The organism is Mitsuaria sp. WAJ17 (assembly GCF_014174515.1).
In the GTDB taxonomy this organism is placed as follows: Bacteria; Pseudomonadota; Gammaproteobacteria; order Burkholderiales; family Burkholderiaceae_C; genus Roseateles_B.
In genome coordinates, this window is the sequence record NZ_JACJUG010000020.1 from 56,540 (window position 1) to 98,952 (window position 42,413).

Here is a 42,413-nt window from a genome sequence, read left to right on the forward strand (position 1 = left end):
CGTGGCCAGGCTGGTCTTGGACAGGGCGGCGACCTTGGAGACGTCCATGTCAGCGTTGACGCGGTTGGGCGTGCCCGAGTACAGCGTGCGCGAGCGGCTCAGAGCCGCCTCGGCGAAGAACTGGTGGCCCTGGCCCAGGTCCGCGACGCCGCGCGTGAAGAGGTTGGTCTTGCTGGACTTCGGATAGAGCTCGATGTCCCGCATGTAGTCGTAGGTGCAGCCATCCACGCCGCCGATGCCGGCCGGCAGATACAGCGAGGCCGGCGCATTGCAGCCCGTGGCTGCCGCCGGGTTGATGGTCCGCGTGCTGATGACGGTCTTGCCGTTGGTGGAGAAGCCGTCGTCGATGAGGATGTCGCGCTGGCTGCGGCTCAGGATCAGGTTGCCCGGGAAGCTCGCGCTGGAGAGCAGGTCCGGCAGGTTCTTGGGGATCTCGAGCTCGTCGATGAACTTGCGCTGGCTGGCGTTGAGCGGAGAGGTCTTCTGCAGGTCCAGCACCGCGAAGACGTTGAAGCCGTCGCGTGTCAGGTCTCCGAAGCCGCCCGCGATGGAGGCCGTGCGCTTGCCACCGCCGCCCTCGCTGCTGTTGCCGGCGCTGGCGTTGAGCTCGATGCCCTGGTAGTCCTTGCGGGTGATGAAGTTGATCACGCCGCCGATGGCGTCGCTGCCGTAGAGCGCCGAGGCACCGTCCAGCAGGATCTCCACGCGCTGGATGGCGGCGGCCGGGATGTTGTTGAGGTCCACGCCAGCCGCATCGCCCGGCGAGGCGAAATTGGCCATGCGCCGGCCGTTGAGCAGCACCAGGGTCGAGGACACGCCGATGCCGCGCAGGTTGGCGCCGTTCATGCCCATCTGGTCACGGAAGCCGCCGTAGGCCACGCTGCCGCCGTCAGTCAGGTTGTTGGTGCTGGCGCTGAGCCGCGCCACGATCTCGGCGGCGGTGGTGAGGCCCTGCTTGACGATGTCCTGGCGGGTCAGCACCTGCACGGGCAGGGCGGTCTCGGACTCCAGGCGCTTGATGGCCGAGCCGGTGATCTCCACCTTCTGCAGCTGGGCGTCGACGGGCGGCTGCTGGGCCCAGGCCGGTGCGCTGGCCAGGCACAGCAGCACCGCCCGTGCGGTGGTGCGCGGCGCAAACCGGGGCGCAGATCGGAGCGAGGGGCGGGGCGTGCGGATCATGCTCATGGAACTCCCTGGTAACGAAGGGCGCCTTCGCGGGGCGCGAGGGTCAGGTCTTGCCTGTGCGGCTGCTGACGGGCTGAGGCATGATGGCACTGCGGTGACAGGCCCGTGAATCCTGTCCGGCGACATTTGTGCATCGCGCACAACGCCTGTCCCCCGTCTGAGGTAAAGGCTGTGCGACTTGCGAACGGATCGCCTGCGGCCGGCCCGCATACTGACATCCTGCTGTTTGTTCCGACGTCCCGACACGCCTCTGCCATGACCGTCCTGAAGAAGACCTCCCTGCCTGCCCTGCCGGCGCTCCTGGCCCTGCTGGTGCTGGCATCCGCGCCGGCCGTGCAGGCCGCCGGCAGCGACAAGAAGTCCACCACCGCCGCGCCCTCCAGCAGCACGCCGCCGCCTGCCAGCGGCATCTGGACCATCATTCCTGGCCTGGGCCGCGCCAATCCGCCCAAGCCGGCCGCGCCGGCGCCGTCGGCCAGCGCGCCGCAGGCCGGCAGCGAGCTGGCCATCAAGGGCTACGCCATTCCCATCGGCGGTGCGCTGAAGTCGGACAACGAGGAGGTCTGGGGCCGCATCGTGCAACTGGCCGGAGGCAAGGGGGCGCGCTTCGTGGTCTTCGGCACGGCCTCGGAAGATCCCGAGTCCAGCGCCAAGCAGGCGGTGGAGTTGCTGCAGCGCCGCGGTGCGGTGGCCGAGGCTCTGCCGGTGGCGCCCAAGTTCAGCTGGGTGGACCTCAACAAGGTGGTGCGCGACCCGGCCCTGATCGCCAAGGTCAAGGCCTCCAAGGGTGTGTTCTTCACGGGCGGCTCGCAGGAGCGCATCGTCGATGTACTGATGCCTGGCGGCAATGTGACGCCCATGCTGGAGGCGATCTGGGAGGTCTACCGCAAGGGCGGCGTGGTGGCCGGCACCTCGGCCGGCGCTGCCATCATGAGCTCGGTGATGTTCCGTGACGCGCCCAGCGTCATCAACATCATGAAAGGCAAGTGGACCGAGGGCAAGCAAGTCGATCGCGGCCTGGGCTTCGTGGGCCCGGACCTCTTCGTGGACCAGCACTTTCTCAAGCGCGGCCGCTTTGGTCGCATGATCCCGCTGATGATGGCCAAGGGCTACAAGCTGGGCCTGGGCGTGGAGGAGAACAGCGCTGCCGTGATCCGCGGCGACGAGATCGAAATCATCGGCGGCCGCGGCGCCATGATCGTGGACCTCAGTGAGGTCAAGACCGATCCCACCCTGGGCGCCTTCAACGTCACCAATGCCCGTCTGACCTACCTGGACCATGGCGACCGCTTCAACACCCGCACGCGCATCACCACACCCACCGCCGTCAAGCTGCGCGGCCAGAAGCTGGACCCCTACGCGCCGGACTACAAGCCCTACTACACCGAGGACCTCTTCCACCTCGACATGCTGGGCGACCAGACCATCGCCAACGCCATGGCCTATCTGATCGACAGCAACAAGCCCGAGGTGCGCGGCCTGGCCTTCGACGTGATTCCCAAGACGGGCGACCCGCTGGCCGAGCTGGGCTTTCTCTTTCGCCTCTACAAGGGCAAGGGCAGCCTGGGCTGGAGCACCGACGAGCTGGGCCCCGAGGACTACACCGTGCTGGGCCTGTACCTGGACATCACGCCAGTGCACATGCCCCATCCTCTGTATGGCACCTGGAACGGCGCCAACCGCAACAACGTCCCGCCCGAGCAGCCGCCGACGGGCCAGTGAGGGCCAGGGCTTGATGGTGCCCAAACCGTCGCTCGTCGCCTGAGCCTGGCGGGCGGTGGGGCTGGCGGCGCACACTCGGCAGCTTTGCTGCTGACCGAGACTGACCATGCGCAAGACCTGCCCCTCCTTCCTCAGCTCCTCGCTGGCCGCCGCCCTGGGCCTGGCCGGCCTGTTCAGCCTGGCCGGCCCGGCGCAGGCCGACGAGGGCATGTGGACCTTCGACAACGCCCCGCTGCCGCTGATCCAGCAGCGCTATGGGATCACCCTGAGCCCGGCCTGGCTGGAGCATGTGCGCAAGTCGGCCGTGCGCTTCGGGGCCTCGGCCAGCTTCGTCTCCAAGGACGGCTTGCTGCTGACCAACCACCACGTGGCACGCGGCTGCATCGCCCGCCTGTCCAGCGCCGAGCGCGACCTGATCGCCAACGGCTTCGTGGCCGCCACGCGCGAGCAGGAGCTGCAGTGCCCGGGGGCGGACGCCCGCGTGCTGATGTCCTGGGAGGACGTCACCGCCGTCGTCACCGGCGCCGCCAAGCCTGGCATGAGCGATGCCGAGGCCGCCGCCGCCCGCAAGGCCGCCATCGCCACCCTGGAGGGAGACTGCAAGGCCAGCACCGGCATGAAGTGCGACGTGGTGACGCTCTACAGCGGCGCGATCTACCACCTCTACCGCTACAAGGAATGGCAGGACGTGCGCCTCGTGGTGGCGCCCGAGGGTCATGCCTCCGACTTCGGCGGCGACCCGGACAACTTCAACTTTCCCCGCTTCGCCCTGGACTTCAGCCTGCTGCGCGTCTACGAGAACGGCAAGCCGGTGCAACCCGAGCACTACCTGAAGCTTGCCAACCAGGCGCCCAAGGAAGGCGATCCGGTCTTCGTCATCGGCCACCCGGGCAACACCGACCGCCTCAACACCGTGGCCCAGCTGCAGGCCAAGCGGGACGTGCTGCTGCCCCTGGCCCTGGATGGCGCCAAGGCGCAGCTGAAGATGCTGGCCGCCTACGGCGCGCAGTCCCCCGAGAGTGCCCGCCGTGCCCACGCCCTGGTGGCCGGCATCGCAAACACGCTGAAGGCCAACACGGGCCAGCTCAAGTCCCTGCAGGACGCCGCCAACTTCGAGCGCAAGCGCCAGGAGGAGGCGCAGTTCCGAGCCGGCTATGCCAAGCTGAGCCGCAAAGACGACCCCTGGGCCCAGATCGAGTCCGCCACCCGCCGTCAGGTCGAGCTGGCACGCGAGGCGGCCTTTGCCAACAGCGGCTTCAACAGCCTGCTGGGCACGGCCCTGACCCTGGTCGAGATCGCACGGGAGCGTGCCCTGCCCGAGGGAGAGCGTATGCGGGGCTACTCGGCCAACGGCCTGGCCGCGGCCGAGCGCCGCGTGCGCGCCGATGTGCCCACCTACAAGGACCTGGAGCAGGCGCGCTACGCCCTGCAGCTGGAGCGCGCCCTGCAGGCCTTGGGCAAGGACCATCCCTTCGTGAAGGCCGCCCTGGGCTCGCAGGCGCCGGCCGCGGCGGCCCACGCCCTGATCCAGGGCAGCCGCCTGGACGAGCGCGCCGAGCGCGTGCGCCTGCTGGAAGGCGGCGCGGCGGCCATCGAGGCCTCGACCGACCCGGCCATCGTGCTGGCCCGCAGCCTGTACCCGCTGCAGCGCGAGCTGTCCCGCCGCATGGAGCGCGAGGTGGACGAACCCCTCAAGCGCGCCGCCGAGCAGTTGGGCCGCGCCCGCTTCGAGCTGATGGGCAAGAGCGTGCCGCCCGACGCCACCGGCACCCTGCGCTTCAGCTACGGCCGCCTGGCGGGCTATGAGAGCGAGGGCTACCGCCTGCCCTACAAGACCGTCTTCGGCGGCCTCTTCGCCCGCGCCGACGCCTTCGACAACGTGCCGCCCTTCAAGGTCGCGCCCAAGGTGGCCGCCGCCCGTGACAAGCTGGACATGAGCGTGCCCATGAACTTCGTCTCAACCAACGACATCATCGGCGGCAACTCCGGCTCGCCCATCGTCAACAAGGACGGCGAGCTCGTGGGCCTGATCTTCGACGGCAACCTCGACAGCCTGGGCGGCCGCTTCCTCTACGACGAGCGCCAGAACCGCGCCACCTCGGTGGACGTGCGCGCCATCCTGCAGGCCCTGGAAAAGGTCTACGGTGCACCGCATGTCGCCCGGGAGCTGCGCGGGCAGTAAGGCGCCGCTAGGCATCCACCATGAAAAAGGCCCGCCGGACGGCGGGCCTTGTCATGTGGGCTGATACAGCGGTGCTCAGCGCAGCTTGTCGGCCGCTGCAGCGATCGCTGCCTTGAGCTTCACCAGCATGTTCTCGGTCGCGCGGCGGGCCGCCAGGGAGAAATCGCCCTTGAACTCGCTGAACTCCGCACGGCCTTCGCCCTGTGCGGAGATCTGGGTGACCGGCTTGCCCGCGCTGTCCTCGACGGCCAGCGTGAGCTGGACGGTGAAGACGGTGGGCGGCCAGGTGACCAGGCTGTCGGAGTACGAGGTCGTCGTGATCGTGGGCTTGATGATGAACTGCTGCTCGGCGGCCTTGGGGCTGCCCAGCGTCTCGATGCGGCTGGCCTCAGAGAAGGACTGTCCCAGCACCACGTACAGGCCGGTCTCCAGGTCGCGGTAGGGCAGGTAGCTCACCTTGTCGCCACCACCGCCGGGAGTGATGACTTCGCGGGTGCGGTCTTCCGGGCTGATGTAGTAGCCGACCTTCTTCGGGATCTTCTCGACCTTGACCTGCTCCAGGGCGGCCGACACATTGGGCGTGAGGCTGATGGGGTGGGCGCAGCCGGTGGCCATCACCACGAGGAACAGCGAGACGAGATACAGAGCAAGACGTTTCATGGGTAGATGCAGGGTCTGGGGTGGAGATCAGCGCAGGGCCTTGACGAATTCCGGGTCAGTCAGCAGCTCCTTCAGGACTTGCTGGACCAGCAGCGGGTACTGGTTGCGGGCCTTGGGGATGGCGACGGCGCCGACAAAGGACGACTCCCACTGGGCCTGCGCGCGCTTCACGGCGCTGTAGCGTTCCTGACCGTCACGCTTGAGCACGAAGCGCGCTTCGATCTCGCCGGAGTTGGTCGAGAAGCCGCCGGCGGCGATGTCGTTCTTCAGCAGGGAGCCGGTGATCTCAAAGGGCGACTTGGGATCCAGCTTGCCGGCCAGGGACAGCTCGGCCCGCAGGGCTTCGGCCAGGTAGGCCGCGTAGTTGCCGCCCACGGGCGACACCATGTTGTCGGCGCGCAGGCTGATCGAGGTGGCGCCGCTACCGCTCATGGCCAGCTGGAACTCGCCGACGGATGTGGCCGCCAGCTTCTTCAGGCTTTCAGCGTTCTCGACCGATGCGGTGTACACGGGGGCCGGCGTGGTGCAGGCGCTCAGCAGGGCCAGGGCGGCCGCGGCGGCCAGGACGCCGATACGACGGTGAATGATGATCATGCGATCCTCCTCTACAGTTTTTTGGGTTGGGGAGGATACAGGCTTTTCTGTCGGTATTCGTTGGTACCTCTTTGTATCTGCTTGCGGCATTCGCACGCCCTTGCGCCAGCGCAAGGGACGCAGGTCTCAGGCAACGCGGGATGCCGTGACGGACGCGATCCACCCGCTGACCCGCCGCTCCAGCACCTCCAGCGGCACCGCCCCGCCCGCCAGCACGGCATCGTGGAAGGCCCGCGGATCAAAGCGCTCGCCCAGGGCCTGCTCGGCGCGGCTGCGCAGGGCCAGCAGGTGCAGCTGGCCGATCTTGTAGGACAGGGCCTGGGCCGGCCAGCCGATGTAGCGGTCGATTTCGTTGACGATATCGACCTCGGTCTTGGCCGCATGGGCACGGAAGTAGGCGATCGCCTCCTCGCGCGTCCAGCGCATCGCATGGATGCCGGTGTCCACCACCAGGCGTACGGCCCGCCACATGTCATAGGTCAGTTGGCCGAAGTGGGAGAAGGGGTCGCGGTAGAGGCCCAGCTCGTAGCCCAGGCGCTCGGCATAGAGCGCCCAGCCCTCCAGATAGCCGTTGTAGGCCGCGAAGCGCCGGAACTTCGGCAGCGTGCCCTGCTCCTGGGCCAGCGCGATCTGCAGGTGGTGGCCGGGCACGGCCTCGTGCGCGGTCAGCACTTCCACCTCGTACAGCGGGCGCATCTCCGGGCGGTAGAGGTTGACGTAGTAGTAGCCGGCGCGGCGTCCGTCCTCCGAAGGCCCGGAGTAATAGGCCGCCGTGGTGTTGGGCGCGCTGGTGTCCGGAATGGGCCGCACGCCATAGGGGGTGCGCGGCAGCGTGCCGAAGAGCTTGGGCAGCTCGGGGTCGATGCGCTTGCAGGCCAGCACGTAGGCGGCGAAGAGGGAGTCGGCGTCCGGCGCGTAGAAGCGCGGGTCCGTGCGCAGCCACTCGAAGAAATCCTGCAGGCTGCCCTCGAAGTCCAGGGACTGCATCACGGCCTGCATCTCGCCCTGGATGCGCGCCACCTCGGCCAGGCCGATCTGGTGGATGTCCTCGGCGCTCAGTGCGGTGCTGGTGTGGTGCGCGATGCGGTTGGCGTAATAGGCCTCGCCCTGGGGGCTGTCCCAAATGCCGTGACTCTCGCGGCAGGCGCTCAGATAGTGATCGACGAAAAAGGCGCGGAAGCGCCGGTAGGCCGGCACGAGCTGCTCGCGGATCAGCGCCTGGGCCTGCTCGCGCAGCGCTGGCGCCTCCGGCCAACTGTCCGGCAGGGTGCGGAAAGCACTGAAGAAGGGGCTGCTGGCGGCGTCGTCCACCAGTTGGGCGTCCAGCGGGGGCAGCACCCGCTCCATCAGGAAGCGCGGCTGCGTGTGGCCACGGCTCACGGCCTCGGCCAGCAGCTCCTCGTACTGCGCCAGGTAGGCCGGCAGGCCCCGCAGGCGCTGCAGCCATACCCGCAGGTCGGCGGGGCTGTCCAGGGGCATCAGCTCGGCCAGCTCGTTGAGGCTTTGCGGGCCCTCGCGGACGGTGATGGCATAGGCCTCGTGGAAGAAGTCCTGCAGCTTGATGCGGCCCTGCAGCTCCAGCTCGAAGAGCTCGTGGGTCAGGGCCTCCTGCTCGGGCAGCCCGGCGCGGGGGATGGCCTGCAGCTGGGCCAGGGCACGGCGATCGGCGGCCTGGCGGGCGACGCGTGCGGCGCGGCTGAGATCGGGCCAGGCGGCGTTGTAGGCCGTCTCGCCCACATAGGTGGCCAGCAGCGGGTCGGCGGCCATGTCGCGGGCCCAGGTGGCGTCGAGCAAGGCTTGCAGTTGCAGGGCGGGGCTGGAGGAGGTGTCTGTGGTCATGGGGTGTACCGGGGAGCAGGCTGCATCTTGCCAGCCGCCCGCAGCCCCTGCCGTTCGTTCATCGCAGCAGGATGCAGTTCAAGCGCGTCGGACGCGCCTTCATCGCTCGGAGCTTTCGGGGTGGTCCCCTATTGACGAAACTTCAGTCACCGGATCAATCAACGCAAGGAGTTCCACCATGACCACCCGCTCTACCAGCTACATCGCTTTCGTCATCGGCGTCGCCGCCACCGCAGCCCTCTTCACCGGCGTGCGTGTGCAGGTCGATCGTGCGGCCGAGTTCCGCAGCCAGATCGTCAAGCTTGAGCCCGTGTTCATCCAGGGCAAGCGCGCCGAACAGGTCGCCCAGGTCCAGCAACTGCCCCAGGTCGTGATCAACGGCCGCCGCGCTGACTCCAGCGTGTCATGAACGCATCAGCCTTGCGCTGATTGCCATCCCTCGACAGCCCGGCTTAGGCCGGGCTTTTGCTTTTCTGGGCCCTTCTGGTGCTTTGATGGTGCTTTGATGGTGCTCCGACGCGCGGGTCGCCCGACGTGCCCCGGCGCCTGCCGACCGCCCGCAGGCTCGAGCGGTTTGGGGTGGTGCCAGTTCTTGCCTGTCACGCCGCCCGCCCGGTCTTCGGCCAGCCGTTCATCCGCTCAGTCCGCCATTCGCCGCACGCCCTGCGACGACACCGGCGCGGCCCGGCATTCTTCAGTCCATGGATGCAAGGCATCCCACCGGACCGAAGAAAGGAGCCCACCATGTCCACCAACACCGTCGTTCGAATCGTCCTGTGCGCCGTCATGGCCTACCAGGGCTATCTCTTCGGGGCTGACTGCGGCCGGGCCATCAAGGTCTGGGTGCAGGATCAGGAAACGTCCAGCACCCTGAGGATCTCGCGCCCGTAAGCCTCCAGCTTCTTAGCGCCCACGCCGCTGATCTGGCCGAGCTCGGCGAGGGACTGCGGCAGCTGCCGGGCCATCTCGGCCAGGGTCACGTTCTGGAAGATCACGTAGGCGGGCAGGCCATGCTCGCGGGCCACCTCGGCGCGCCAGGCCTTGAGCTGCTCGAAGCGGGCCAGGGCGGCAGCGTCCAGGTCGATGGGGGCGCCCTTGCCGACGTGGCCGGCCCTTGCGCCGCTGCGGCTGACCTTGCCCCGCTTCGGTGCCTGGGTCGCCACCCGCAGGCGGATGCTCACCTCACCGCGCAGCACGCTGCGCGCGCTCTCGGCCAGGGCCAGGGTGCTGTACTCACCCTCGGCGAACACATGGCCCAGGGCGACCAGCTGGCGCAGCACGCCACGCCATTGCGCCTCGCTCAGGTCCGCGCCGATGGCCCAGGTGCTCAGGTGCTGGTGGCCGTACTGGGCGACCTTGTCGCTCATCTTGCCGCGCAGCACATCGATCAGATGCCCCGCGCCAAACCGCTGGCCGCCGTTCTGGTGGAAGCGGTAGATGCAGGACAGCAGTTTGCGCGCCGCCTCGGTGCCGTCCCAGGTGGCGGGCGGGTTGAGGCAGTTGTCGCAGTGGCCGCAGTGTTGCAGGGGGCGGCCGTCGGCGCCGTGGTAGGTCTCGTCGAAATAGGCTAGCAGGCGCACGCGGCGGCAGTCGGTGGCCTCGGCCAGGGCCAGCAGGGCGTCGAGCTTGCCGCGCTGGATCTTCTTGAATTCCTCGCCGGCCGGGCTTTCGTCGATCATGCGGCGCTGGTTCACCACATCGGCCAGGCCATAGGCCATCCAAGCCTCGGCGGGCAGGCCGTCACGGCCGGCACGGCCGGTCTCCTGGTAGTAGGCCTCGATGTTCTTGGGCAGGTCCAGGTGGGCCACGAAGCGGACGTCGGGCTTGTCGATGCCCATGCCGAAGGCGATGGTGGCCACCATCACCAGGCCTTCCTCGCGCAGGAAGCGGTCCTGGTGGCGCATGCGCAGTTCGGCGTCCAGCCCGGCGTGGTAGGGCAGGGCGCGGATGCCCTCGCTCTCCAGCCAGGTGGCGGTCTCCTCGACCTTCTTGCGGCTCTGGCAGTAGACGATGCCGGCTTCGTCCTCGTGCTCATCCTGGATGAAGCGCAGCAGCTGCTCGCGCGGCTTTTCCTTCTCGACGATGGCGTAGCGGATGTTGGGCCGGTCGAAGCTGGAGACGAAGATCCGCGCGTCCTGCAGGGCCAGGCGCTCGATGATGTCGGCCCGGGTGACGTCGTCCGCGGTGGCGGTCAGCGCGATGCGCGGCACCTCGGGGAAGCGCTCGTGCAGGATCGACAGCGCCAGGTACTCGCTGCGGAAGTCGTGGCCCCACTGGCTCACGCAGTGCGCCTCGTCGATGGCGAAGAGGCTCAGCAGGCCCTTCTCGTGCAGATGGGTGAGCTGGGCCAGGAAGCGCGGCGTGGTGATGCGCTCGGGCGCGGCGTAGAGCAGGGTCAGTCGGCCGCTCATCAGCTCGCGCTCGACCTGCTGGGCCTCTTCGCTGCTGAGGCTGGAATTGAGGAAGGCGGCGTGCACGCCGGCTTCTTCGAGGGCGCCGACCTGGTCGTGCATCAGCGCGATCAGCGGGCTCACCACAATGGCCACGCCCTGCCCCAGGCGGTGCCGCGCGATGGCGGGCACCTGGTAGCACAGGCTCTTGCCGCCGCCCGTGGGCATGAGCACCAGGGCGTCACCGCCCGCGCAGACATGCTCGACGATGGCGGCCTGCTCGCCACGGAAGGCGCTGTAGCCGAAGACCTCCTGCAGGAGGGTCAAGGGAAGGGAGGACGGGGCGGGAGCGGGCATGGCAAGCGCGCAATGGTACGCGCTTCGCCCCGGGGGCCTTTCCGCAAGCCGGAGGAGCCGCCGCGATGCGCTGGAAATACGGGCCTTCCATGGCCTTGTCCCGGTCCTGGACAGGCTGCCGGTCTGCGTAAGATGGGCCGGATGCCAGCCTGGAGTTGAGCCATGAGCGACGCCGCCCCTGAATCTTCCACCGACCGCGCCGCCGAGCTGCGCCGCAAGCTGATCCGCAACCACCAGGAGGTGCCGCGCGAGCTGTTCCAGCGCGCACCGCTCTATGAAAGCCGAGTGGCCGGCGTGTCCGACGGCACCCTGGCGCGCAAGCTGGGCTGCGGCATCGACACCGTCCCGCCCGGCAAGCAGAGCTGCCCCTACCACTTCCACCACACGCAGGAAGAGATGTTCATCATCCTCTCCGGCGAGGGCACCCTGCGCGTGGCGGGCGAGCGATTGCCGGTGAAGGCGGGTGACGTGATCTTCATCCCCTGCGGGCCCGACTACCCGCACCACTTGATCAACACCTCGCAGGCGGACCTGAGCTACCTGTCCATCAGCACGCAGGAGCGGCCCGAGGTCTGCGAGTATCCGGACTCCGACAAGATCGGCGTCTTCTCCAACAAGGGCCCCGCCTTTCTGCAGCGCCGTGACGCGGGCCTGGACTACTGGGACGGCGAGCCTTGATCCTCGCCCGCCCCACGCTTAGCGCGGCGGCTTCTCCCCCAGCGCATTGACGCGCGCCAGACCGCTGGTGCGGCGCTTCACCTCGGGCGCGCCCCAGTACTCGACCGTGCCGATGCCGGACACGCTCACGCGGAGCTCGTCCGTCACCCACAGATTGGCCTGACCGATGCCGCTGATGGCCACGGTGGCCTGGTCCGCGCGCAGCTGCTCGGCCAGCAGCTTGCCCTTGCCGGTGATCTGCAGGTTCAGGTCCTGCACCTGACCCTTGAGCAGGCCCTCGCCCGAGCCGGAGATGCCGAAGCTCAGCTGCTCGGCCACCAGGTCGTCGAAGCGCACCTGGCCGGCCCCGGAGATGTGGATGGCCAGGCGTTGCACGCGCACCGGCTCGGCCGCACGCAGGTCCGCGGCCCCCGAGATGACCAGCTGGCGCAGCTGGCGCATGCTCACGTCCACCTGCAGGCGCTGGCTGTTCCAGAACTTCCAGCTGCCCGAGGGGCGGATCAGCAGCTTGTCATGCTGGAGCTCGACACTGATGTCCTTCTGCAGTTCGGCATCGCCCGCAATGAAGACCTGGTCCCGCGGCCCCTGAACCAGGCGCAGCTGGGCGGAGCCGGCGATCTCCAGGCGGTCAAAGGGACCGGGGGCGTAGACCCGGCCTTCGGGCTCCTGGGCCCGGGCCGCGAAGGGCAGCAGGGCCAGGGCCGAGGTCAGGGCCACGGCCAGGCCGCGGGCCAGCCGCGAAGGCAGGGAGGGGGAAGGAGTGGAGGCGTTCATATCGACTGCTCACGCAAACGCTTGGAGACCTCGCGGCTGGCCGTGAAGCGCGTGCCATCGCGCATCTGGACCACCAACTGGGAGTTCTCGTCCGGACTCATGGACTCGACGAAGTCGAGGTTGACGATGCAGCTGCGCTGCAGCTTCAGGAAGCGCAGCGGGTCCAGGCGCTGCTCGAAGGCGGTGATGGGCAGGCGCACCAGGAACTGGCGGCCGCGGCTGGCCACGGCGGTGTACTTGGTGTCGGAGCGCAGGTACTCGATGGCCTCGACCTGCAGCGGGAAGATCTTGCCCTGGTCCCGCACCAGAATGCGGGTCAGCGGCTCCAGTTCGGCGCCAGGCAGGGCCGCGGTCTCCAGCGCGCCCTGCCATTGCTGCAGGTGGCCGACGGTCTGCAGCGCGTGCTGCACGGCCTCGTCGAAGCGCTCCTGTGAGAAGGGCTTGAGCAGGTAGTCCACGGCATGCAGCTCGAAGGCGGCCAGGGCGTGCTCGTCATAGGCGGTGGTGAAGATCACCGCGGGGCTCTGGCTCATGCCCGCCTCGCCCAGGGCGCGCAGCACCTGCAGGCCGGTCATGCCGGGCATCTGGATGTCCATGAAGACGAGGCCCGGCTGCAGGCGCTGGATGGCCTCCAGCGCCGCCGGTCCGTCGCTGCACTGGGCCACCAGCTCCAGCTGGGGCAGGGCCTGGACCCACTCGGCCAGGGCCTCGGCGGCCAGGGGCTCGTCCTCGGCGATGAGGGTGCGTATGCGGGGGGAGTTCATGCTTCTTGCGGAATCCAGAGGTCGACGCGAAAGCCCGCGCCGGGCTGGGTGTGGACGCGCAGGCGCGCGCGGCCGTCGTAGTCCAGGGCAAAGCGCCGCCGCAGGGCGCCCAGGCCGATGCCGCTGCGCCCGGGCCGCTCGGCGTCCAACTGGGCCGGATCGCAACCCTCGCCATCATCCTGCACACAGAGGTTGAGGCCGCCGTTGAGGGCATCGCGCTGGGCGCTGATCTGGATCGTGCCGCCCTGCACCCGCGGCGCGATGCCGTGCACGATGCAGTTCTCCACCAGGGGCTGCAGGGTCAGGGGCGGCAGCTCGTCCTGCAGCACGGCCTCGTCCAGGGCCCACTTCACCTGTAGGCGAGGGCCCAGGCGCAGGGCTTCCAGGGCGAGGTAGTCGCGCACGAAGTCCAGCTCCTGCTGCAGATCGACGCGGTCGGTGGCGCTGCGCTTGCTGTCCAGCACATAGCGCAGCATGCCTGAGAAGCGCAGCAGGGCTTGCTCGGCCGCGCGGGCGTCCTTGCGGGTCAGCGCGATGAGGGAGTTGAGCGTGTTGAAGAGGAAATGCGGGTTCAGCTTGCCGCTGATGACGGACAGTTCGGCCCGCGCCAGTGCGGACTCGGCCTGCGCCGCCGCGACGGCCAGCGAGCGGGCGCGCCGCGCGCTGTAGACCGCGCCAAATCCTGTGGCCAGGGCCGCGTAGGCGATCAGGCCCCAGATGGCGCGCCACAGGATGTACTGGGCCAGCATGGCGGCAGCATGCTCGCTGCCGAAGAGGGCCTGGGCGAGCTGGTAGTCCAGCATCAGCCAGATCCCGCTGAAGAGCAGCGCCGCCCCGGCATGCAGCAGCACCAACTGCCCGAAGCGGCGGCTGCGCTGGCTGACCCAGCGCATCCAGGGGTGCACGGCCGTGCCCAGCAGCATGGGGGCCCACAGTGTCATCGTGGACTGCAGCAGGGCCTCCCATATCTTCCAGGGGCCGCGCTGGAATTCCGTGCCCGCCAGCACGAACAGGCCCCAGGTCAGGCCGCAGACGCCGGCATAGCCCAGCCACAGCCGACGCGATGAGGGCCGGGCGGGCGTGGAGTTGGGGCGAGGAGAAGACATGGCGTCATCCTAGCCAAGCCCGGCGGGCCGCCGGACCGGGGTGGGACCAAGTGCCGGAAGCCGGGCATGGCGTGCGATTCCCGGACGGTCTTGCCCGGCAGGCGCCGGCCTGCTCCCGTCTTCGGGGGACGGTCCGGGGACGTCCTGCCAAGGGTCCCGGCCGGGTCGCACGGCATAATCGGGGTTTGAATTCCTGTCCGCGAGCGCTTCCATGGCATCCGTCAACAAAGTCATCCTCATTGGCAACCTGGGCCGTGATCCCGAGGTTCGCTACACCCCCAGCGGCGCCGCGGTCTGCAACATCAGCCTCGCGACCACCCGCAACTGGAAGAGCCGCGAAGGTGGCGAGCGCCAGGAAGAGACCGAATGGCACCGCGTGGTCTTCTACGACCGCCTGGCTGAGATCGCCGGCGAGTACCTGAAGAAGGGCCGCCCCGTCTATGTGGAAGGTCGCCTGAAGACCCGCAAGTGGCAGGACAAGGAAGGCCGCGACCAGTACACCACCGAGATCATCGCCGAGCAGATGCAGCTGCTGGGCGGCCGTGACAGCGGTGGTGGCGGTGACGACTTCGGTGGCGGCGGTGGCGGCTACAGCCGCGAGCGCAGCGCCCCGCAAGGTGGCGGCCAAGGCGGTGGTGACGACTTCGGCGGCGAGGCCCGCGCCCCGCGTGCCGCAGCTCCCCGCGCCCCGGCCCCGCGCCCGGCGCCCGCGCCGCGTCCGGCCACCGGCTTTGATGACATGGATGACGATATTCCCTTCTAACCGGCACCTTGTTGTTTTTCTGTTGATTGAAGGCCCGCGCTCCGAGAGGACGCGGGCCTTTTTCCTTATCAACACACCGTTTTGTGTTTTTGTTGGAATAGACTCAACTACGAACTTGCAAAATGGTGGATAAATGTCGCGATACGTCGCGAAGCGCTTCAGGTTCCAAAACGGAGAACATCACTCGGTGCTGAAGGGGCCGGACGGCCTCCCAGTGCATGCGGTGACGTTGTTCCTACAAAAGTTCCGCAAACGAGGGCGTGCAGCCAACACCATTCACGCCGTTTGCCAATGTCTCGCGCTGCTCCACCGTGAGCTCGACGCCAACCCGCGAGTCGACATCCTCGGACGCCTGCGTAGCGGTCAGTTCTTGACGATGTCCGAGCTGGCTCGACTAGCTGACGTATCGCAATACCCCATGAAGGCGCTAACTCAGGAGGACGAGCCGCAAACGACACCGCAGGTGGTCAACCTCAAGAGTGTCCGGATTCGACGCAGCAAGGCTGCCGACGAGGTGGAGGCCGTAGGTAAGGCCAATCACGCCAACCGGATGCGCTACATGGCGGACTACCTGGGCTTCCTTGCTAGCTACTACGCTGCTGAGCTTCCTCGGCAGCAGCGCCAGCAACTCAACTTGGAAAGTGCAGAGGCCCTCAGAACCTTCAAGGCACAGATTCCCAAGGTGACCAAGCGGGCTCAGATGGACGCTCGGGAAGGCCTCTCAAAGGAGGACCAGGACCGACTGCTTCGAGTCGTGCATCCAGCGAGTCCAGACAACCCTTGGGAGCGGGGCTTTGTTCGCCGTCGGAACTGGGTAATCGTCATGCTGTTACTCGCGACGGGCATGCGCAGCGGCGAACTGCTTGGGCTGCAAATCGGCGATATCAAGCAGCAGTTGTCCAAGCTGGGCGTCCTGCGTCGAGCAGATGCTCCGGAAGACCCCCGTCGGACCCCGGTGGGTACGAAGACAAACGACCGCGAGCTGGAATTGCTGCCAAGCAGCATGCGCGCACTTCTGGTTCACATCAACGTGGAGCGGCATCGCATCCGGGCAGCCCGCAGGCACCCGCAGGTATTCGTTGCTCAGGATGGAAAGCCGCTATCTACCCGCAGCATCGGCAAGCTGTTTCAGCAATTGCGCGTGGCATGCCCCGGGCTTCCTGTGACGCTGACCAGCCATGTCATGCGGCATACGTGGAATGAGCGTTTCTCCGAGCAGGCTGACGAGATGGGCTTGTCTGAAGTCGAAGAAGCACGCGCTCGCAATGAGCAGCAAGGCTGGACAGAGAACTCCCAGTCCGCGCGCAACTACACGCGACGCCACACGCGGCGCAAGGGACGTGCAGTCGCACTGAAACTGCAGGAGGACCTTGATGTCTCAGGCAACTGAACTGAAGTCCCATGCCTTGGCTCACAGGCTACCTGAGCGCGTCTTCACCCGTTCACGCGCGTCTCTTGACCCCAGCCTAGATGTCTGGGAGTGGGCTGATGGACCATTCATCGCTAGGCTCGACTTTCGACGGCTCGATGGAAACGCCAAGTTCTTCAAGGAGCCCTTGAAGGAGGCTTTGATTCCCTATCTGAAGGGGCACTCATCGAAGCACGTCACGAATCTCTTCCAAGCGTTCTTCCACTTTTTGGAAAGCGCACCCGCGTATCCGACCACGGCGATTGATGAGCAAGACGTCGCGAACTACGCTGCTCGGCTCGGCGAACACGAGAAATGGCGCGTTGGCACGCTGAACGGACTGCTCCAAAAGTGGGTCGAACTCCAGCTACCTGGTGTCACGGCCGAATGCGCGGCCTATCTCAGAGAGCACAGGAAGCCCGGCAACACCAAGGGCGACGCAGTACGGACACGGGACCCTGTAAAGGGCCCGTTCAGCGAGGATGAGTACACCGCCCTCCATTCAGCTGCAAATGCAGCTTATGGCAGAGGAGAGCTGCCGCTGTGGACCCTCCTCCTAGCGCGGCTGCTCCTCGCATGTGGCGGGCGCATCTCCCAGTACGTATCGCTGAAGCTGTCTGACTTCAACCCTCAGACCTCGGTCCTGAGGCTTCCCCAAGTGAAGACGGGGCTTGACCACGCACGGGCAAGCTTCCTTGAGTTCGACATCAGCTCTCAGACGTCGCAGCTCATCGTGGCATATCGCGATGAGCTGTTGGCTTCCGGGAACGCTGACGACTGTGCCTTCTTCCCCGCCGAGCTTGTCATGCCCCGGGGACCTCGCAAGCAGGTCCGCTCTGAGGCCGACATTTTCTTTGGGCACTGCACCCCTCAGAACCTGTCGCAGGGCTTTGTCCAGTACATGCGCGAAATCGCGCCACCCACAGCTCGACTTGACTACGCCCCGATGCCTGTCGTGCCACAGCGGTTCCGCTACACGTTCGGCACTCGATTGGCCGAGGAGGGTTCCAGCAAGATGGTCATTGCGGAACGGCTGGGACACGCGGACCTCCAGAACGTTGACTGCTATGTTTCCGCCTCTCCGAAGATTGTCGAGAGTTACGACAAGGCGCTGAGCAAGTTCCTGGCGCCACTCGCGCAGGCCTTCAAGGGGCAGGTGGTGGAGGACGAAGCCCACAGCACCCACAAGGGCGCCCCGGGCAGTCGAATTCATGACTTCCGGGTGGCCACCGAGGGGCTGGGCAGCTGTGCCGGCAAGGGTGCTGGCTGTGGATTCAACAAGCCGGTAGCTTGCTACTCCTGCTTCCGATTCGAACCATGGCTCGATGCGCCGCATGAGAAGGTGTTGCATCGACTCGAAGCTGACCGGCAGAAGTGGGCGTCGGATGACCGCATGGCAGCGGTGAATGACGAGCCCATCCGGGCTGTTAAGGAGGTCATCGCGCTTTGCGCGCAAATCTGGTCGCAGCGCGGTCACGAGGAGGGCGCGGCATGAGCGCACCAGTCCTTCATTTCACACCCCGTGCCGAGCTAGAGCCGCAGTTCAATCTTCAGGCGTTCATCGAGCTATGCCGCAATTCGGAAGTCATGGATGCGCATCTGCAGTTCGACAAGAACGTCTGGGAAGACGGCTTCTTGAAAGGGCAGAACAAAACGAATCGGGTCATCTTCAGCACACTGGAAGCTGCTGGCGAAAGCAGGCCTGAACCGAGCTTTCCAGAGCCATTCTTGAGCTTCGCCAAGGCCGCCGTCGTCTACTTGCAGGACAAGCGGCCAGTGACTACGCAGAGCACTCGGATTGCCGCGCTGCGATGCCTTGAAGCAGCGCTACGTCAGGAGTCAAGAGGGTCTCGACCGACTGCCGTTGACCCTGTAGTGCTGGACACGGCCGTAGCGCTGGCCAAGAGGCAGGTTTCGCCGGCGGTGGCCTACCGCATCGCTGGTCAACTGGAGTACATCAGCGAGTTCATGGCCTCCAAGCAGTTCATCTCTTTGCGCCAGAGATGGAAGCACGGAATGAAGAAGCCTCAGGAAGTAGGGTCTCGCATCTCCAGAGAGGCCCTCGAAGCGCGGAAGGAAAAGCTGCCCTCGGCGGCAGTACTGCGCGCCCTAGCTGGCATCTTCAACCAAGCCGTCGAGCCACCGGACGTCATGACGTCAAGCATGACCGCCGTGATGTTGTGCGCCCCAGAGCGCATCAACGAGGTTCTGCGATTGCGGCGCAACTGCCTTGTCGAGGGCGACGGCGAATTCAGAGGGAAGTTGGGTCTGCGCTGGGCAGGCTCCAAGAACTTTGAGAACACGACCAAGTGGCTGCCGTCAGATATGGCAAACGTCGCTCGCGAGGCGGTCGACAACTTGATTCGGGCGTCAGGCCCTGCTCATGAGCTCGCGGCCTGGTACACCGCCAACCCAACCAAGTTGTTCCTCCACGACGGCGCTGCGCACCTGCGGGACCAGCGCGTATTGAGTTTGAGCGAGCTCGCCCTGATTCTTTGGGGTAGCGAAGACGCTGGTAATCAGGCCAACGTCTGGGCTAGAGGCTATGAATTGCCTAGGCAGCCGATGGGCGGCCGGCGCGTCGGAGTTCTGTTCGAGGACGTGGAGCGCGCTGTTCTCAGCATGCTTCCTGTGACCTTTCCGTTCATGCCAGGTGCGCCTGACCTCCGCTGCATGGATGCCATCGCGGTTATGCGGAAGAACGAAATGCACGCCAACCGGGGGACGTATCTGTGCATGTTCAGCTGCGTCGACAACGAGGCCATCACCAGCCGATTCGGTACTCGCGAGGGTCGAGCTTCCGTCTTCGAAGCGTTCGGCTATACCGAGGACGATGGGTCTCCGATTGAGCTCAATAGCCACAGCCTGCGCCACTATCTGAACACGCTTGCTCAGATGGGAGGCTTGAGCAGCACTGAGATTGCGATTTTTTCTGGGCGCAAGGACCTCAGGCAGAACCGGCACTACGACCACATGTCCTCCGAGGAGGTACAGGCACCCATTAGTCGCGCCCTGAAAGCTGGCTTCACGGCGGAGCTTGAGCCCGTCGCCCCCTCCGGACGGAACTTGATGATGCGAGGCGAGTTCAAGGGGCTTGGGCTCACCGCAGCGCACACGACGGAGTACGGCTGGTGCCGTCACAACTTCGCCAGCGAGCCGTGTCAGATGTATCGCGACTGCATCAACTGCCAAGAACAGGAATGCGTCAAAGGGGAATCGCATAAGGAGGCCAACCTGCGGCAGCTCAAGAGCGAGACCGAGTACCTGCTGATGCAGGCCAAGGCGGCCCTGAGCGACGAAGAGTTCGGCGCTGATGCATGGGTCAAGCACCAGACCATCACCTTGGAGCGAGTGAACCTGATGCTTTCCATATTGGAGAACCCTGAAGTGCCGGAAGGTGCCCGTATTCGGCTGGATGTGTCCAACGCACCCCTCATCACGGCTGACGACGTGAAGCCCATCCGGGTCATCAAGGCTCGAAAGGGCCGGGCATTGCAATGAAGAAGAGTCGCGCGCCTGACTTGACTCAGGCTCACATCACCACGGTCCTCGACACACTCGATACCTGGAGAGGCAAGCTGACGTGGGACCTTTTGCTGGACAAGCTGGAGGCGGTGTGGGGCTATCGGTACTCCCGCTTCACCTTGGGCAGCTATGCCGAGGTAGCGAACGCCTTTCTGCACCGCAAGGACGCCTTGCGAGGAACTCTTCCCGTGTCGAGGGGGACACCTACCGACGAGCGCGTTCGTGCAGCCATAGAGCAAGCCGAGCGGTTCAAAGCGAAGGCCGCGCGGCTGGAAGCAGAGAACAACCTTCTGCTGGAGCAATTCGTGACCTGGGCACACAACGCGGAGAACAAGGGGGTCACGATGGATATGTTGAACAAGCCACTACCGAAGCCAGACCGTGACCGCTCGAAAGGGGTGAAGTGATGGCGAGTGGGCAACAGCTAGCAGAAGAGAACTTCCATCGATTCGAGACCTGGGTTGCATCGAAGACGGATGACGACCTGCGCTCGATGTGTGTTCGTGGTGTGCTCTCTCGAAGTGACATAGCTGCCGAGTGCGGCTTTTCGAAGTCGGCCCTGAGCCAAAACCCGCGTATCAAGGAGCGCTTGAGGGCTCTGGAGCAGGCGCTTCGCGAGCGAGGGGTGCTGCCCAGCCTGGCGCCAGTCACTGAGGGCGATGGTGGCGAGGTTCCGCTTCGTCAGCCTGGCGGACAAGCTGGCGCCCGGGATGCCGAGCGTCTGAAGCGGCTCGAGCAAGAGAACGCCAGTCTGCGTGCTGAGCTGGCAGAAGTGAAGGGGGCACTGTCAAGGTTTGCCGTGCTTCAAGAGATTCTGTCGGAGACAGGGAGGCTACCCCGGTGAGCGTCTCGATGACCGTCCGGGTCTCGACCATTCGCTTCCAGCGACCCACAGGCTTAGCTGGAGTCATCTTCAGCGGCGTCCCTGTAGACGCTGCTGGTAGCACGACTGACGCGTCCACGTATCTGGTCATTCGAGCCTCGAGAGCGGTGCTTGGCCCTACACGCGTTGAGCGGGGCCAATGGTGGAGCGTTCGAGGGCCAGTTGTCGAACGTGAAGTCACGGCAGACGGTTACCGCTTGATGGAGCTGCAGCTCGATGCGGATGAGGCACGGCTGGCACGGCCATCTGGTGAGCACATCGTGAGGTACCTCGCCGAAAACTCAGCCTTCGAGGGCATCGGAACTGTCAAGGCTCAGCGCCTTTGGGACGAACACGGAGAGCGTCTTTACGAGGTGCTCGACAGCGCAGATACAGCCGCACTTGCAAAGACGCTGACCCAAGATGTTGCGAAGCGGCTCGTTCAGGCATGGGCTTCTCAAGGTGAATCCCTGACTCTCCAGTGGCTTCACGCCCAGGGCTTCGAGCCAAGGCTGGGACGGAAGGTGCTGGCCTACTTTGGCAGCGTCGCCCGCGAGAGCATCGAAGAGGACCCGTATCGGCTGTTGTCCTTCTGTGCCGATTGGAAGACTGTCGACCGGCTGGCCCGCGAGAAATTTTCTGTAAGCCTTCACGACCCCCGGCGCGTGCGCGGTGCGGTCGAAGAAGCCTGCTACCGAGCGTTCGCTGACGGACACACAGCGATGCTGTCGGCAGAACTCATGGAGCGGGTCGGGCCGCTCCTCGGCAAACCGCCACCTGGAGTTCGATGGCGTGACCAGCTCGCGCTGGCAGTCACCACCGGGCTTGAGAACGGTAGCTTCGTCAAGAGCCATCATGGTCTACAGCCCCTCGGCGCTGTGGTGATGGAACGTCAAGTTGCGCACGCTGCACAGCTGCGTTTGGCCCGCTCATCGGCCCCTCTACTGCCAGGCCAGGCCGTCGACCAGCTCATCTCCGAAGTTCATGCCATGGACGGCGTTGTCCTCAACGCCGAGCAGCAGGCGGCCATCCACGCTGCCGCGACACATGAGTTTCTGTGCATCACTGGTGGCGCTGGGGTCGGCAAGACGACGGCCCTGAAGGCGCTTTACCGGCTCTTCGATGTGACCGGTGTCCGGGTGTTTCAGGTGGCGCTTGCTGGCCGTGCTGCCAAGCGCATGCAGGAGGCAACTGGTCGACCCGCTCAGACCATCGCGAGCTTTCTCAAAGGCTTCGAGGAGAGTCAGATGGAAGGCCAGACCGTGCTGGTCATTGACGAGGCCAGCATGGTTGATGTCATCTCCATGAGTCGACTCTGTTCCGTGCTGCCCCCGCACGTGCGGCTGATACTTGTGGGAGACCCGCACCAGCTCATGCCCGTGGGTCCAGGGCTGGTGCTCCACGCTCTTCAGGGCGCGCCTGGTGTGCCGACCGTCGAGTTGAAGACCGTGAAACGGTATGGCGGGGCAATCGCTGCCGCTGCCGCCGCCATACGTGCGGGACGCTGGCCAACGCTTACGGCCGATGAGACCGAGGCGGTGGCATTCCTTCCGTGCTCCGATGAGCTGATTGGTGAAACTGTCGTGGAGCTGATGGCTCTCGACCCCGGCAGCAGCCAGACTCTTTGCGCTGTTAGGAACGGGCCGGCCGGAACCAAGGCACTCAATGCACTCTGTCAAGAGCGATTCACGTCAGGCGCACCGGAAGTGAAGGCATGGAATGACGAGTTCGACTGCTTTGAGCGGGTTGGCCTCCGAGTTGGAGATGTTGTCCTGTGCACTCGCAACATGTGGTCCATTGGGCTACAGAACGGCTCTCTTGGAAGAGTCGTCGAAGTTGGAGCGTCACTGCCCCCAACAGCTGGCGAGGTAGGCGATGACGACACGATTCCGCCACGGGCGTCGGTCGAGTGGGATGACGGCCGGTGCATTCCGCTCACGGAAGACATGTTGGACGACGTTGAACTCGGATTCGCTGTGACTGTGCACAAGGCTCAGGGCTCCCAGTGGCCCAGGGTCATCGTTCCGGTGACGCGGAACAGGATGCTCGACCGTACGCTGCTTTACACCGCCGTCACGCGTGCGCAGAAGCAGGTTCTTCTAGTGGGTGATGAGGCTGCCGCTCGCGATGCAGTCCTGGCACAGCCTCGGTCGACGCTTCGGCAGGTTGGGCTTGACCTACATCTGGCCAGTTTCCGGAATCAGATGCCTCTTGAAAGCACCCCTTGAGAGCCAATAAACGCAATACTTGACCAAGCAGTTTGCACGTATGGCTTTCAAAACTTTGGGTAAGTAAGATTACCGAATCAAGTCGGTTATTCGGGCCCAGTTGAAAATTAGACCCCGACCCTTGTGATACACCCGAGCTCCTTTTGGCCGTATCAACTCAAGAACGCGCCATAGCTGTTTCTCTGCCTTGAAAAACTGACGAGCCGAGCCGGCTATTGCGGCGGCGGCGCGTGCCGGATTCCGCTCTAGAAGGCCTCTGGCCCCCAAATCCGTCTCCACGGCGTTTAGCCAATCGGGCTGTTCAGGAATGAGCTCAAGCGAAGACTGGAAATCCTCAATCGCATTGAACAGAATTAGGTGCTTGCCATCCAACAAAAGGCTTCGGGCTGCTGCATCCATAAACGGCCTTGAGGCCGAGCCGTACAAGGTGCCTATGTGCAGCGCATCGAGTCCATCTTTTGTGAGCGAACCGTCAGCTTCGGTCCAACCAATGTGGAAGAGAAAGTTCCTGTAGTTTTTGCTCACCCCGGTCTTCATGCTCGGGGTATCTTTGTAGTTTCGTATCCCGCCGCCAGAGTGATGAAGCTTCCCGGCCTGGATGTCACTCCATAGCCGGTCAAACGCCCTGTCTCGTAATGTTCCAGACGTCGATGAGGGCTCTCGTGCTTCGTCATAGGAATAACGCAGCAGGACAAACATCTCTTCGAGACTCATTTCACGCCATTTAGCATAAAAGCTTGCATCGAGTGAAGCTGGAGTGGTAGGTCGCGCCGTTCGTTTGACGAAAAAATGCCGTTCCTCAACATGAGACGAGCTTGGCGAGAATGTCTTGGGGTCGTATGAGATGACACCCACCGGACCATGCGTCCAAGCGCTTTCCTCCAAGACGCTTACTACGTGCTTTGCAATCGGATATCCGTCGTCAGCTATCTCTGGCAAGACCAACAGACCGTAATCAAAGTCACGCGTATACGCGATTGCCTGCCCCAATCCGGTCAGATACTCACGCTTTGTCTGTTGTGGGGGTTTGAATTCGCCTGCAACCGTGACTCCTGCATCATCGACTATCACAAAGTCTGGAACCGGCCAGGCTCGCGAGGATGTCACATAGGCACTGGTTGACAGGATGCTATTCCATGGTGACGCACCCCTCACAACGCGCCGCACGACCTCAGTGGCAACAGCGAACGCCAGAATGTCGTGATGTGTGCTCATGCTGCAGTGGCCAAGTCGTAGATGTCTCGCTTGAAGCCTGGCGCGGAAAAATTGCCCTTAATCGTCTTAGCAATCCCGACGGCAAACACCTCTGCCAAATGTGGAGGAACAGCATTCCCTACAAGGGTGCACTGCTGCTGGCGTGTACCGACAAATCGCATCCAATCCGGAAAGCCCTGGATGCGCGCCGCCTCCCGGACAGTAAGAGTTCTATGCAAAACTGGGTGCACCGGGAATGCATTGTGACCAGGCACCATGGTGGTCGCCGGTGCATTCATAGACAGCCGTTTGTACACGTGACTGAAGTTCTTTACGCTGTCTGACCTGTAACCCTTCTTGAGATGTTCCGGCAACTCGGCTTCAGGCAATCGGCCTCCTTCAGGAATCAGCCTGTATCTCTCAACAACGAGTTCCTTGTGGTTCATCGGAGCGTGACTGAATTCCGCACTCTGAGTCGAAGGGTCCATGAGGTCAGAGATTACATCTCCAACAGTTACAAACGGTCGCTGCCAAGACTTAGGTGAAGCGAAGTATTTCGGCTCTGGCCAATTGAAGGAAAGCCCCTTTTTCCAAGCAACGAGAATGAAGCGCTCACGCGCCTGCGCTACCCCATAGCTGGCGCAGTTGAGCACCTCATGTCGCAATTCGTAGCCTGCCTTCGACAGCCGGCGCTCGACCTCTTCGAGATAAGACGATTGACCTCTCGGAGTGGACACAAATCCTTTGACATTCTCCAGAAAAATCACTTTCGGCTTTAGCTGGATAGCAAGCTCGACATACTTGATGGAAAGCTCATTGCGAGCGTCCTCATCCGGCTGGTGGTTTTGAGTATTCACAAAGCGGCGCCGGCCAAAGATAGAGAATCCTTGGCAAGGCGGCCCTCCAAATACCACGTCAATTTCTTTCAGCCCGGAGTCTGCAAGGATTTCCTTCTTACTCAGAGCGCCGACATCGGCAACCTTGTGCGGTACGTCTGGAAAATTCTGCTCAAGGTTTCGTGCCACACTGTTCTTCATGTCGTACGAGGCTACCACTCGGAACCCGGCATTGAGGAAGCCAAGCATCAGCCCACCAATACCAGTGAAGAAACTGACAGCTGTAAGTCCGTTGGGCTTTACGGCGCGCCGTTTCGAAAGTTCGTTCAGCGGAAGTGCTTGCTGTTTGCTAACCATCTTTGTTTTTGGTAGGTCTCGATTATTGGCGCTTTTGATGTGCTTAATTGCTGCTAACCCTAGGTGCCGGGCGAGTTCAACTGGGACCGCATTCCCGACCAGCTTGCACTGTTCCGCCCGACTACCGAAAAAGATATGTGTGTCAGGGAAAGTTTGGAGCCTAGCCGCCTCTCTCGGAGAGAGACTTCGATGTGCTGTCGGATGCACCGGAAACGCGTTGTTTCCAGGCACGAGAGTTAGTGACGGCTTTTTTCTGTGCAAGCGCTTGTAGGTGTTTCCAAAATTCTTGCGCCGAATTTCTTCGGGCAGTTCTGCTGGCGGAGGCATTCTGCCCCCTTCTGGAATTAACTTGTACCGAGCGACAACCTTATCTCCATGTTGGAGAAAGGAATGGTTCGGCACGTGGTCTTGCCCATGGCTAGTCAAGTCTGCGATGCATTCGCCCACAGTTCGATACGGCTTTCTGCCGGGCCCATGAGTTTCGACGGGCCATTGGAAAGTGTTGTGCAGCTTCGTGCCGAAGAAGAAGACACGCTTTCGATGCTGTGGAACGCCAAAATCAGCCGCATCAAGTGTCTTTACCGTGACGTCGTAGCCGAGCGCTTCAAACGCGGCAACGATTTCTCGCTCAAATCGGCCGCCGTATTGAGTGCGAAGGTAATTGACATTCTCCATGATGAAGCATGAGGGTTGAGTCCATTGAACCACCCGGACAAAGCACCAGAAAAGCCCGTTCCGTGGGTCTGCGGGGTTCTGGTCACCAATGGTCGAAAAACCTTGGCACGGGGGGCCGCCGACCACGATGTCAACTCGCTTACCTTCTAGGTACGCTTCTAGCTTATCTCTCGTGAGACGCCTGATGTCACCGTGAAAAAACTGCTTATTTGGCCAGTTCTGAGAAAAAGTCGCCGCCGATGACTGTTCGATATCGGTCGCAAAGATGGATTCAAACCCAGCTTGTTCGATACCAAGTGTCATTCCGCCGCCTCCGGCGAACAACGAGATTGCCGTTGGTTTATTCATTACCTCGACCTATGTGTTGATTACTGCTGGTCAACAAAGCTGGATTCGCCGCGCTGAGCAGAGAAGAGTTGGCCCTGGCGCGTTGCTGCGCCATGTTCGTCAACGTACGCTCGCATGAACTTGCGCAGGACTTGCGCAGCAGTGGTGTCCTGCGCCTTGCATGCGTCAAGAAAATCGTGGCGCAGTTGGTCGTCAACACGAATTCGTAAGCCGACGTCATTCATAGTGGTGTGGATGCACAGCGTGTGTCACGGCGACACACGCTGTTAGTTTATCCAGTTACCGCGCTGAAGGCTAGCGCGGCGGTGGCTCATCAGGTGAGCCACCCGGAGGCGTTCGGCGGATGTTTAGGGGGCAGCATTGGAGACGGTCGACCTTGAAGCGATAGTGGTCCGAATGCCCTGGGCACCCAGCATCGCCAGAGCACCGATGGCTGGTGAAGCATGGCACGATGGGCCATGCGCCTTAAGACCCGTATCAAGCGTCACCTAGAGCGGACGCAAAGCCCCGTGCTGCTCCGGCGCGAACTGAAGGGTCTGGGCAGCGAGACACAACTTTCCGCCGCGCTCAAGTCGCTGCTGGCCGAGGGCGTCATCGTTCGAATCGGCGTCGGGGTGTACGCCATCGCCAAGGTTAGTGTCCTTTCAGGCAAGCCCATTCCAACCCACCCGCTTGAGGTTCTTGCTCCGCTGGCATTGCGCAAGCTTGGTGTCAGGGTGGAGGAGCCTTACAGGAGTCGCGACTACAACGCTGGCCGCACGACCCAAGTTCCGACTGGATTGGTAATCAACACAGGCGGACGGCGCGTCACCCGGAAGATTGGATTCAATGGCAAGTTCGTGGAGTACGAGCGCTCTTGACCGGCTCGCGCAGGGCTCAGAGTGGGGTTGTCCCACGGCGTGAAGCACGCCTGTCGCTCGGTCGGGACAATGCTGCACGGATTGCAGCCATGTGCCCTTGATGCAGTCCGACGTTCTCTTTGCAGAGGACAAGTCGACCGCGCCTGTCGTGCACGGAACGGAGCAGACCGGTACCACTCAGCTCGTCGTCTAAGATGACGTAGGGCTCACCGCGATGGTGAGCAGCCAGCCATCGGTCTATAGCTTGGGCACGCGTCTCGCCGCGATTCTGCGGCGCCTCCCAGGCGTCGTGCATGTTCTTGCTCAGCACCTCCAGCCCCGTGTTCGTAAACAGGTTCTGGAAAGCTTCGCGCATCATGAATCTCAGCCAGCTTGTCGTGATGACGACCTGAGCACCGTGCTCGGTGAGCGCCTCCACCAACACTTGGGTCGCGGGGACATGGAACCCGCCGAACTCGCCGGGACGGTTCAAGACGATGACGTCGTCGAAGTCCAACAGGATGACAGGGCGATTGCTCATGGCGGCTTAACAGGAGTCGGCCCCAGGGCAACACGGCGGGGCCTGAACAATTCCCGCTTTCTGTGCTGAGGAGTACGGGGCCGGCCCTCTTGCACAGTGAGGGGGAAAGGCCGTGCGGTCGACGCACATCTGCCATCTGCAGCTCGACCGGACGGCGCCTCATTGGGGCTCATCTCAGCGCTCCCCTGCAGGAGTACGGCGACCGCCGACCGTGAGTTTGGCGGCGACGACTGACTGGGCTGCCCAGGCTTGTGCCAGCTCGACCACTCGTTGCAGCCGGTTCGCAACGGTCACATCGCGCAGGAGTGTGGACGGCGCTTCTCCGCCCAATGCACCGTGCGGCCGCTTCCAGAACACCAAGGCGACTTCGGGCGACACGGATTTGAGCGCCAGCGATACAGCTATTACGACATCGCGGTCCAGCTCGGCAAACTCTCGTGGGTAGTAGCGGCGGCGAGAGATGACGATGGACGACAGCTCTCCTCGTCGGGCTGCGTCTCCCACGGACCGAGTTGCAACTCGCCACTTCGAAGCGATAGCGCTCGCGGGTAACACTTCACCGGCATCTACCCACCGGAGCTTCGACGTTGAGCCTCTTGAGATTGCCGCCGGAAGGCCATCTACTTGGATACTCATCATGGAACATGGGCTTACGGGAAGACGCGCCGCCCAAGCGCAATTGCAGGTGCCTTGACCATCTTGCCTCCCGAGGCCATTAGCATGAGCCCTGATGCCATCCGTAGCAGCAGCTTGTCGCCTTGGTCAACGCGCGTCACCTCGACTACTGTCTGAAAGAGGTGTCCACTCGGAAAGTCATTCGGTGCGCGGACAAACACATGCAGTGACGCCCACTCGAACGTCGTCTTCTTGTAGAGCTCACGCACTTCCCAAAAGTCAGTCGCGATGTAGCGGCGAACGTTGAACTCACTCCCCAGTGTCTCCACGCCGCACTCAAGAACGAACCAGACATCACCGGGTACCTCGACGGACGACCAGTAACGCATGCCCCGTTGCGGAGATTCCGCTGGTCGGCAGTCGCGTTCGCGCGTGCGTAAAAGTAGCGCATCCATCGTGCATCCTTAGCTCGTTTAGGGTTCGCGAGTGACACAGTATATTGTGTCATCAAGCATCGCACTCCTGTCCCGTCCTACCGGTGTTGGGCTTGGTAGCCAGCGATGCGACAGGCTTCAGGACATGCCCTAAAAGGTGAGCCGGCCGCGTTCAGTGACCAGGCCCCTTCTGCCGTTTCAGTACATTCCAGGAGAAGACGTCGCATCCGCGATGGGTAAACCTGAGTCAAATGAACTTGTCCGAAGCTTTGGGCGTGGTTGTTCGCGAGCGCAGACTGGCCATGAGGCTCAGCCAAAGCGACCTTGCGATTGCCACCGGGCTGCACAAGAACTTCATTAGCCTGGTCGAGAGGGGAAAAACGGCGGCGGCTATCGACAGCGTCGAAGTCATCGCGACCGCGCTGAAGTGCAGAGCCTCTCAACTGCTGGCGGCGGCGGAGCGGACGCGTAGCGCTGCCGACGAGTAGCAGGCCTGCCTCTCGGCTCTGGGCCGATGGAGCCGGCGCTCTTCTATCCACAGAATGTTGAAACCCGGGCGAATTGAGGTACGTTAAGACCCATGGCAGGAAACTATCCACACCTTTTTGCGCAACACGCACCCGCACTCACTCACACTGTGGGCACAAACCACAGTTTTTCGTGCGTATAACCCTTCTGAGTGTCCGAACCCGGCGCCCCCGCGCTGCTTGTCTGCCAGCCCCGAGCGCTCCGGCTCTCGGGGCTTTTTCATGATGTACCGTGCTGTGAAATTCCCTTTCGCTTCACTGTTGTTGGCGTTGGCCCTGTTGGCCGGCGCACCGGCTGTCGTCCATGCGGCCGGGCAGGCCGTCCGGTTGTCCGCCGCCTTGCAGGACCTCAAGGACAAGTCGGGCGCTGAGGCCCATGCGCAGGTCGCGGCGGCAGTCGAGGCTTCTGCACAGCTCAGGGATCGCATGGAGGACCTGCTGTCCAGGGATCGCTTCAAAGGCTTTGTCGTCCTGCCCAAGGCCCAGCTGCCATCGGGCAAGGGGGGGCGCTTTGGCGGCTATGTCGAAGACTCAAAGATCGTGCTGACCTTGGAGCTCCTCACGCAGCTGAGGAAGTCCAGGTATTTCGATGTGGTCGAGTCGGACGACGTGCCTCCCAACAACACCACCTTCGCCCTGGCCCATCTCCTCCATCACATCGAGCATCCGAAGCCGGCCCCGTTGAGCATGCCAATCCAGTCTTACCTGCTGGCCTCGATGCAGCAGGAGGCCTCGGCCTTCATCGTGGGGTGGAATGCGATGCTGGAGGCGGCCGAGACATCCAACAGCGGCCGCCCGCTGAACACTCGGCAACAGGCCCAGCTGCTATTGAACACCCGATACGCCTTCGCCTTCCACCTTGGGATGGAGAACAAGGCGAAAGCGCTGGAATTCGACGGGCACGGCGCCATCGAGCTCAACGAAGCCAACATCACGGCCATTGCCACACCCCTGCTAAAGGCCCGGATGGCCGATATCGAGTGAGCCGCTCAGCTGCCGGTGTGCCCCGAGCCCAAGCCGCGCGGGCTCAGCCCTGCCCTTGCCGCGCCCGCTCCCTCAGCATGAACAGATAAAGGCTCTCCACCTTGGCCCGCGCCCAGGGCGTGCGGCGCAGGAACTTCAGGCTGGACTTGACGCTGGGCTCGAAGGCGAAGCAGCGCAGCGGGATGCGCTCATCCAGGCCGGCCCAGCCGTATTCCTCCTGCAGCGCGACGATGATGGCTTCCAGCGTCAGGCCGTGCAAGGGGTTGCGGGGCTGGTGCTGGGGCGGCTCGGGCGTGTTCATGGCGCGATTGTCGCCGCGCCGGAAGGGGCGGGCCTACGAGGCGCGAGGCCGCCTCCCGCGCGCGCCGGCGAGGGGCCTGGCCGGGCGGCCGCGTCAGTAGATGTCCACCCGGGCCTTGTCCACCGTGTAGCGCCCGCCGCTGTAGTAGCCGCGGGTGCTGGCGTCGCGGGTGAAGCGCAGCCGGATCACGGGGCTGCCGCTGGGATACTGCGGCCCGCTGCTGTAGACGGGCACGGGCGCGCTGCCGATATTGCTGGTGGGGGTCTGGTCCACCAGGCGGGTCAGGGACTTGGAGGTCTCTAGCGCGGCGAAGATGTTGGCCGAGTCGTAGTAGCTGCTGTAGTAGGGCGTGCCGATGGCGCTCTTGCTGCTGCTGACGGCCTTGCTGGCGTAGCTGTAGCGGTCGCCGGGCGTCAGCAGGCTCACCCGCAGGCCGTTGACCTTGTAGTAGGTGCCGACCTGCACGCTGGCATTGGCCGTGTCCACGATCAGCAGGCGGTTGGCGCCGTAGACGGTGGCCGTCTGCGCAGCGGTGTCGACCAGCGCGCCGGTGTTCTCGTCCACGCCCAGGCCCTGCTGCACGCCCATGTGGCGCAGGGCCGCGGCCAGGCGGCCCAGGCGGCCGGAGCGGCTGTCGAAATGGGTGTCGCTGAGCAGGCCGGCGGGCAGGAAGCCCAGGCCCTTCATCGTGGCGCCGTTTTCCAGGTAGCGCAGGGCGCCGGTGCCGTCGCGGGTGTCACCCAGGGTCTGCCAGTCGGTGACGGCCTTGTCCTGCAGGTTGGCGCCGAAATAGAGGTAGCCATAGCTGACGCCGGCCGCATGCATGCGCACGTTCAGCGCGTGGTTGCCGGCGGAGTCCCCGGCGATGACGATGTTGCCGCTGCCGTTGTTCCAGCGTGCGCGCAGGGCGGCGGCCAGGGCGTTGTCGGCGCCGCTGTCGGTCAGGAAGCTGCGGATGATCTTGGCCTGGTCGCCGCCCACGAACCACACGGCGTCGGCCTGCTGGATCAGGGCGATATTGGCCTGGCCCTCGGGCGTGCTGCTGCTGGCGTGGACGGCGTAATTGTCCACATGCGCGGTGATGTGCTTTGGCGAGAAGCCGTGGGTCTGGAAGAGGTTGTAGTAGCCGCGCTTGAGGGGGCTGGTGGAGGTGGCCGGGATGTCGTTCTGGAAGGCGTCCAGGCCGGTGGTGTAGCTGTCCTTGGCGGCGGTGATGACGGCGATGCGCGGGCAGGCGGTGGTGGCCCAGTTCGTGCCGCAGTTGCTGGTGCTGTTGATGTTGGGCGTGAAGCCGCTGTCGCGGCCGGTGGCTTTGCGCAGGCCAGTGACGAAGAGGTCAGTGTTGGCGTCGTCATAGCCGCCGCCGGACAGGAACAGCTTGCCGGCCAGTGCCGGCATGCTCAGGCACAACCCCGCGGCGCACAGCACCGCTCCCAGGCATTTCTTCATGGCATCTCCAACGGTCCAGGGTGGCCCCGGGCGGGGCCTCAAACCCAGGCCTTGACCATAGGGACGCGGGCTCCACGCGGGAAGCCGCCGCCTTGCCACGTTGCGACGCGGACTTGCGTCGCTGTGCCTCCCGCGGGAATGTCCTGAGGGGGCAATCCCGGACTGCTCAGTGGCTCAGTTTGCCGCTCCATCAGCCGCGCGGCAGCGGGCAGCTCAGCACGGGGCCTCCGTCGTCGATGCGCACCTGCAGCGGCGGCAGGAAACCCAGCTCGTGCAGCGTGGGCAGCAGGGCCGCATGGGCGGCATCGGTCTGCGCGCAGGCCTGCTGCGCGGCCTCGCCCAGGAAGGAGAGGTACAGCGTCTGCCGCGGCAGCAGCGCCGCCAGATGGCTGCACCAGGCCCTGCCCCAGCGGGCCTGGGCCGTGGCCCAGTCATGCGGATAGAAGCGCGCGCCCAGGGCCTCCCAGAAGGGCGAGACGCCGGCAGGCGTGCGCCAGCCGGGCAGCTCCAGGATCAGCCAGTCGCCGCAGGCCTCGCGGTGCTGGGCGATCCAGCGGCGGGCGCCCTGCACCAGCGCCGCCACGGCGGTGCTTCGCCCTGGGGCATCGAGGCTGTCGTCCAGCCACAGGTCGGTCAGCTCGCTGTCGCCCGTGTGGTCATTGCTCAGCAGCAGGGTCTGCTGGACGCGGAACAGGCCCAGCTCCCGGGCCGCGTGCACGACGCGGCCCAGGCGGAAGTGGTAGTGGGGCAAGTCCTGACCCCGTCGCGGGACCAGGGTCAGGCCGCCGCGCCCGTCGGGCAGGCGCAGCTGCACGCCGGTGTTCAGGGTTTGCACGAGCAGCTCGGTCATCACGATTCCTCAGGCCACAGGGGCGTGCTCAGCAGGGTCTCGCCTGCGCGGGGCTGCAGGGCCGGCACCTCGTCGGCATGCAGGGTCTCGCCAATCTCGGCCAGCACCGCCGCGAAGTCCTCGCGGCCGGTCCGCACCACCAGATGCCAGCGTCGCGGCCCACCGCCGCTGCCGGGCTGCACCGTGTGCGCGCGATGGTGGCGGATGCTGCGCAGCGAGGCCAGCGGTGCCTCCACCGTGGGGCCGCCGTCGAAGATGTCGATATAGCTGTCGGCGTCGAAGCCCTCTTCCATCAGCACCGAGAAGGGCACCTCGCCCACCGGATGCAGCTGCCCCAGCGCCAGCTGCGCCGCGGCCGGTAGCAGCACCACGGGGATGGGCGAGGGCGGCATGAGGTCGGCGATCAGCGCCTTGCTGCGCCCGCCGATCACCGCCTCGGCCTGCGGATAGTCCATGCCGAAGAACTGGCGGCCCACGGCGTCCCAGAAGGGGCTCTGGCCCTGGATGTCGGTGACGCCGGGGTTCTCGGCTGCGATGCGGTCCGAGAAGCGCTCCGCATGGGCCTGGATGAAGAGCAGTCGTGCCCGGGACAGCAGCTGCGCGGCGGGCGTGCGCTCATGGCTGGGCTCCAGGAAGAAGGAGGTCAGCAGCGTGGCGCCCGTCAGGTCGTGGCACAGGTGCAGGGTGTGCATGCGCTGCGAAACGCCCAGCGTGCTGCTGGCATGCACGACGAACTCGTTGCGGTAGCTGTAGAAGCGGTCGAAGAAGCCCGCGCTGGCCGCGATGCCGGCGCAGCCCACGAGGCGTCCGGCCCGGCGGTCCTCCAGCACGAAGAGGTAGGTCTCCTCGCCGCTGGCGTCGTCGGGGCTGCCGAAGGCCTGCATCGAGGCCTCGATGCGGGCGCGCAGCTTGGCCTCGTCATTGGGCAGCGAGCTGATGCCGTCGGCGCTGGCCGCGGCCATGCGAAGCATGTCGGGCAGGTCCGTGACCGCGACAGGGCGCAGGAGCAGGCTGTGCAGGTCCGGGCCGTTCATCAGGCCATTCATCAGGCCGTTCATGTGGAGTCTCCCAGGGACGCGGGTGCCAGCCAGCCGGAACGGCGGCTGCGCTCCTCGCGCGGTGTGTGGCCGTGATGGGCCTTGTAGGCATTGGAGAAATGCGGGCCGGACGCAAAGCCGCAGCTGAGCCCGACCTGCAGGATGGACTGGGTGCCCTGCAGCAGCAGGCGCTGGGCGCGGTCCAGGCGCAGGGCGAGGTAATGGCGCGAGGGCAGGGAATCCAGGTGCTGCTTGAACAGGCGCTCCAGCTGCCGGCGCGACACGCCCACCAGACGCGCCACCTCCTCCGTGGGCAGGGGCTCGGCGAGGTTGGCTTCCATCAGTGCCAGGGCCTCGGCCAGCTTGGGATTGGCAACGTCACGGGCCTCCAGATGCTCGCGCCGCTGCCGGTCCTCGGCCGGTCGTCCCTGGCGCAGGTCCATGGCCAGCAGCCATTCCTGCTGCACTGGCTCGCCATGCAGCTGGTGGGCCCAGGCGCCGACCAGGTCCGCCGCGGCACTGGAGGCGGCGCTGAAGCGGCGGCGCGACACGGAGAGGTCCCACAGGCCCTGCGACCAGGCCACCCCCGGATGCCGGGCCGAGAGGCGGTCCAGCCAGGCCCAGTCGGCACAGGCGCGATGGCCGTCCAGCAGTCCGGCAGCGGCGAGCGCGGCGGCCCCGCTGCCCAGGCCGCCCAGCAACACGCCCTCCTGGTCCCAGCGCTGCAGCAGGGCCGTCAGCCGGGGATCCGACGCTTGGGGCTCGCCGGCCAGGACCACCACGGTGTGCCAGCGGTCCGCAGCGCCAGCGGCCCGGCACTGGATGGACACACCGGTGCTGGCCGCCACCGCGCCCTCGTCCAAGGCCAGGGCGCTCAGCGCATACAAGACCTGACCCTGCTGCGCATTCAGCGCTGTCAGGCCGTCCGCCCAGGCGCCCAGGGCACGAAGGGGGAAACCCGGCAGCAGCAGGCATCCGATGGCGCGCGGGGTGGGAAGCATGACCGGACTGTAATCAAGTCCAGCCCTGCAGGGCGGGCCAGCTCAGCAGCAGCAGGGCCATCAGCAGGTACAGGCCCTGCAGCGGCAGCATCCAGCGCACCCAGGTGCCCAGGGGCAGGCGCGCCAGGGCCAGCACGCCCACGGTGATGCCGGAGGTCGGGATGATGGGCGTGGTCAACTCGCCCAGCTGGAAGGCCAGCACCGCGGTCTGCCGGGTCAGACCCACCAGGTCGGCCAGCGGCGCCATGATGGGCATGGTCAGGGCTGCCTGGCCAGTGCCGGAGTGGATGAAGAAGTTGATCACTGACTGGATCAGGAACATCTTGTGCGCCGCGAACACCGGCTGCTCCGAGGCCACCAGCGGGGCCAGGGCGTTGAGCAGGGTGTCGATGATCTGGCCCTCTCGCAGCAGGATCACCGTGCCCTTGGCCAGGGCGATGACGAGGGCCGTGCCGACGAGGTCGCGCGCGCCCTGCAGGAAGGCGGCCATGAACTCATCGGCCGAGAGCCGCGCCACCAGGCCCACGCCCACGGCCATCACCAGGAACAGGGCGGCGATCTCCTCGATGTACCAGCCCAGGCGCACCACGCCGCCGATCATCACCAGCAGCGAGCCCGCGAACAGGGCCAGCACGGTCTTGTGGCGCCGCGTCAGGCCGGCGAACTGCTCGAAGGCGGTCAGGTCCATCTCGGCGCGCCGGGCCTGGTCGGCCTCGTAGGTGGGGCTCAGCGTGGGATCGCGGCGGATGCGCACCGCCCACCACTGCAGGAAGCCGATGGTGAGGGCCGTCGCCACGGCCCAGCACAGGGCGCGGTAGCCCAGACCCGAGAACATCGGCAGCCCCGCAATGCCCTGGGCCACGCCCACGTTGAAGGGGTTGAGGAAGGCCGTGGCAAAGCCGATCTGCGAGCCCACGAAGGGAATGGCCACCCCGGTGAGCGTGTCCAGCTTCAAGGCCAGGGCCAGGGGGATGAAGATCAGCACGAAAGGGATGGCCTCCTCGGCCATGCCGAAGCTCGCGCCGCCCAGCGAGAAGAGGGTCACGAAGACAGGAATCACGAGGGCCCGCACCAGGGCCGATCGCTGGTGGGCCTGGGCCACCGACTTGATCAGGGCATCGATGGCCTCGGTCTTCTGCAGCACGGCGAAGACGCCGCCGACCACCAGCACGAAGCCGATGATCAGCGCTGCTTCCACGAAGCCCTTGATCGGCGCGGTGAGGAAGGCCGCGAAGCCCTGCGGCCGCGCCTCGACCAGGTGGAAGGTGCCGGGGACGATCAGCGTCTTGCCGTTGACCAGGGCCGTCTCGAAGCGGCCGCCGGGCACGATCCACGTCGCCAGCGCGATGAGGGCCAGCAGGCTGACGAGCAGCACATAGGTGTTGGGGAGTCTGAGCTTCATGGCGCGATTCACAGGGACAGCAGCTTGCCGCTGCGATAGGCCTCGTGGCCGGCGATCTTGGCCAGGCGCATGCCGCGGCTGGCGTAGCGGCGGGCACTGCGGGCGAAGCAGCGGCCGCTGGAGCGGGCGTGAAGAGGCGTGCGTTCGTCGGTGAGGGGGTCCACGATCTCGGCCACCAGCTCGCCCTTGAGCACCCAGTCACCCGGCGCCTTGGCGAAGACGACGATGCCCGGGCAAGGGGCGGTCACGGGCTCGACGGCCTCCAGCGGCGTGGGCTCGCAGGCGGTGGGCGCGGGCGGCGCTTCGCCGGCCACATGGCCCTGCTGCTGCAGATAGGCGATGAGGCCTTGCGCGTCCTGCTCGGCCAGGGCCTGGCTCACGTCGGTCTCGCCGCGCAGCTCCACGGTCAGGCCCACGCAGCCCAGCGGGTCGATGGGATGGCGCCCCGCGAAGTGCTCGGCCAGCTCCCACCACAGGCGGGCCAGGGTCTCGTCGAAAGGTTCGTCGCCGGCCAGCGGCGTGTGCAGCAGGGCCTGCGCGCCCAGATAGCCGGCCAGGGGCCGCGCAGCGTCCACCTGCGCGCTGCCGACGTAGAGGTGCATCACCGCCTGGTTGTCGCAATGCAGGTCCAGCACCAGGTCGGCGTCATGGGCCAGCCACTGCAGCTGGCGCTTGAGGGCCTCGGTCTCGGTCTGCGCCTGCCAGGCGGCCAGCTGCTCGCCCAGCACCAGGCGCACCTCGCGGGTGTTGGATTGGAGATCGTCGCCCAGCCGCGGCGCGACGGCACGGGCCACCGCGGTGCCCAGGTGCTTGAACTGCCGGTTGAAGTTCAGGCCGGTGGCGAGATCGAAGCGGCCCAGGGCGCTGCCCTGCAGGTCCTGGGACAGGCCCACCGGATTGGCCAGGGGCACGAGCACGATGCGGCCCTCGATGGCGCCTTCGGCTTCCAGACGCTGCAGGCGCTGGATCAGGGACTGAGCCACCAGCATGGGCGGTACTTCGTCGGCATGGAGGGAGGCCTGCAGATAGGCCTTGCGGCCGGAGCGGCCAGGGCCGAAGTGCAGGCTGCGCAGCTGGCGCTGGGTGCCGGCGTGGGCGGCGGGCAGGAGGTGGTGTTGAGTCAGCATGGCGTGGGTGGACGGCACCCCGGGGTGCGGGGCGTCCACGAAATGGAAGGCAGTGGGTCAGGGCTGGGCCGTGGCGGGGTGGGGCAGCGGCGGCAGGGGTGTGTAGAGCGGATGGGCGACGGTCACCGGCAGGACGTCCAGGCGCGCGTCCAGCACGGTGTAGTCCTCGCCGCCCATGGCGCCGCTGAACCAGCCCTTCAGGCCGGGCGTCTTGTAGAGACGGAACTCGAAGCCCAGCCGCGAGGCCCGCCCCCGTGCGCCGGGCACGGGTTCGTAGGCCAGGCCGCGCACCTCCTCGGCCGGGCTGTCCAGCAGCTGGGCCATGGCGCTGACGATGGCGCCGTCGCCCAGGATGTCGCCGAAGAAGTGGCCGCGGGGCAGGTAGGGTTTGTAGTCGCTGGCGGTGGGGTCGATGCGGGGCTCTCGCAGCTTGTGGGGGGCAGGCGTCGCCTGGTGCGTGGCGAGGTCGTAGCGGTCGCCGCTGTCCAGGTAGCTCAGGCGAGCGCCGCGCAGGTTGAAGGCGGGCAGGTGTGCGTCGCGTCGCGCCTCGCGCAGGTCCACCAGCAGTGCGCCGCGGGCGCCGATGACCTCGATCTGCCGGTCCTTGATCACGGCGGCGGAGTTTTCCTCGATGCCAAGGCCCAACTGATAACCGAGACGCTGCATGGCCGGAAGCAGGCGGCCGATGCGGCCGCGCTTGAGGAAGTGCTGGTCGATGAAGAGCTCGGGGCCGACGAAGCCCAGGCCGCGGTCGTACTCGCGGCCCTCGCGCCACTGGCCGCGCAGGATGTCCAGGTTGTCCTGCGCATCGCGGAACATCATGCGGCTCATGATGGCTGCGCCCGCGCTGGTGCCGGCCACCACGCCGCCGCGGTCGAAGACCTCCCAGATGGCGCGCAGCATGGCGCTCGGCTGGCCGCCGGGCTGCAGGGTATCGACGATCAGCTCCTGTGCGCCACCCGAGAAGAAGATGCCCTGGCTGGCGCGCACCTGCTCGATCAGCGCGGGATCATTCAGCCGTGTCTGCAGGTCCTCGCCTGCCAGGCGCGGCGCGACGGGGATGAAGCTCGCCTCGGCGCCTTCGCGCTGCAGGGCCGCGATGATCTGCTGCGCGCTGCGCTCGGGATGAGCTGCAGCGGTGGCGAAGACGGCGATGCGCGCGCCCGGTCCGCCGGCCTCGCGGACCACGCGCTGCCAGACCGTGGGGTTGTCGCTGCGCAGCGCGCCGCCGATCACCACGGCAGTGCCGGCCTGGGCCAGGGTCGCGCAAATGAGTGTGCCGGTGCACAGGAGAAGTCGAAGGCGTTGCATGGCTTCATCTTGTCAGGACGCCGACGGCCGGGCCAGCGGGTTGCGCCCCGTTCAGGGCCTGCATGCGCCTTCCACGCAAGAGCATGTCGCTTCATCGCAAGAGGCAGAGGTCGGCGTGGGCAGGGCCAGACGCCGGCTTGTCCGGAAGCGACAGGCATTTGCCTGCAAGCGACCGGCGCGCCAAAACCCCATAGGCAAGTCATGAGTCCGGTCCCTAGAGTGACCCACATCCCCTCCCGCATCGCTCACCCCTTCTCTCTCTTGAGGTTCCCATGACCCGTGCAAGCAAACCGTCCCTGACCCTGATGGCCCGCGCCGCCTGCCTGGCGCTGGCCGCCCCCGCCCTGCTGGCCCAGGCCCAGGAGGCCGCTCCCAAGCTGGAACGCGTGGAGATCACCGGCTCCAGCATCAAGCGGCTGGAGGGCGAGCAGGCCCTGCCGGTGCAGACCATCAAGCGCGAGGAGATCGCCAAGGCCGGCGTGACCACCGCGGCCGAGCTGCTCAAGAACATCAGCGCCGCGGCCGCCAATCTGGGCGACGGTGCTTCCATCTCCGACAACACCGGCGGCCAGCGCGGCTTCAACGGCGCCAATCTGCGCGGCGTGGGCGTGTCCTCCACCCTGGTGCTGCTCAACGGCCGTCGCCTGGCCAACTTCGCCTCGCCCGGCGATGCGGCCGGTGTCGATCTCAACAGCATCCCCGCTGGCGCCATTCAGCGCGTGGAGGTGCTCAAGGACGGCGCCTCCGCCATCTACGGCACCGATGCCATTGGCGGCGTGATCAACTTCATCACCCGCCAGGACTACAGCGGCATCGACATGGCCGCGTATGCCTCCGGCACGCAGGAAGGCGGCGCGGGCAAGCGCACCTTCACGATCAGCGGCGGCAGTGGCGACCTGCAGCGCGACGGCTACAACGTCTTCGCCACGCTGGACGTGCAGGCCCTCGATGCCCTGCGCTCCACCCAGCGCGCGTTCATCCAGGAACGCCCGCTGACCGAGACGGTGCCCTACTACCTCTCCAGCCGCCCCTACCCCGGCAACATCCGCCTGGCCAGCAATGCGGCTGCGCGTGCGGAGCAGCTGGCTGCCATCAACGCGGCGGGCTACAACTTCAACGGCAAGCCCTACACGCAGCGCACCGTGAACCTGTTCGCGCCGGGCTGCAATCCGCCGGCCTCGGTCTACGCCCCGACCCAGATCGGCGCCGAGGCCTGCGGCTACGACTACATGGCCGACACCGAGATCTATCCCAAGTCCGACAAGCTCTCCTTCCTGACCCGCGGCGTGATGAAGCTCAGCGAGGGCCGCCAGGTCTTCGGCGAGCTGCTGCTGGCGCGGGCGGACACCGAATACGTGCTCTCACCCAATCCCACCACGCTCAGCGGCATGAGCTGGTCCGCGGTCAATGCCTTCCTGCCCAAGCCGGTGAGCAACGGCCGGACCTTCGAGATCCGCTTCCGCGCCAAGGAGCTGGGCAACCGGACCAACGAGGTGCGCAGCGACGCCAACCGCGTGGTCGTGGGCACCAGCGGCACCGTCTTCGGCGACTGGGACTACACCGCCGCGCTGAGCCACGCGCAGAACAAGGTGGCCGACCGCTACGTCGATGGCTACTTCAAGTTCAAGGAGCTGCTGGACGCCGTGCGCGCCGGCAAGATCAATCCCTTCGGGCCCTCGCCGGAATCGAGCCGCGGCCTGATCGAATCCCTGCGCGTGGACGATGTGGCCCGTCGCAGCGAGGGCACGACCTCGGGCCTGGACTTCAAGCTCACCGGCAGCCTCGCGCAGCTGGAAGGCGGCGACCTGGGCCTGGCCGTGGGCGCCGAGCTGCGCCGCGAGACCCAGCGCTTCACGCCCTCGGCCCTGCTGATCAGCAACAACATCGGTGGCGACCGCGACAGCACCGGCACCAGCCCCGCCCCCGAGGCTACGAACTACGGCCGCAACATCACCTCGGCCTATGCCGAGCTGAGCGCCCCGCTGAGCAAGCAGCTGGAGCTGCAGGCGGCCCTGCGCGCCGACCACTACGAGAAGGTGGGCAGCTCGGTGAACCCCAAGCTCGGCCTGCGCTACCAGCCCAGCAAGACCGTCGTGATCCGCGGCTCGGCCGGCACCGGCTTCCGCGCCCCGACCTTCAGCGAGCTCTACCGCCCGGCCACCTACGGCACCAGCCCGGCCTTCCTCTACGACGCGGTCTATGACGCCTTCGACCAGTACCCCACCGAGAAGGTGGCCAACCCCGATCTGAAGCCCGAGAAGAGCAAGCAGTTCTCCCTTGGCATCGCCTTCGAGCCCAGCAGCACCAGCCTGGTCAGCGTGGACTACTGGCAGATCCGCAAGACCGACGTGATCAGCGACCTCTCCGGCAAGATCATCCTGGAGAACGCCGAGCGCTACGCCTCCTACATCAAGCGCGACCCGGCCGACGACTACCCCACCCTGGTCCTGAAGAAGGAGAACCAGGGCGGCCTCAAGACCTCAGGACTGGACTTCGAGGCCCGCTGGCGCTCGGCGGCCACGGACATGGGCCGCTTCGGCCTGAACTTCAGCGGCACCTACGTGATGCACTACCAGCGCCAGTTCGGCGCCGCCGAGCCCTACCTGGAGAACGCCGGCCGCTTCCTGCAGGACCAGGTCATCCAGCGCTGGCGCCATCGCCTCTCGGCAGACTGGGACTTCGGCCCGCTCTCGATGACCCTGGCCAACAGCTACTTCTCCGCCTACACCGACGACAGCTACCTGCCCGGCACCGAGCCGCGCCAGGTCAAGGCCTACTCGCTGTGGGATCTGAGCGGCAGCTACCGCTTCAACGAGCGCCTGAGCGTGCGTGCCGGCATCCAGAACCTGCTGAACACGGCCCCGCCCTTCTCCAACCAGTCCTACTACTTCCTGTCGACCTTCGACCCGACCTACACCGACCCGCGCGGCCGCAACTTCTTCGTCAGCCTGAACTACAAGCTGCGTTGATCTGGCACTGAGCGCGGTCCGCGGACCCTGACAGCCCCGGCGCCCTTCGTGGTGCCGGGGCTGTGTGCCTTGTGGGGCCTGCTCAGTTCAGGCGGATGGCGGTGTCGAAGTGCCAGCTGCGCCGGATCTCGATCACGTCGTAGTCCTTGGCCAGCGCTGGCGGGAAGGGCGGGTAAACGGCCAGATCGCGGACGGTGCGTTCGATGGCGGCGTCCAGCGCTGGCGAGCCGCTGGAGCGCACGAAGCTCACCGACTCCACGGAGCCGTCCGCCCGCACGGCCACGGTCACCAGGGCGTCGTAGTGGGGCTGGCGCAGCAGCTCCCTGAGGCGCTCGAAGCTGGCGGCGTCGAGCTGGATCTTGCGGGCCCAGGTCTCGCCATAGGCCACGAGGTCCGGATTGGGATCGCTGCGGCCCATCAGCCGGCCGCGGCGCTGGCTGCTGGCATAGGGCAGGTCTTTGGACTGCCGGGCGGAGGCGGCCGCGGCGTCGCGCAGGGCGCGCTCCTCGTCCAGCTGCCGGCCGATCTCGCGCAGGCGGGCCTCGCGGCGCTCGGCGGCTTCCTGCTGGGCGGTCCTCG

Annotated in this window: 39 protein-coding genes (1 of these 39 cut by a window edge); 16 read left to right on the forward strand and 23 right to left on the reverse strand. The window is 65.6% G+C overall.

Annotation, left to right across the window (positions count from 1 at the left end; genetic code table 11):
• Positions 1-1,185: the start of a TonB-dependent receptor gene (locus H5407_RS16385; protein ID WP_255501283.1), read on the reverse strand. Its footprint begins 1,560 nt before the window's first position; the window shows 1,185 of its 2,745 coding nt (coding positions 1-1,185); the start codon lies at positions 1,183-1,185; its stop codon lies beyond the left edge, outside the window.
• A gap of 255 nt (positions 1,186-1,440) precedes the next feature.
• Here H5407_RS16385 and H5407_RS16390 point away from each other — a divergent pair, with 255 nt between their 5' ends.
• Positions 1,441-2,907 carry a cyanophycinase gene (locus H5407_RS16390; RefSeq protein WP_183105542.1) on the forward strand — a complete coding sequence of 489 codons (1,467 nt, stop codon included), beginning with the start codon at positions 1,441-1,443 and terminating at the stop codon, positions 2,905-2,907.
• Positions 2,908-3,013: 106 nt separating this feature from the next.
• Positions 3,014-5,089, forward strand: coding sequence for a S46 family peptidase (locus H5407_RS16395; RefSeq protein ID WP_183105543.1), 2,076 nt, complete (start codon positions 3,014-3,016; stop codon positions 5,087-5,089).
• Positions 5,090-5,164: 75 nt separating this feature from the next.
• Here the strand turns inward: H5407_RS16395 and H5407_RS16400 are convergent, their stop codons facing one another.
• The 3 genes from H5407_RS16400 to H5407_RS16410 all read right to left on the reverse strand — a co-directional run bounded on the left by H5407_RS16400 (position 5,165) and on the right by H5407_RS16410 (position 8,182).
• Positions 5,165-5,749, reverse strand: a complete 585-nt coding sequence (locus H5407_RS16400) for a hypothetical protein (RefSeq protein ID WP_255501284.1) — start codon at positions 5,747-5,749, stop codon at positions 5,165-5,167.
• Positions 5,750-5,776: 27 nt separating this feature from the next.
• Positions 5,777-6,343: a hypothetical protein gene (locus H5407_RS16405; RefSeq protein ID WP_183105544.1), complete on the reverse strand. Its 567-nt coding sequence runs from the start codon at positions 6,341-6,343 to the stop codon at positions 5,777-5,779.
• Positions 6,344-6,469: 126 nt separating this feature from the next.
• Complete coding sequence (locus tag H5407_RS16410; RefSeq protein ID WP_183105545.1) at positions 6,470-8,182, reverse strand: DUF885 family protein; 1,713 nt, start codon at positions 8,180-8,182, stop codon at positions 6,470-6,472.
• A 178-nt stretch (positions 8,183-8,360) separates the two neighbouring features.
• On the opposite strand from H5407_RS16410, the gene H5407_RS16415 reads away from it, so the two are divergent.
• Together H5407_RS16415 and H5407_RS16420 are read left to right on the forward strand one after the other, a co-directional pair.
• Positions 8,361-8,591, forward strand: coding sequence for a hypothetical protein (locus H5407_RS16415; protein WP_183105546.1), 231 nt, complete (start codon positions 8,361-8,363; stop codon positions 8,589-8,591).
• A 335-nt stretch (positions 8,592-8,926) separates the two neighbouring features.
• On the forward strand, positions 8,927-9,073 hold the full coding sequence (locus tag H5407_RS16420; protein ID WP_183105547.1) for a hypothetical protein: 147 nt from the start codon (positions 8,927-8,929) through the stop codon (positions 9,071-9,073).
• Here H5407_RS16420 and recQ read toward each other — a convergent pair.
• On the reverse strand, positions 9,034-10,929 hold the full coding sequence (gene recQ, locus H5407_RS16425; protein ID WP_183105548.1) for a DNA helicase RecQ: 1,896 nt from the start codon (positions 10,927-10,929) through the stop codon (positions 9,034-9,036). The two genes, H5407_RS16420 and recQ, sit on opposite strands and share 40 nt — an antisense overlap.
• Positions 10,930-11,091: 162 nt before the next feature.
• On the opposite strand from recQ, the gene H5407_RS16430 reads away from it, so the two are divergent.
• Positions 11,092-11,607 (forward strand): cupin domain-containing protein, encoded by a 516-nt coding sequence (locus tag H5407_RS16430; protein WP_183105549.1) that lies wholly within the window; start codon positions 11,092-11,094, stop codon positions 11,605-11,607.
• A gap of 18 nt (positions 11,608-11,625) precedes the next feature.
• Here the strand turns inward: H5407_RS16430 and H5407_RS16435 are convergent, their stop codons facing one another.
• The 3 genes from H5407_RS16435 to H5407_RS16445 are packed head-to-tail and all read right to left on the reverse strand — an operon-like array spanning position 11,626 to position 14,251.
• Positions 11,626-12,381 (reverse strand): head GIN domain-containing protein, encoded by a 756-nt coding sequence (locus H5407_RS16435; RefSeq protein ID WP_183105550.1) that lies wholly within the window; start codon positions 12,379-12,381, stop codon positions 11,626-11,628.
• Positions 12,378-13,145, reverse strand: a complete 768-nt coding sequence (locus H5407_RS16440) for a LytTR family DNA-binding domain-containing protein (protein WP_183105551.1) — start codon at positions 13,143-13,145, stop codon at positions 12,378-12,380. The genes H5407_RS16435 and H5407_RS16440 overlap by 4 nt, the downstream gene beginning before the upstream one ends.
• A complete protein-coding gene (locus H5407_RS16445) occupies positions 13,142-14,251 on the reverse strand; it encodes a sensor histidine kinase (protein ID WP_183105552.1) in 1,110 nt (369 codons plus the stop codon). Before H5407_RS16445 ends, H5407_RS16440 begins: the two co-directional genes overlap by 4 nt.
• 211 nt (positions 14,252-14,462) lie before the next feature.
• On the opposite strand from H5407_RS16445, the gene ssb reads away from it, so the two are divergent.
• The 7 genes from ssb (at position 14,463) to H5407_RS16475 (ending at position 23,037) form a co-directional block, all read left to right on the forward strand.
• Positions 14,463-15,014 (forward strand): single-stranded DNA-binding protein, encoded by a 552-nt coding sequence (gene ssb / locus H5407_RS16450; RefSeq protein WP_183105553.1) that lies wholly within the window; start codon positions 14,463-14,465, stop codon positions 15,012-15,014.
• Between the two features lie 133 nt (positions 15,015-15,147).
• Positions 15,148-16,404 (forward strand): site-specific integrase, encoded by a 1,257-nt coding sequence (locus H5407_RS16455; RefSeq protein WP_255501285.1) that lies wholly within the window; start codon positions 15,148-15,150, stop codon positions 16,402-16,404.
• Positions 16,388-17,917, forward strand: a complete 1,530-nt coding sequence (locus tag H5407_RS16460) for a site-specific integrase (protein ID WP_183105554.1) — start codon at positions 16,388-16,390, stop codon at positions 17,915-17,917. The genes H5407_RS16455 and H5407_RS16460 overlap by 17 nt, the downstream gene beginning before the upstream one ends.
• Positions 17,914-19,923, forward strand: coding sequence for an integrase (locus H5407_RS16465; protein ID WP_183105555.1), 2,010 nt, complete (start codon positions 17,914-17,916; stop codon positions 19,921-19,923). The genes H5407_RS16460 and H5407_RS16465 overlap by 4 nt, the downstream gene beginning before the upstream one ends.
• Positions 19,920-20,354 (forward strand): hypothetical protein, encoded by a 435-nt coding sequence (locus tag H5407_RS16470; RefSeq protein WP_183105556.1) that lies wholly within the window; start codon positions 19,920-19,922, stop codon positions 20,352-20,354. Before H5407_RS16465 ends, H5407_RS16470 begins: the two co-directional genes overlap by 4 nt.
• Positions 20,354-20,791 (forward strand): VPA1267 family protein, encoded by a 438-nt coding sequence (locus tag H5407_RS24365; protein WP_255501286.1) that lies wholly within the window; start codon positions 20,354-20,356, stop codon positions 20,789-20,791. Before H5407_RS16470 ends, H5407_RS24365 begins: the two co-directional genes overlap by 1 nt.
• Before the next feature lie 239 nt (positions 20,792-21,030).
• Positions 21,031-23,037 (forward strand): ATP-dependent RecD-like DNA helicase, encoded by a 2,007-nt coding sequence (locus H5407_RS16475; RefSeq protein ID WP_255501290.1) that lies wholly within the window; start codon positions 21,031-21,033, stop codon positions 23,035-23,037.
• Positions 23,038-23,106: 69 nt separating this feature from the next.
• Here the strand turns inward: H5407_RS16475 and H5407_RS16480 are convergent, their stop codons facing one another.
• From H5407_RS16480 to H5407_RS16490, 3 genes are read right to left on the reverse strand one after another with little or no spacing between them, the layout of a single operon-like run.
• Positions 23,107-24,252, reverse strand: a complete 1,146-nt coding sequence (locus H5407_RS16480; protein WP_183105558.1) for a hypothetical protein — start codon at positions 24,250-24,252, stop codon at positions 23,107-23,109.
• Positions 24,249-26,447 carry a DNA cytosine methyltransferase gene (locus H5407_RS16485; protein ID WP_183105559.1) on the reverse strand — a complete coding sequence of 733 codons (2,199 nt, stop codon included), beginning with the start codon at positions 26,445-26,447 and terminating at the stop codon, positions 24,249-24,251. Before H5407_RS16485 ends, H5407_RS16480 begins: the two co-directional genes overlap by 4 nt.
• Before the next feature lie 20 nt (positions 26,448-26,467).
• Positions 26,468-26,671: a hypothetical protein gene (locus tag H5407_RS16490; protein ID WP_183105560.1), complete on the reverse strand. Its 204-nt coding sequence runs from the start codon at positions 26,669-26,671 to the stop codon at positions 26,468-26,470.
• 234 nt (positions 26,672-26,905) lie between these two features.
• On the opposite strand from H5407_RS16490, the gene H5407_RS16495 reads away from it, so the two are divergent.
• Positions 26,906-27,307 carry an S-adenosylhomocysteine hydrolase gene (locus tag H5407_RS16495; RefSeq protein ID WP_183105561.1) on the forward strand — a complete coding sequence of 134 codons (402 nt, stop codon included), beginning with the start codon at positions 26,906-26,908 and terminating at the stop codon, positions 27,305-27,307.
• Positions 27,308-27,323: 16 nt separating this feature from the next.
• Here the strand turns inward: H5407_RS16495 and H5407_RS16500 are convergent, their stop codons facing one another.
• The 3 genes from H5407_RS16500 to H5407_RS16510 all read right to left on the reverse strand — a co-directional run bounded on the left by H5407_RS16500 (position 27,324) and on the right by H5407_RS16510 (position 28,897).
• Positions 27,324-27,827 (reverse strand): HAD domain-containing protein, encoded by a 504-nt coding sequence (locus H5407_RS16500; RefSeq protein ID WP_183105562.1) that lies wholly within the window; start codon positions 27,825-27,827, stop codon positions 27,324-27,326.
• A 174-nt stretch (positions 27,828-28,001) separates the two neighbouring features.
• A complete protein-coding gene (locus H5407_RS16505; protein ID WP_183105563.1) occupies positions 28,002-28,331 on the reverse strand; it encodes a hypothetical protein in 330 nt (109 codons plus the stop codon).
• A gap of 146 nt (positions 28,332-28,477) precedes the next feature.
• Positions 28,478-28,897 carry a hypothetical protein gene (locus tag H5407_RS16510; RefSeq protein WP_183105564.1) on the reverse strand — a complete coding sequence of 140 codons (420 nt, stop codon included), beginning with the start codon at positions 28,895-28,897 and terminating at the stop codon, positions 28,478-28,480.
• A 230-nt stretch (positions 28,898-29,127) separates the two neighbouring features.
• On the opposite strand from H5407_RS16510, the gene H5407_RS16515 reads away from it, so the two are divergent.
• The gene (locus H5407_RS16515; protein WP_183105565.1) at positions 29,128-29,364 is read left to right on the forward strand and encodes a helix-turn-helix domain-containing protein; all 237 of its coding nucleotides are present in this window, start codon (positions 29,128-29,130) and stop codon (positions 29,362-29,364) included.
• Between the two features lie 219 nt (positions 29,365-29,583).
• Complete coding sequence (locus H5407_RS16520; RefSeq protein ID WP_183105566.1) at positions 29,584-30,387, forward strand: hypothetical protein; 804 nt, start codon at positions 29,584-29,586, stop codon at positions 30,385-30,387.
• 43 nt (positions 30,388-30,430) lie between these two features.
• Here H5407_RS16520 and H5407_RS16525 read toward each other — a convergent pair whose 3' ends face one another.
• The 8 genes from H5407_RS16525 to H5407_RS16560 all read right to left on the reverse strand — a co-directional run bounded on the left by H5407_RS16525 (position 30,431) and on the right by H5407_RS16560 (position 38,865).
• Complete coding sequence (locus tag H5407_RS16525) at positions 30,431-30,688, reverse strand: VF530 family DNA-binding protein (RefSeq protein WP_183105567.1); 258 nt, start codon at positions 30,686-30,688, stop codon at positions 30,431-30,433.
• A gap of 93 nt (positions 30,689-30,781) precedes the next feature.
• A complete protein-coding gene (locus tag H5407_RS16530; protein WP_183105568.1) occupies positions 30,782-32,137 on the reverse strand; it encodes a cyanophycinase in 1,356 nt (451 codons plus the stop codon).
• 190 nt (positions 32,138-32,327) lie between these two features.
• Positions 32,328-32,987, reverse strand: a complete 660-nt coding sequence (locus tag H5407_RS16535; RefSeq protein ID WP_183105569.1) for an arginine N-succinyltransferase — start codon at positions 32,985-32,987, stop codon at positions 32,328-32,330.
• Positions 32,987-34,045 (reverse strand): arginine N-succinyltransferase, encoded by a 1,059-nt coding sequence (locus tag H5407_RS16540; protein WP_183105570.1) that lies wholly within the window; start codon positions 34,043-34,045, stop codon positions 32,987-32,989. The genes H5407_RS16535 and H5407_RS16540 overlap by 1 nt, the downstream gene beginning before the upstream one ends.
• The gene (locus H5407_RS16545; RefSeq protein WP_183105571.1) at positions 34,042-35,025 is read right to left on the reverse strand and encodes a GlxA family transcriptional regulator; all 984 of its coding nucleotides are present in this window, start codon (positions 35,023-35,025) and stop codon (positions 34,042-34,044) included. The genes H5407_RS16540 and H5407_RS16545 overlap by 4 nt, the downstream gene beginning before the upstream one ends.
• Before the next feature lie 13 nt (positions 35,026-35,038).
• The gene (locus H5407_RS16550) at positions 35,039-36,427 is read right to left on the reverse strand and encodes a YfcC family protein (protein ID WP_183105572.1); all 1,389 of its coding nucleotides are present in this window, start codon (positions 36,425-36,427) and stop codon (positions 35,039-35,041) included.
• Between the two features lie 8 nt (positions 36,428-36,435).
• A complete protein-coding gene (locus H5407_RS16555) occupies positions 36,436-37,554 on the reverse strand; it encodes a succinylglutamate desuccinylase/aspartoacylase family protein (RefSeq protein WP_183105573.1) in 1,119 nt (372 codons plus the stop codon).
• A gap of 57 nt (positions 37,555-37,611) precedes the next feature.
• Positions 37,612-38,865, reverse strand: coding sequence for a cyanophycinase (locus tag H5407_RS16560; protein WP_183105574.1), 1,254 nt, complete (start codon positions 38,863-38,865; stop codon positions 37,612-37,614).
• A gap of 272 nt (positions 38,866-39,137) precedes the next feature.
• Between H5407_RS16560 and H5407_RS16565 the strand changes: the two genes are divergently transcribed.
• Positions 39,138-41,834, forward strand: coding sequence for a TonB-dependent receptor (locus H5407_RS16565; RefSeq protein ID WP_183105575.1), 2,697 nt, complete (start codon positions 39,138-39,140; stop codon positions 41,832-41,834).
• An 82-nt stretch (positions 41,835-41,916) separates the two neighbouring features.
• Here H5407_RS16565 and H5407_RS16570 read toward each other — a convergent pair.
• The coding region (locus H5407_RS16570) for a TonB family protein (protein WP_183105576.1) at positions 41,917-42,413 on the reverse strand (497 nt) is incomplete at its 5' end.

Bases quoted from the DNA above. Each gene is read 5' to 3' on its own strand.
- H5407_RS16495 (WP_183105561.1), top strand. From the start codon at position 26,906: ATGCGCCTTAAGACCCGTATCAAGCGTCACCTAGAGCGGACGCAAAGC.
- H5407_RS16395 (WP_183105543.1), top strand. From the start codon at position 3,014: ATGCGCAAGACCTGCCCCTCCTTCCTCAGCTCCTCGCTGGCCGCCGCC.
- H5407_RS16550 (WP_183105572.1), bottom strand. From the start codon at position 36,427: ATGAAGCTCAGACTCCCCAACACCTATGTGCTGCTCGTCAGCCTGCTG.
- H5407_RS16470 (WP_183105556.1), top strand. From the start codon at position 19,920: ATGAAGAAGAGTCGCGCGCCTGACTTGACTCAGGCTCACATCACCACG.
- H5407_RS16490 (WP_183105560.1), bottom strand. From the start codon at position 26,671: ATGAATGACGTCGGCTTACGAATTCGTGTTGACGACCAACTGCGCCAC.
- H5407_RS16410 (WP_183105545.1), bottom strand. From the start codon at position 8,182: ATGACCACAGACACCTCCTCCAGCCCCGCCCTGCAACTGCAAGCCTTG.
- H5407_RS16560 (WP_183105574.1), bottom strand. From the start codon at position 38,865: ATGCAACGCCTTCGACTTCTCCTGTGCACCGGCACACTCATTTGCGCG.
- ssb (WP_183105553.1), top strand. From the start codon at position 14,463: ATGGCATCCGTCAACAAAGTCATCCTCATTGGCAACCTGGGCCGTGAT.
- recQ (WP_183105548.1), bottom strand. From the start codon at position 10,929: ATGCCCGCTCCCGCCCCGTCCTCCCTTCCCTTGACCCTCCTGCAGGAG.
- H5407_RS16480 (WP_183105558.1), bottom strand. From the start codon at position 24,252: ATGAGCACACATCACGACATTCTGGCGTTCGCTGTTGCCACTGAGGTC.
- H5407_RS16405 (WP_183105544.1), bottom strand. From the start codon at position 6,343: ATGATCATCATTCACCGTCGTATCGGCGTCCTGGCCGCCGCGGCCGCC.
- H5407_RS16555 (WP_183105573.1), bottom strand. From the start codon at position 37,554: ATGCTGACTCAACACCACCTCCTGCCCGCCGCCCACGCCGGCACCCAG.
- H5407_RS16540 (WP_183105570.1), bottom strand. From the start codon at position 34,045: ATGAACGGCCTGATGAATGGCCTGATGAACGGCCCGGACCTGCACAGC.
- H5407_RS16420 (WP_183105547.1), top strand. From the start codon at position 8,927: ATGTCCACCAACACCGTCGTTCGAATCGTCCTGTGCGCCGTCATGGCC.
- H5407_RS16400 (WP_255501284.1), bottom strand. From the start codon at position 5,749: ATGAAACGTCTTGCTCTGTATCTCGTCTCGCTGTTCCTCGTGGTGATG.
- H5407_RS16545 (WP_183105571.1), bottom strand. From the start codon at position 35,025: ATGCTTCCCACCCCGCGCGCCATCGGATGCCTGCTGCTGCCGGGTTTC.
- H5407_RS16430 (WP_183105549.1), top strand. From the start codon at position 11,092: ATGAGCGACGCCGCCCCTGAATCTTCCACCGACCGCGCCGCCGAGCTG.
- H5407_RS16525 (WP_183105567.1), bottom strand. From the start codon at position 30,688: ATGAACACGCCCGAGCCGCCCCAGCACCAGCCCCGCAACCCCTTGCAC.
- H5407_RS16515 (WP_183105565.1), top strand. From the start codon at position 29,128: ATGAACTTGTCCGAAGCTTTGGGCGTGGTTGTTCGCGAGCGCAGACTG.
- H5407_RS16565 (WP_183105575.1), top strand. From the start codon at position 39,138: ATGACCCGTGCAAGCAAACCGTCCCTGACCCTGATGGCCCGCGCCGCC.
- H5407_RS16465 (WP_183105555.1), top strand. From the start codon at position 17,914: ATGAGCGCACCAGTCCTTCATTTCACACCCCGTGCCGAGCTAGAGCCG.
- H5407_RS16510 (WP_183105564.1), bottom strand. From the start codon at position 28,897: ATGGATGCGCTACTTTTACGCACGCGCGAACGCGACTGCCGACCAGCG.
- H5407_RS16475 (WP_255501290.1), top strand. From the start codon at position 21,031: ATGGAGCTGCAGCTCGATGCGGATGAGGCACGGCTGGCACGGCCATCT.
- H5407_RS16445 (WP_183105552.1), bottom strand. From the start codon at position 14,251: ATGTCTTCTCCTCGCCCCAACTCCACGCCCGCCCGGCCCTCATCGCGT.
- H5407_RS16485 (WP_183105559.1), bottom strand. From the start codon at position 26,447: ATGAATAAACCAACGGCAATCTCGTTGTTCGCCGGAGGCGGCGGAATG.
- H5407_RS16440 (WP_183105551.1), bottom strand. From the start codon at position 13,145: ATGAACTCCCCCCGCATACGCACCCTCATCGCCGAGGACGAGCCCCTG.
- H5407_RS16535 (WP_183105569.1), bottom strand. From the start codon at position 32,987: ATGACCGAGCTGCTCGTGCAAACCCTGAACACCGGCGTGCAGCTGCGC.
- H5407_RS16455 (WP_255501285.1), top strand. From the start codon at position 15,148: ATGTCGCGATACGTCGCGAAGCGCTTCAGGTTCCAAAACGGAGAACAT.
- H5407_RS16415 (WP_183105546.1), top strand. From the start codon at position 8,361: ATGACCACCCGCTCTACCAGCTACATCGCTTTCGTCATCGGCGTCGCC.
- H5407_RS16530 (WP_183105568.1), bottom strand. From the start codon at position 32,137: ATGAAGAAATGCCTGGGAGCGGTGCTGTGCGCCGCGGGGTTGTGCCTG.
- H5407_RS16460 (WP_183105554.1), top strand. From the start codon at position 16,388: ATGTCTCAGGCAACTGAACTGAAGTCCCATGCCTTGGCTCACAGGCTA.
- H5407_RS24365 (WP_255501286.1), top strand. From the start codon at position 20,354: ATGGCGAGTGGGCAACAGCTAGCAGAAGAGAACTTCCATCGATTCGAG.
- H5407_RS16390 (WP_183105542.1), top strand. From the start codon at position 1,441: ATGACCGTCCTGAAGAAGACCTCCCTGCCTGCCCTGCCGGCGCTCCTG.
- H5407_RS16435 (WP_183105550.1), bottom strand. From the start codon at position 12,381: ATGAACGCCTCCACTCCTTCCCCCTCCCTGCCTTCGCGGCTGGCCCGC.
- H5407_RS16500 (WP_183105562.1), bottom strand. From the start codon at position 27,827: ATGAGCAATCGCCCTGTCATCCTGTTGGACTTCGACGACGTCATCGTC.